51 protein-coding genes (2 of these 51 running past the window's edge) are annotated in these 57237 nt (G+C 71.5%); 20 read left to right on the top strand and 31 right to left on the bottom strand.

All coding sequences use genetic code 11. The features are described 5' to 3' along the window. Window positions 1-2896 carry the 5' portion of a ComEC/Rec2 family competence protein gene (locus tag AB0H56_RS07620; RefSeq protein ID WP_357158729.1) on the bottom strand. It extends 167 nt beyond the left edge of the window, so only the first 2896 of its 3063 coding nucleotides appear in the window; it begins with the start codon at window positions 2894-2896; its stop codon lies beyond the left edge, outside the window. Window positions 2897-3173: 277 nt separating this feature from the next. Continuing rightward, a complete protein-coding gene (locus AB0H56_RS07615) occupies window positions 3174-4142 on the bottom strand; it encodes a ComEA family DNA-binding protein (protein WP_357158726.1) in 969 nt (322 codons plus the stop codon). 151 nt (window positions 4143-4293) lie between these two features. Here AB0H56_RS07615 and AB0H56_RS07610 point away from each other — a divergent pair, with 151 nt between their 5' ends. Next, entirely contained in the window at window positions 4294-4605 is a 312-nt protein-coding gene (locus AB0H56_RS07610; RefSeq protein WP_357158723.1) for a hypothetical protein, read from the top strand. A 74-nt stretch (window positions 4606-4679) separates the two neighbouring features. After that, window positions 4680-5642 carry a DUF2332 domain-containing protein gene (locus AB0H56_RS07605; RefSeq protein ID WP_357158720.1) on the top strand — a complete coding sequence of 321 codons (963 nt, stop codon included), beginning with the start codon at window positions 4680-4682 and terminating at the stop codon, window positions 5640-5642. Window positions 5643-5653: 11 nt separating this feature from the next. Here the strand turns inward: AB0H56_RS07605 and lexA are convergent, their stop codons facing one another. The 11 genes from lexA to AB0H56_RS07550 all read right to left on the bottom strand — a co-directional run bounded on the left by lexA (window position 5654) and on the right by AB0H56_RS07550 (window position 15817). Then, window positions 5654-6304, bottom strand: a complete 651-nt coding sequence (gene lexA / locus AB0H56_RS07600) for a transcriptional repressor LexA (RefSeq protein WP_357158717.1) — start codon at window positions 6302-6304, stop codon at window positions 5654-5656. Between the two features lie 81 nt (window positions 6305-6385). Then, window positions 6386-7228 carry a DegV family protein gene (locus tag AB0H56_RS07595; RefSeq protein ID WP_357158715.1) on the bottom strand — a complete coding sequence of 281 codons (843 nt, stop codon included), beginning with the start codon at window positions 7226-7228 and terminating at the stop codon, window positions 6386-6388. Between the two features lie 3 nt (window positions 7229-7231). Then, window positions 7232-8911 (bottom strand): diglucosylglycerate octanoyltransferase, encoded by a 1680-nt coding sequence (octT, locus tag AB0H56_RS07590; protein WP_357158713.1) that lies wholly within the window; start codon window positions 8909-8911, stop codon window positions 7232-7234. After that, the gene (locus tag AB0H56_RS07585) at window positions 8901-9560 is read right to left on the bottom strand and encodes a histidine phosphatase family protein (RefSeq protein WP_357158711.1); all 660 of its coding nucleotides are present in this window, start codon (window positions 9558-9560) and stop codon (window positions 8901-8903) included. The genes octT and AB0H56_RS07585 overlap by 11 nt, the downstream gene beginning before the upstream one ends. Beyond that, window positions 9557-9970, bottom strand: a complete 414-nt coding sequence (gene rsfS / locus AB0H56_RS07580; protein WP_110039527.1) for a ribosome silencing factor — start codon at window positions 9968-9970, stop codon at window positions 9557-9559. The genes AB0H56_RS07585 and rsfS overlap by 4 nt, the downstream gene beginning before the upstream one ends. Continuing rightward, the gene (gene nadD / locus AB0H56_RS07575) at window positions 9967-10611 is read right to left on the bottom strand and encodes a nicotinate-nucleotide adenylyltransferase (RefSeq protein ID WP_110039526.1); all 645 of its coding nucleotides are present in this window, start codon (window positions 10609-10611) and stop codon (window positions 9967-9969) included. Before nadD ends, rsfS begins: the two co-directional genes overlap by 4 nt. An 11-nt stretch (window positions 10612-10622) precedes the next feature. Next, the gene (locus AB0H56_RS07570; protein ID WP_357158709.1) at window positions 10623-11777 is read right to left on the bottom strand and encodes a hypothetical protein; all 1155 of its coding nucleotides are present in this window, start codon (window positions 11775-11777) and stop codon (window positions 10623-10625) included. 158 nt (window positions 11778-11935) lie between these two features. Further along, the gene (locus tag AB0H56_RS07565) at window positions 11936-12271 is read right to left on the bottom strand and encodes an MmcQ/YjbR family DNA-binding protein (protein ID WP_357158707.1); all 336 of its coding nucleotides are present in this window, start codon (window positions 12269-12271) and stop codon (window positions 11936-11938) included. Window positions 12272-12283: 12 nt separating this feature from the next. After that, on the bottom strand, window positions 12284-13675 hold the full coding sequence (locus tag AB0H56_RS07560) for a VWA domain-containing protein (RefSeq protein ID WP_357158705.1): 1392 nt from the start codon (window positions 13673-13675) through the stop codon (window positions 12284-12286). 1 nt (window position 13676) lies between these two features. Continuing rightward, window positions 13677-14555, bottom strand: coding sequence for a MoxR family ATPase (locus AB0H56_RS07555; RefSeq protein ID WP_280221463.1), 879 nt, complete (start codon window positions 14553-14555; stop codon window positions 13677-13679). After that, window positions 14552-15817: a glutamate-5-semialdehyde dehydrogenase gene (locus AB0H56_RS07550; protein WP_280338679.1), complete on the bottom strand. Its 1266-nt coding sequence runs from the start codon at window positions 15815-15817 to the stop codon at window positions 14552-14554. Before AB0H56_RS07550 ends, AB0H56_RS07555 begins: the two co-directional genes overlap by 4 nt. A gap of 312 nt (window positions 15818-16129) precedes the next feature. Here AB0H56_RS07550 and AB0H56_RS07545 point away from each other — a divergent pair, with 312 nt between their 5' ends. Together AB0H56_RS07545 and AB0H56_RS07540 are read left to right on the top strand one after the other, a co-directional pair. After that, window positions 16130-17005 carry a ribokinase gene (locus AB0H56_RS07545; RefSeq protein WP_357158702.1) on the top strand — a complete coding sequence of 292 codons (876 nt, stop codon included), beginning with the start codon at window positions 16130-16132 and terminating at the stop codon, window positions 17003-17005. Window positions 17006-17211: 206 nt separating this feature from the next. Next, the gene (locus AB0H56_RS07540; RefSeq protein ID WP_357158699.1) at window positions 17212-18423 is read left to right on the top strand and encodes an RtcB family protein; all 1212 of its coding nucleotides are present in this window, start codon (window positions 17212-17214) and stop codon (window positions 18421-18423) included. Between the two features lies 1 nt (window position 18424). On the opposite strand, the gene AB0H56_RS07535 is transcribed toward AB0H56_RS07540, so the two are convergent. After that, window positions 18425-18907, bottom strand: a complete 483-nt coding sequence (locus AB0H56_RS07535) for a hypothetical protein (RefSeq protein WP_357158696.1) — start codon at window positions 18905-18907, stop codon at window positions 18425-18427. 138 nt (window positions 18908-19045) lie between these two features. Between AB0H56_RS07535 and AB0H56_RS07530 the strand changes: the two genes are divergently transcribed. The 6 genes from AB0H56_RS07530 (at window position 19046) to AB0H56_RS07505 (ending at window position 27276) form a co-directional block, all read left to right on the top strand. Next, window positions 19046-21169 (top strand): RecQ family ATP-dependent DNA helicase, encoded by a 2124-nt coding sequence (locus AB0H56_RS07530; protein ID WP_357158693.1) that lies wholly within the window; start codon window positions 19046-19048, stop codon window positions 21167-21169. Window positions 21170-21240: 71 nt separating this feature from the next. Continuing rightward, a complete protein-coding gene (locus AB0H56_RS07525) occupies window positions 21241-22341 on the top strand; it encodes a methyltransferase (protein WP_357158690.1) in 1101 nt (366 codons plus the stop codon). 62 nt (window positions 22342-22403) lie between these two features. Next, window positions 22404-22793: a hypothetical protein gene (locus AB0H56_RS07520; RefSeq protein ID WP_244198393.1), complete on the top strand. Its 390-nt coding sequence runs from the start codon at window positions 22404-22406 to the stop codon at window positions 22791-22793. Window positions 22794-23019: 226 nt separating this feature from the next. Beyond that, window positions 23020-25182, top strand: a complete 2163-nt coding sequence (locus tag AB0H56_RS07515; RefSeq protein ID WP_357158687.1) for an MMPL family transporter — start codon at window positions 23020-23022, stop codon at window positions 25180-25182. Window positions 25183-25255: 73 nt separating this feature from the next. Beyond that, a complete protein-coding gene (gene ligD / locus AB0H56_RS07510) occupies window positions 25256-26215 on the top strand; it encodes a non-homologous end-joining DNA ligase (RefSeq protein WP_357158684.1) in 960 nt (319 codons plus the stop codon). A 110-nt stretch (window positions 26216-26325) separates the two neighbouring features. Next, window positions 26326-27276 carry a D-isomer specific 2-hydroxyacid dehydrogenase family protein gene (locus tag AB0H56_RS07505; RefSeq protein WP_357158681.1) on the top strand — a complete coding sequence of 317 codons (951 nt, stop codon included), beginning with the start codon at window positions 26326-26328 and terminating at the stop codon, window positions 27274-27276. On the opposite strand, the gene AB0H56_RS07500 is transcribed toward AB0H56_RS07505, so the two are convergent. From AB0H56_RS07500 to AB0H56_RS07490, 3 genes are read right to left on the bottom strand one after another with little or no spacing between them, the layout of a single operon-like run. Next, complete coding sequence (locus tag AB0H56_RS07500) at window positions 27270-30011, bottom strand: AAA family ATPase (protein ID WP_357158678.1); 2742 nt, start codon at window positions 30009-30011, stop codon at window positions 27270-27272. The genes AB0H56_RS07505 and AB0H56_RS07500 overlap by 7 nt on opposite strands. A 53-nt stretch (window positions 30012-30064) precedes the next feature. Beyond that, window positions 30065-30865: a DUF5602 domain-containing protein gene (locus AB0H56_RS07495; protein ID WP_357158675.1), complete on the bottom strand. Its 801-nt coding sequence runs from the start codon at window positions 30863-30865 to the stop codon at window positions 30065-30067. Window positions 30866-30870: 5 nt separating this feature from the next. Next, window positions 30871-31155 (bottom strand): hypothetical protein, encoded by a 285-nt coding sequence (locus tag AB0H56_RS07490; RefSeq protein ID WP_357158672.1) that lies wholly within the window; start codon window positions 31153-31155, stop codon window positions 30871-30873. A gap of 178 nt (window positions 31156-31333) precedes the next feature. On the opposite strand from AB0H56_RS07490, the gene AB0H56_RS07485 reads away from it, so the two are divergent. From AB0H56_RS07485 to AB0H56_RS07465, 5 genes are all read left to right on the top strand, one after another. Beyond that, a complete protein-coding gene (locus AB0H56_RS07485; protein ID WP_357158669.1) occupies window positions 31334-32068 on the top strand; it encodes an ESX secretion-associated protein EspG in 735 nt (244 codons plus the stop codon). A gap of 36 nt (window positions 32069-32104) precedes the next feature. Beyond that, on the top strand, window positions 32105-32476 hold the full coding sequence (locus AB0H56_RS07480) for a hypothetical protein (protein WP_110039509.1): 372 nt from the start codon (window positions 32105-32107) through the stop codon (window positions 32474-32476). Continuing rightward, the gene (locus AB0H56_RS07475; protein WP_357158666.1) at window positions 32476-33906 is read left to right on the top strand and encodes a hypothetical protein; all 1431 of its coding nucleotides are present in this window, start codon (window positions 32476-32478) and stop codon (window positions 33904-33906) included. The genes AB0H56_RS07480 and AB0H56_RS07475 overlap by 1 nt, the downstream gene beginning before the upstream one ends. Window positions 33907-34135: 229 nt before the next feature. Further along, window positions 34136-34258: a hypothetical protein gene (locus tag AB0H56_RS07470; RefSeq protein ID WP_357158664.1), complete on the top strand. Its 123-nt coding sequence runs from the start codon at window positions 34136-34138 to the stop codon at window positions 34256-34258. Then, window positions 34255-34857, top strand: a complete 603-nt coding sequence (locus AB0H56_RS07465; protein ID WP_357158661.1) for a class I SAM-dependent methyltransferase — start codon at window positions 34255-34257, stop codon at window positions 34855-34857. Before AB0H56_RS07470 ends, AB0H56_RS07465 begins: the two co-directional genes overlap by 4 nt. Window positions 34858-34907: 50 nt before the next feature. Here the strand turns inward: AB0H56_RS07465 and proB are convergent, their stop codons facing one another. The 9 genes from proB to AB0H56_RS07420 form a co-directional block, all read right to left on the bottom strand. Beyond that, window positions 34908-36029 (bottom strand): glutamate 5-kinase, encoded by a 1122-nt coding sequence (proB, locus tag AB0H56_RS07460; RefSeq protein ID WP_357158658.1) that lies wholly within the window; start codon window positions 36027-36029, stop codon window positions 34908-34910. Between the two features lie 128 nt (window positions 36030-36157). Beyond that, a complete protein-coding gene (gene obgE / locus AB0H56_RS07455; RefSeq protein ID WP_357158655.1) occupies window positions 36158-37612 on the bottom strand; it encodes a GTPase ObgE in 1455 nt (484 codons plus the stop codon). Window positions 37613-37755: 143 nt separating this feature from the next. After that, window positions 37756-38022 carry a 50S ribosomal protein L27 gene (gene rpmA / locus AB0H56_RS07450; RefSeq protein ID WP_022567181.1) on the bottom strand — a complete coding sequence of 89 codons (267 nt, stop codon included), beginning with the start codon at window positions 38020-38022 and terminating at the stop codon, window positions 37756-37758. A 21-nt stretch (window positions 38023-38043) separates the two neighbouring features. Further along, complete coding sequence (gene rplU / locus AB0H56_RS07445; protein ID WP_110039506.1) at window positions 38044-38355, bottom strand: 50S ribosomal protein L21; 312 nt, start codon at window positions 38353-38355, stop codon at window positions 38044-38046. Window positions 38356-38624: 269 nt separating this feature from the next. Further along, on the bottom strand, window positions 38625-41795 hold the full coding sequence (locus tag AB0H56_RS07440) for a translation initiation factor IF-2 N-terminal domain-containing protein (protein WP_357158652.1): 3171 nt from the start codon (window positions 41793-41795) through the stop codon (window positions 38625-38627). Between the two features lie 491 nt (window positions 41796-42286). Further along, on the bottom strand, window positions 42287-42703 hold the full coding sequence (gene ndk, locus AB0H56_RS07435) for a nucleoside-diphosphate kinase (RefSeq protein WP_357158649.1): 417 nt from the start codon (window positions 42701-42703) through the stop codon (window positions 42287-42289). A gap of 43 nt (window positions 42704-42746) precedes the next feature. Next, window positions 42747-43142 carry a DUF4233 domain-containing protein gene (locus tag AB0H56_RS07430; protein WP_357158647.1) on the bottom strand — a complete coding sequence of 132 codons (396 nt, stop codon included), beginning with the start codon at window positions 43140-43142 and terminating at the stop codon, window positions 42747-42749. Beyond that, window positions 43139-44596 carry a folylpolyglutamate synthase/dihydrofolate synthase family protein gene (locus tag AB0H56_RS07425; RefSeq protein ID WP_357158644.1) on the bottom strand — a complete coding sequence of 486 codons (1458 nt, stop codon included), beginning with the start codon at window positions 44594-44596 and terminating at the stop codon, window positions 43139-43141. Before AB0H56_RS07425 ends, AB0H56_RS07430 begins: the two co-directional genes overlap by 4 nt. After that, entirely contained in the window at window positions 44593-47271 is a 2679-nt protein-coding gene (locus AB0H56_RS07420) for a valine--tRNA ligase (RefSeq protein ID WP_357158641.1), read from the bottom strand. Before AB0H56_RS07420 ends, AB0H56_RS07425 begins: the two co-directional genes overlap by 4 nt. A 380-nt stretch (window positions 47272-47651) precedes the next feature. Here AB0H56_RS07420 and AB0H56_RS07415 point away from each other — a divergent pair, with 380 nt between their 5' ends. Then, window positions 47652-48269, top strand: a complete 618-nt coding sequence (locus AB0H56_RS07415) for an AAA family ATPase (protein ID WP_357158639.1) — start codon at window positions 47652-47654, stop codon at window positions 48267-48269. Window positions 48270-48384: 115 nt separating this feature from the next. On the opposite strand, the gene AB0H56_RS07410 is transcribed toward AB0H56_RS07415, so the two are convergent. Together AB0H56_RS07410 and AB0H56_RS07405 are read right to left on the bottom strand one after the other, a co-directional pair. Then, window positions 48385-49335 carry a YegS/Rv2252/BmrU family lipid kinase gene (locus AB0H56_RS07410; protein WP_357158636.1) on the bottom strand — a complete coding sequence of 317 codons (951 nt, stop codon included), beginning with the start codon at window positions 49333-49335 and terminating at the stop codon, window positions 48385-48387. Beyond that, window positions 49332-50960 carry an FAD-binding oxidoreductase gene (locus AB0H56_RS07405; RefSeq protein WP_357158633.1) on the bottom strand — a complete coding sequence of 543 codons (1629 nt, stop codon included), beginning with the start codon at window positions 50958-50960 and terminating at the stop codon, window positions 49332-49334. The genes AB0H56_RS07410 and AB0H56_RS07405 overlap by 4 nt, the downstream gene beginning before the upstream one ends. A 136-nt stretch (window positions 50961-51096) precedes the next feature. Here AB0H56_RS07405 and AB0H56_RS07400 point away from each other — a divergent pair, with 136 nt between their 5' ends. Further along, the gene (locus tag AB0H56_RS07400) at window positions 51097-51717 is read left to right on the top strand and encodes a helix-turn-helix domain-containing protein (RefSeq protein ID WP_357158630.1); all 621 of its coding nucleotides are present in this window, start codon (window positions 51097-51099) and stop codon (window positions 51715-51717) included. Further along, entirely contained in the window at window positions 51707-53254 is a 1548-nt protein-coding gene (locus tag AB0H56_RS07395) for a glycerol-3-phosphate dehydrogenase/oxidase (protein WP_357158627.1), read from the top strand. Before AB0H56_RS07400 ends, AB0H56_RS07395 begins: the two co-directional genes overlap by 11 nt. 149 nt (window positions 53255-53403) lie before the next feature. Here the strand turns inward: AB0H56_RS07395 and AB0H56_RS07390 are convergent, their stop codons facing one another. Both AB0H56_RS07390 and AB0H56_RS07385 read right to left on the bottom strand, forming a co-directional pair. Continuing rightward, complete coding sequence (locus tag AB0H56_RS07390) at window positions 53404-53964, bottom strand: GNAT family N-acetyltransferase (RefSeq protein ID WP_357158625.1); 561 nt, start codon at window positions 53962-53964, stop codon at window positions 53404-53406. Continuing rightward, on the bottom strand, window positions 53961-54635 hold the full coding sequence (locus AB0H56_RS07385; protein ID WP_357158622.1) for a TetR/AcrR family transcriptional regulator C-terminal domain-containing protein: 675 nt from the start codon (window positions 54633-54635) through the stop codon (window positions 53961-53963). Before AB0H56_RS07385 ends, AB0H56_RS07390 begins: the two co-directional genes overlap by 4 nt. A gap of 121 nt (window positions 54636-54756) precedes the next feature. Between AB0H56_RS07385 and AB0H56_RS07380 the strand changes: the two genes are divergently transcribed. Next, entirely contained in the window at window positions 54757-55938 is a 1182-nt protein-coding gene (locus AB0H56_RS07380; protein WP_357158620.1) for an FHA domain-containing protein, read from the top strand. Window positions 55939-56016: 78 nt separating this feature from the next. Here AB0H56_RS07380 and mihF read toward each other — a convergent pair whose 3' ends face one another. Then, window positions 56017-56331 carry an integration host factor, actinobacterial type gene (mihF, locus tag AB0H56_RS07375; RefSeq protein ID WP_019045768.1) on the bottom strand — a complete coding sequence of 105 codons (315 nt, stop codon included), beginning with the start codon at window positions 56329-56331 and terminating at the stop codon, window positions 56017-56019. Between the two features lie 450 nt (window positions 56332-56781). Between mihF and AB0H56_RS07370 the strand changes: the two genes are divergently transcribed. Then, window positions 56782-57237, top strand: the 5' portion of a protein-coding gene (locus tag AB0H56_RS07370) for a hypothetical protein (RefSeq protein WP_357158617.1). The gene runs 354 nt beyond the window's last position; the window shows 456 of its 810 coding nt (coding positions 1-456); it begins with the start codon at window positions 56782-56784; its stop codon lies off the right edge, out of view.

Below are 57237 nucleotides of genomic sequence, written 5' to 3'. Positions count from 1 at the left end.
CGTGGCCGCACCGGGGATGCCGCCGTCGGGACGTGACGGTTCGCAGGTCGGCGGCGGTGCCGAACACGATCACGTCGCCGTGCCGGTCGGTGCGCGCGACGGTGGCGCCCAGCGCGTCCAGTGCGGTCGTGATGGCGGGGTGGGGGTGACCGAAGGTATTGTCCGCTCCCGCGCTGATCAGGGCGAGCCGCGGATGGACCGCGCGGAGGAATGCCGGAGTGGTGGTCCGGGATCCGTGGTGCGGAATCTTGAGGATGTCGGCGCGGAGGTCCTGGTCGAGGAGCCGCGTCTGGGCCGCTTCCTCGATGTCACCGGTGAACAGGATCGTGCCGACGCCCGTCCGCGCTCGCAGTACCAGTGACCGGTCGTTGGCTCCGTCCAAGGCGAACGAGGACGGAGCGTCACCGCTGGGCCCCAACACCGCCAATTCCACCGCACCGAAGTGCAATTCGAGTCCTGCGTGAAGCTCGATCAGCGGAATCCGCTCGGACTCCGCGAGATCGACCACTCGCTCTACCCCACCGGAATCCTCTCGGTGCCCGTGCCGGTGCAGCGCGGTCTCCGATTCGAAGCCCGACTCCGTTCCAGTCTCTGCGCCGCCATGGCACGCATCGCGCCGCACCTCGGTCCGTGTTCCGGCGGCGTACACCACGGCGTCGTACGGGCTGGTGAAACCGACCCGCGACGCCGCGTCGTCGGCCGGTGCCAACGGTCTCGCGGTTCGGGTTGGGACAACGCCCGGCTGAGTCTGCGCAGGGTCCTCAGCCGGCGTGCTGTCGTTCGTTATCGGTGAGGCCGCCGCGGCCGGGCGTGGCACCGGCGCGGTGATTCCGGCGGCCCTCGGCGCGATGCGCGCGGCGACGTCGGCGGCCGGGCGTGGCACCGGGGCGGTGCTTCCAGCGGCCGTCGGCGCGATGCGCGCGGCGACGTCGGCGGCCGGGAGTGGGCGCACGGTGTCCGACACGGGCGGGGGCGGTGGGGCGGGATGGTTCGGGGAAGGTGCTGTCGGTGTTGCGGGGCAGGTCGGGGTGCCGCCGCTGGTCCTGAGTTCGCCTGGGGCGGTGGCGATGGCGTCGGCGGTGCGGCCGCGGACGGCGCCCGCGAGTCCGTCGATGTGGTCGGCGTGGGGGTGGGTGAGGACGAGCAGGGGGATGGTGTCGATGCGCAGGCGGTCCAGGCAGCGGCGCATGGCGCGCGGGTCGGGGCCGGTGTCGATGACGACCGCGGCGCCGGGACCGACGGACAGAGCCAGTCCGTCGCCTTGACCGACATCGCACATGGCGAGGATCCAGCCGTCGGGTGGCCACCCCGGATGCCACAGCCGAACCGGCACAAGGACTATCGCGACGCCGAGCACGCCGACGGCCAGCAGCCGCCGCGTCTTCGCCCAGCGCAACGCCGCCACCACGACGATCACGACGGCGGTGGCGACGAGTCCCGCACCGACACCGGACGGCACCGTCAGCGAGGCACCGGGGATCGCCGCCATCCGATCGGCCACCGAGAGCAACCACCACAGGGGCGGCCGCGCGCACCACAGCACCGGGACCGCCGCGGCACTCCACAGGCAGGCGACGACCGCACCCACCGCACCGAGCACCGTGATCACGCCGACCACCGGCGCGACGAGGCCGTTCGCGACGATCGCCACCAGACTCACCCGCCCGGACAGCCCGACCATGAGCGGCAGGGTGACGACGAACGCGCCCGCCGAGACCGCCACGATCTCCGCCGGTGCCCGCCACCACCCGCGAGCGCGCAGCCAGTCGGCCCAGCTCGGCGCCAGCAGGATCAGCCCGGCCGTCGCCAGCACCGAGAGCGCGAACCCGGCGCTCACCGCCAATCGCGGTGCCACAGCGAGCAATCCGATCACCGCAGCACCCAAAGCGGGGAGGGCCTGTTTGCGGCGACCGGTGAGCAGCGCCAACACGGTGACCGAACCCATCGCGGCGGCGCGCAGAACACTCGGGTCGGGCCGTGCGAGAACGATGAACACCACGACCACACCGGCGGCGGCCGCCGCGCTGGCCCGGGGACCAGCCGTGAGCAGGCGGGTCAAGGCCAGCAGCGCCGTCAGCAGGATGGTGAAGTTCGCACCGCTCACCACGCACAGATGCTGCAACCCCGCTGTTTCGAACGAGTCACGTACCTCGTCGGAGAGGGCGGACGTGTCCCCGACCACGAGAGCGGGCAGCAGGCCCGCCGCATCGGGTGGCAGTGCGCGCGCCGCGGCGGCGGCGAGATCGGCACGTATCCCCGCGGCCACCCGCTGCCACCACGGGGGTTCGCCGTGGCGGGCCGGGTCGGCCAGGGCGTTCAGGGTGGCCACGGTGAGATCCGCGCGGTGCGGCTCGCTCACCCGCGCGCGGAACCGGATGACCTGTCCCGGAGTCAGCTCCGCCCACGCATCACCGCTCGCGAGGACGACGATCGCGCCGCCCGCACTGGTCGTCGCGGTCCCGCTCCCGAACTCGCGCAGCCCCGCGTGCACGATCCATCGGCGCTGGCCACCGAATCCGCCCGCACGCATCGGTTTCGGGTCGTCGGTGACAGCCGCCAGCACGGTCACCGACTGCCCGAACGACTCCCGCAAGGGATGCGCCCCCACATGATGCTCCCGCCAGGCGCCCGCGGCCGCGAACCCGGCCGACAACACCATCGTCGCCAGCCCCGCGACCGCGACCACCCGCCACCGCTCCCGCTCGTGCGCGACCGCCCACAACACCACCGCCCACAGACCGAGCGCGAGCACCACCGCGCCGGCCGCGAGCACCACGCCGGCGACCCATCCCATCGACACCGCGACGATCGTCGCCATCCAACAGCCCACCGCCGCGGGCACCAGCCGCATGTCGAGAACCTGCCGCTGCCCCTCCACGCGCTCGTCTTCGCGCACCGCCCTCATCCGTCGACCGGCCCGGCATCCGCGGCGACCCCGCCCGCTCCGTGACGCCCGAGAACCGACATCAGGCCGAAGCACCCGAATTCCACACTGCTGTACGAGTGTTCGACGCAGTCCGGATAGCAAGGGAGGAACTTCCTCGCGGCCGCGCCGGGTCCGCTGTCAGCCGCGCCACCAGTCACGACGCCGATGTGGTCGGCATCGTCCGCGAAATCGGCTGTCCTGTCGATACCGCGCTCCCGCTCGGCGGGTCGTCCCCGCGGTGCCGCGGTCACGTCGTGACCAGGTCGCGAAGCCGGGCGAGGCGTGCTGGACCGATGCCGTCGACTTCGCCGAGCTGGGTGACATCGGTGAACTTGCCGTTGGTCGATCGCCAGGTGAGGATCGCCTTCGCGGTCACGGGGCCGACGCCGGGGAGTGCGTCGAGTTCGGCCTCTGTCGCCGTATTCAGATTGACGCGCTTAGCATCCTGCGCCGCACCGGTTTTCGAAGGCGTGGCGCTGGTGTCGCCCGCCGCGCCGCCGACGTTCGCCGGGCGGGGTGTGCTGCCGCCCGCGCTGATCATGCTGCTGCCGAGGCGCGGGACGGGCGACCCGGGGTCGGTCGCACCGATGACGACCTGATCGCCGTCGGCCAGGCGCTGGGCCAGGTTGAGACCGGCCAGGTCGGCGCCGTCGCGGGCGCCGCCGGCGAGGTCGATCGCGTCGGCGATCCGGGCGCCGGCGGGGAGCCGGTGCAGGCCGGGACGTTCGACCAGACCCATCACGCTGACAACGACTTCCGAGCTCGTGGCCGGTGCCGAACCACCGGCCGCCGCGACGGTGGTGGCCGGCTCACCGCGGGCGGCGATGGGTTCCGCGCGGACCACCGGCACCGGCGGCACGGACTGCTGGGTCGGCTGGTCGCGCAGCACCAGCACGCCCGTGAACACCACCGCGACCACCCCTACGAGCGCCAGGACTAAAGCACCCGGTCGCCCCGGGTCGACGCGTGCCGCCCGGAACCGCTCGGGTACCAAGCGTTGCAGCCCGCGCGGCCCGCCTCCGGTATCGAGCCAGCCGGGCGATTGCACCTCCCCCGGCGGGAGTTCCTCGTCGTCCCAACGTCCTTCGGTATCGCGGCCGCCGCGCGCCCCGGCGCGATCCGGCCCACTACGCATCGACCCCGACCCGGCTTGGTCGCGTACCGCGAGACCACCCAGCCGCTGCCGTACCCGCTCGTGCTCTTCGTGTCGTGACATGCCACCGAAGCTACGACCCGCACCCACCGCGAAACCGCAGGCGACCTGCGGTTCGATCGAACCTGTGGACAACACCTAGCCTGTGGACAACTGCCGGTCAGGCACACCAACGAATCCCGAGTGTGTTCGCTCGCTCGCTTACGGTGCGCCCATGCCCAATGCCATCGACACCCGGAGTTCCACTGTCACCACGAACCGCCCCCGCGGAATCCTCGCCGCGTGCATCGCCCGACGACACTCCGCCGCACCGCTTCGTGGACGCTCACCGCGCCCCGACGAGCCCGACATCCGCGTGCTCGTGCAATTCACTTCCGTCCGCATGGAATTCGTGGCGTGCCGGACCGCGGCCCTCGCCTTCGTCCAGGACATCGCGGCCAAGAGACCGTGCTCGGTCGCCGTCGATTCCCGACCGTGCCACGGGCTGCCCCGCCTGCCCAACGAGCGCCTGTACCTCCTGCCGTGAACGACGACAACAGATCGACCACAGCTGATCGAATACCGTGCGCCCCTGGCCCGCGACCGCCTACGAATGGCCGCATGGACCTGCGCCGTCGCTTCCTCGACTTCGCCCACCGCGAGGCACGCGGCAATTCGCCGTGCTACGAACAGCGGGCCGCCGACATCGCCGACGACGACACCGTGCTCGCCTTGATCGGCCAGCTCCCCACCGGCAAACAGCAGCCGAATCTGATCCTGGCCGCCGCGCGGGTGCACGGCGCGACCGCGGAGACCTATGGCGAATTCCGGGAACAGCTGCTCGCCCGCTGGCCCGCGATCGCCGCGACGGCGGCGAGCAGACGCACCCAGACGAACGAAGCCGGGCGCTCGGCGACGTTGTTGCCCGTGTTCGCCCGGTTCCCCGGACCCCTGTCACTGATCGAAGCCGGTGCGTCGGCGGGGCTGTGCCTGTTTCCTGACCGGCTGAGCTATCGCTACGGGGACGTCCTCGTGGATCCCGTCGACGGCCCGGCACCGGTGCGATTGTCGTGCGAGGTCTCCGGGCCGGCGCCGATCCCCACACGACCGCCGGAGGTGGTCCACCGGGCGGGCGTAGACCTGAACCCGCTGGACATGGCCGATGCCCGGGATCGCGAGTGGCTGGAAGCGCTCGTCTGGCCCGGACAGCACGACCGGATCGCCAGACTGCGCGCGGTCGCCGCGATCGCGGCCGCGGACCCGCCGCACCTGGTGACGGGGGACCTGACCGACCGGATCGGCGAACTGGTCGCGGCCGCGCCCAGCGACAGCACGGTCGTCGTGTTCCACAGCGCGGTACTCACCTACCTGCCGCTGCCGGCGCGGCAGAAGTTCGTCACGACCGTACGGGAGCTGCCGTGTCATTGGGTCTCGCAGGAAGGTGTGGGCATTCTCCCCGAGTTCGCCGATCGGCTACCGCGCGACGAGACGACCGCCGCGCGGATGGTGGTCGCGGTGGACGGGGAGCCGGTGGCGTACGCCGGGCCACACGGTCAGTTCCTGGACTGGTTCGGCCCGGCGTGACGCCACGGGGTTCAGAGGCGGCGCATGACCGAGACGACTCTGCCGAGGATGGTGGCCTCGTCACCGTCGATGACGGAGTACGCGGGGTTGCGTGGCTCCAGCAGAACATGGCCGTTGCGGCGGCGGAAGACCTTCACGGTGGCTTCCTCGCCGATCATGGCGGCCACGATGTCACCGGTGTTCGCCTCGCGCTGACTGCGGACGATCACGAGGTCGCCGTCGCAGATGGCGGCGTCGATCATCGAGTCACCGCGCACGCGCAGGCCGAAAACCTCACCGCGGCCGACGAGTTCGCGGGGCAGGGTGAGCAGGTCGTCGGGGTTCTGCTCGGCCAGGATCGGGGTGCCCGCCGCGATGTCGCCGACCACCGGCACGGTGACCGAGGCCTCGGACTGCACGCCCGGGGTGTCTCGGAGGAACAGCCGCACATCGATCGGGCGGGTCATCGCGGCGCCGCGGCGCAGGAATCCGTCCTCCTCCAACGCTTTCAGATGCTTGGAGACCGTCGACGTGGACCGCAGGCCGACAGCGTCGGCGATCTCCCTGGCGCTGGGCGGATAGCCGTGCGCGAGCACCGAATCCCGGATCACCGCGAGAATGTGTTGCCTGCGCGGCGGCAGGTGCGAGGTGTCGGGAAAGTCGAAGTCGTCGTAACCGGTCACCGGGGCATCGTAGAGCCAGCGGGCGTCAGGGTGTCGGCGCAGGTTCCCGGCGCGTCAGCGACGTCCACGCGGCGCGCCTGCTCACGCGCATCCGCCGGGGACGACGAGGACACCGAGCGCGCCGACACCGAGATGCACGCCCAGCGTGGGACCGAACTCGGTGACGTGCAGTTCCTCGACATCCGGAACCTGTTCGCGCAGTTGGGCGGCGATGTTCTCCGCCGCCTCGGCGGCGCCCAGGTGCTGCACACCCAGCGCCGCGCCCTCGCCCCCGGCGGCGTCCACGGCCGCGGCGACCAGCTTCGCGTAAGCCCGCGACCTGGTGCGCACCTTCTCGCGCAATTCCAGCTTGCCCTCGACCAGGTGCAGCAGTGGTTTCGTCACCAGTTCACTGCCGAAGAAGGCCGCGGCGCTGCTCAACCGGCCGCCCTTGCGCAACTGTTCGGTGCGGTTCACCAGGATGAAGGTGCGCGCGCGAGCCGCCGCGGCCACCGCGCGCTCGTAGACCGCGTCCAGCGCCTCGCCCGCCCTGGCCCGGCGCGCCGCGGCGAGCACCGGCAGGCCGGTGGCCAAGCCGGCGCCCAGCGAATCCACCAGGCGCACACGGTCTTCCGCGCCCATGTCGCGCACCGCCTGGCGACCGGACTCCCAGGTCGCCGACAGCGTGCGCGAGAGGTGGATGGCGACGACGCCGTCACCGTCGCTGTGCCTCAGCGCCCGCTCGTAGGCCTCGCGAAGTTCACCGGGCGAGGCCGCCGAGGTGCTGACGGAGTCGGTCGAGTAGTCGATCTCGATGGGATCGACGCCTTCCCGGATCTGCCGATCACCGACGAGCACGTGCAACGGCACCACTTCGATACCGAGCTCGGCGACGACATCGGCCGACAGCCCGGACGCCGAATCGGTGACCACCACAACGGCCACGGACTACCTGACCTCCTGCAGCGCCTTGGTCATCGCCGTCGCCACCGCCGCGTGCCCGGCCCAGCCCCAATGGATACCGTCCGGATTCGCCGCACCCGACTCGATGTCGTCGCGCACCGCTTCACCCAGATCGACCAGCGGCACCGCGGTCCGGCCCGACCACGCCCGCAGCGCCTTGACCGCACGCGCGCGGCCACGGTGCACCCGCCCGTAGGCATCGCACTTGTGCACCGACGGCAGCACCGCGACCACGGGCAGCTCCGGACGCAGATGATTGAGCGCCTCGCGCGACTGCTCCAGGTAGTCGACACTCACGCGCGGCGGAAGTGCCACGGGGCGACCCAGTTTCGACAGCTTCGGCTGCAGCCAGTTGTAGGAGGCGCGCACGCCGCGCCGCAGCTTCGGCGGGCGGATGTAGCGGATCAGTTCCCGCAGCGCGGTGGGCAGCGGCGACGGCAGGGTGTCCATGCCGCCGACGGCGAACACGACCGCCCCGGCGCGGGGCACCGCGGCCCAGACCCGGGGGTCACCGATGAGCGCCCAGTAGGCGTCGCGGCAGGTCCACCCGATCCGGGCGATCAGCTCGACATCCCAATCCAGTTCCGCGGCCACCATATTCGGCCAGATCCGCGGATCGTCGGCGGGCAGACCGCCCTTGGGGCCGTAGTACGCCAGCGAATCGGCGATCACGAGCAGAACCGGCCGGGGGGACGCGGACGACACCGGGCTCGGCGCCTCGGCTACGAGTGCGACCTCCGCCGTGGTGCCCGCGGGCGAGTCCTGAGTGGGCGCAGCGGTCTGCGCAGGCGGCGCACCCGCTTCGGCGCCGCCGCCCGCCGTCGACAAGGCCTCGGCTTCCGGCGCGGGCGCGTCGACGGCCGCTGGGTCCGTAGGCTCGGCGGCATTGCGGATATCCGCTTCGGCCACACCGGATTCGGCAGTAGCGGAGGCGGCGGCCGTTCCCACCGCGGAGGTTTCCGGCGCGGTGCCGATCGACTCGGCGACCTCGGTGGACGCAGCGGCACGACCGGCCGCAGTGGCGAGGTCGTTGCCGGAGGTGGCCGCGGGCTCGTCCCGATCGACTCCTCCGGTCACGTCGTTCGCCACGGTGTGCCCAGTTTCCGCACCGCCGGGCGGGACTTCCTGCGGCGCAGGCGAATCCGCGTCGAACGTGGGTACCGGGGCGCCCGTGCCCGACGAGACGGCCGACTCGGGGTCAGCGGCCGGCGCCGCACCCGCCGCCTCGCCTACCTCGTCGGTATCCGGCTGCGCGACAGCCGAACCCGCCACGTCGGCAGGGTCGGAATCCTGCTCGGTGACCTCGGCCGAGGTCTGCGCGCTCGCCGCTTGGTCCTCGTCGCCGTCGGCATCGCCGTCGTCGGAGGACCCGCTCGCCTCGCCGGAAGCCGTGTCCGCGGCCGTCGGCTCGGCGGTGTCGGACTCGGCCGCGACCGGCGCGGGGGTCGGGCCGAACAGGGCATCGGGCAGCGAACGTTCGCTGCGCGCGGTGACCTGCTTGAAGAGTTCGTCCGGTACCGAACGGATGGGCTCCTCACGCTCGGCGCGTGCGGGGCGAGCGGGCGGCGGACCGAACAGCGCGTCCGGCAATTGCCGTCCGGCCTTGGCCGTCACCTGCTGGAACAGTTCGTCCGGTACCGATCGGACGGGCTCTTCAGAGGACATCGGGAGCTACCTTCGCCGCTGCGTTCCAAACATCGAGGCGCCAGCCGGGTGTATCGATGTCCGGGCCGTGGCTGGACAGCTGCACCCAGCTCGTGTTGGCCAGCCCACCGAGGGCAGGCCAGTTCGCCGGGGGCAGATCCAGCAACGCGGCCGTCAGGGCCGCGATCAGCCCGCCGTGCGCCACCAGGATGATAGTCCGGCCGGGCCAATCCTGCCGGTCGTTGTACAGTTCGCGCACCACGGGCAGGGCCCGCGCCCCGACCTCGAGTTTGCTCTCGCCGCCGGGCGGGCGATAGGTGGCGTCGAGCCGCCACTGCACCCGGGCGCCGGGGTAGTCGGCGTCGACCTCGAGGTGGGTCAGCCCCTCCCAGTCGCCCAGGTGGGTCTCACGCAGCCGGGTGTCGGTGATCACCGGCAGGTCGCTGAGGTCGCCGAGCGCCTGCGCGGTCTCCTTGGCGCGACGCAGATCGGAGGCGTGGATGGCGATCGCGTTGCGCGAGATCAGCTCGCGCGCGGCCTCTTTGGCCTGCTGCCTGCCCAGCTCGGTGAGATCGGTGTCGATCTGCCCCTGCATCCGGTCGGCCGCGTTCCATTCGGTCTGCCCGTGCCGCAACAGGATCAGCGTGCGCACATGGGCGTACTTGCTCACTCGGTGTCGCCCTCTACCTGTGCGTCGGCGGCGGCCGGAGCCGCCGGTGCGGCGATACCGTCGACGGGGACGGTCGGGCAGTCACGCCACAGCCGCTCCAGCGCATAGAAATTGCGCTCGTCGTTGTGTTGGATGTGCACGACGATGTCGACGTAATCGAGCAGCGCCCAGCGGCCCTCGCGGGTCCCCTCGCGACGGACCGGCTTGTGCCCGGCCGCGCGCAGCTTCTCCTCGACATTGTCGACGATCGCGTTGACCTGGCGCTCGTTGGGCGCCGAGGCGATCACGAAGCAATCGGTGATCACCAGCTGCTCGGACACGTCGAGGACGACGACATCGGTGGCCAGCTTGTCGTCGGCCGCGAGTGCGGCGACCTTGGCCATCTCGACCGCTTCCGCGGTGGCACTCATGCCTTACCTTCCGTTTCTGCGGGCCCATACAGGTGCCGCTTCGATATGTACTGCACCACGCCGTCGGGGACGAGGTACCAGACCGGCCGACCCTCCGCGGCGCGGCGGCGGCATTCGCTCGACGAGATGGCCAGCGCGGGGATCTCGATCATCGTCACGGCGTCGGCGGGATAGTCCCGCAGATGCTCCTCGAGATGGTCGGTGTTCAGCTCGTACCCCGGACGGCTCACCCCGACGAACTTCGCCAGTTCGAACAGTTCGGTCCAATCCTGCCATGTCAGGATGTTGGCCAGCGCGTCCGCACCGGTGATGAAGTACAGCTCGGCGTCGGGATGGGCGCTCTGCATCTCGCGCAGGGTGTCGACCGTGTAGGTGACCTTGTTGCGCTCGATATCGGCCCGGCTGACCGAGAACCTGGGATTGGACGCGGTGGCGATGACGGTCATGAGGTAGCGGTCCTCGGCGGGACTCACCTGCTTGTTCGCCTTCTGCCACGGCTGTCCGGTCGGCACGAAGATGACTTCGTCGAGCTCGAACCGGTTCGCGACCTCGCTCGCCGCGACCAGGTGGCCGTGGTGAACGGGGTCGAAGGTGCCGCCCATGACGCCGAGCTTGCGGCGCGGCCGAGCTGTGTCGTGCATGAGGTCCGAGCTTAACGGGGATCGCGCCCCTCGCTCGGACCGGACCATGTCTGACCGGCGCGACGTCCGGCGGCCTGGGCGCACATCTGCGCGAACTGGCCGCGCGTGCGGTCGAGCTCGGTGGCGATGTGGACGGCCGGGTCGGCGAGGTGCAGCTGGTTGAGTTCGGTCAGCAGCGCGTTCATGGTGACCCACCACGGCCCGCGAATCCGGCCGTGCGGGCCGCGTAGCTGCAGCCACGCCGCCGCCCGCAGGCACCGGGCGCGCGGCACGATCTTGCCCAGCTCTCCCCACAGCCCGGCCGCCCGCAGGTAGCCGCCGAGCGCGGCGGACTCCTGACCACAGCATTCGCGCGCCACCGCCGCCGACCACACCAGATCGGCGTGCCTGCGCCGGTCGGCGGGCGAGCGGGCGAGCAGCCGGGCCGCCTCGGTGTACTGCCACGCCGCCTGCCGGTACCGGCGCGAGCGGATCAGCGCCTCGGCGAACTCGGCCCGCACCTGCGCGAGTTCACCCGGCGGGTAGGCCACCTGCCCGCCGAGCAGGACTCGTTCGAAGGCGGTGACGGCTTCGGCGTCCTCGCCTGCCCGATGCCAGGCCCGGCCCGCCACGAGCCACAGATGCGCGGCGTCGGCCGCCGAGATCGGGTGCCAGCACGCGGCGGCCGCGGCGGCCGCGCGCGCGAGGTCGCGATCGCGGTCGGGCTGGGCGGCGATCGCGGTGACCAGCCGGCTGCGCAGCTGCGCCTGCTCCCGCGGTGCCAGTTCGCCGTACCCGACGACGAGTGCCCGCCGCAGCTGCTCCTCCGCCGCGCCCGGCGCCTCCGCGAGCCGAACCGCCGCGAGCTCGGCCAGCCGCCGTGCCACGCGCGCGCCGGACCCGTCCGGCACCGCGGGCGGTCCGGCCTCCGGCGGCGCTGCCACGGCGTGTGCGGCGATCGGGCCCGGCGGCACGGACTGCCAGGTGTTCCACCACTGGTGCACATCGAACGCACCACCCTCGACGGGTGATCCACCGGCTCCGTCGGGCACGCCCGATCCGTCGTTCCCCTCGGCCGCCGCGACACTCGCGGGCACCTGACGAGGCTCCGGCCAGGTCGCCGGGCGGCTCTCGGCACCGGAGGCAGGAGTGTCGGGGAAGCTCTCGTCGCTGAGCGGGTCGTTCACCGAGCGGACCGGGACCCGCTCGCGCCGGCTCGTCGCGAGCGGGCCTCCCCCACCACCGAGGTCCGATCGGACCGCTCGTCGCCGCGCGACGCCCCTGCCAGCATGGCGGTGATCTTGGTGGGCGCTGCCTTCGAGCGGCTTAACGTTCGCTGAAGCCGTCAGGGCCGCTTGGATTTCGGGAGCTTGGCGACGACCGCGTCGTAGGAGGCGTCGATCAGTTCGCGCAGCTCGTCGGGTGGGACGGCACCATCCACGGTGATGCTGTTCCAGCCGTAGCGGCCGATGTAGGCGGACGCGCTCACGTCGTCCGGGTAGATCAGCACCAGTTCGTCGGCCTCGGCACGGTCGCGACCGCATTTGAGACCGATGGAGGCGCCGGTGCCGAGGAAGGCGAAGATCTTGTCGCCCACCTTGGCCACGACATCACCCTCCCAGGGTTCGTCCTGCCAGGCACCGGGTTTGGCCAGGCAGTAGGCCAGCAGATCGTCGCTCATTCCCCTGCTCCTTCAGACGGGCAACAGCCGCGAGACCACTTCGGTGAGCTGTCGGGCGGACCGGCATTCGTGCATCTCGATCACCTCGCCGTACTCGCGGGCCGCCGAATCGCCACTGCCCCACAGGTTGCGCGGTTCGGGGTTGAGCCAGTGCGCGTGCCGGGCGGTGTCGACCAGCTGCCGCAGGATGTCCAGTTGCGGATTGCGGTAGTTGGTGCGGCCGTCGCCGAGGACCAGCAGCGAACTGCGGCTGGTGACGGCGTCGGCGAAATTGTCGGCGAAGGTGGTCAGCGCCTGACCGTAGTCGGAGTGCCCGTCGGCGTCGATGATCCGGGATTCGGTGAAGATCCTGGTCAAGACGTCGTCGAGGCCGGCGTGCGGGTCGAAGAAACCGGTGACCTCGTCGGTGCGGTCGACGAAGGCGAAGATCCGCACGCGGGAGAACTGCTCACGCAACGCGCTCACGAGCAGCAGGGTGAAGTTGCTGAACCCGGCGACCGAGCCCGAGATGTCGCACAGCAGCACCAGTTCCGGGCGGCCGGGGCGTGGCTTGCGGTTCACCAGGTCGATCGGCACGCCGCCGGTCGACATCGACGCGCGCAGCGTCTTGCGCAGGTCGATCTCCCCCCGGCGAGCACGCTTGCGCCGCACCGCGAGTCGCGAGGCGAGGATCCGGGCCAGGCGCTGGGTGCCGCGCCGCAGCTCGGCCAGTTCGCGCTCGGAGGCGCGCAGGAAGTCGGCGTCCTCGGCCTGGCGGGCGACGCCGTAGGTGGCGACCCGCTCACGCCCGATCTGCTCGGCGACGCGGCGGTTGGTCTCGGCTTCCACGCTCCGGCGGAAGCCCGCGATCCGCTCCCGGACCAGGCGCTGGGCGACCTCGGTATCGCGATCGCTCGCATCGGGCGGCAGCCCGAGACCGGCCAGCACCCGCGACAGCAGCGTCTGTGGCGCGAGGTCCTTGAGCGCCTGATACGCCGAGAACGAGGGGCCGCGTGCCGACTGGTACTGCCCCAGCTGCTCGACGATCTGCCCGGCCAGCAGTTGCAGCTGGGGGCCGCTGTCCTCGGCGGTCAGCAGTTCGGCCAGCTGTTCACGCAGCGCGGGCAGGTCGACCTTCCCGTCCGGGGTGCGCGGCACCTCGGGGGACGACGCGCTGCGCTCGCCCACCGCGACCGGGAACCACAGATCGAACAGCCCGTCGAAGGTGGCGCGATGGGTCGGGCGGCGCAGCAGCGCGCATGCCAGCCCCTCCCGCACCGACTCGCGATCGAGCAGGTCGAGCACCGTGATCACGCGGCCCGCGTCGACCGTCTCCGACGGCCCCACCGGGACGCCACGGGCACGCAGCGCCGCCACGAACCCGGCGACGTGCCCACCGAGTCCGTGCGGGGCGGGCGCGCTCATCTCACGCCAGCTTCAGCTCGGCCAGCGCGCGCTGGTGGTCGCTGCGGTGCTTGAGCACGACGCCGAGGGTGGCGCGCACGGTCGCGTCGTCCAGATCCTCGGCGCCGAGGGCCAGCAGGGTGTGGCCCCAGTCGATCGACTCCGCCACCGACGGCAGCTTCTTGAGCTGCATGCCGCGCAGGACGTGCACGATCCGCACCAGCTGCTCACCCACCGCGGCCGACAGCTCGGGGACGCGGCTGGCCAGGATGCGCCGCTCGAGGTCTTCGTCCGGGAAGTCCAGGTGTAGGTACAGGCAGCGGCGTTTGAGCGCCTCGGAGAGTTCACGGGTGGCGTTCGAGGTGAGCACCACGAACGGCTTCCTGGTGGCGGTGATGGTGCCCAGTTCCGGCACGGTCACCGCGAAATCGCTGAGCACCTCGAGCAGCAGGCCCTCGATCTCGACATCGGCCTTGTCGGTCTCGTCGATCAGCAGGACCGTCGGCTCACTGCGCCGGATGGCGGTGAGCAGTGGACGCGCGAGCAGGAACTCCTCGGTGAAGACGTCGGCTTTGGTTTCGGCCCAGTCGTTCTCACTCGACGCCTGGATCCGCAGGATCTGCTTGGCGTGGTTCCACTCGTAGAGCGCGCGTGCCTCGTCGACGCCCTCGTAGCACTGCAAGCGGACCAGCTCGGCCCCCGCGACCTGCGCGACCGCCCGCGAAAGCTCGGTCTTGCCGACACCGGCAGGCCCCTCGATGAGCAGCGGCTTGCCGAGGCGGTCGGCCAGGAAGACCGAGGTGGCCGTGGCCTTGTCGGCGAGGTAGCCGGTGGTGGCCAGGCGGGTGATGACGTCGTCGACCGAGGTGAAGATCGGTTCCTCTACCAGTGTCACGGTCACACCGGCCGAGTCTGGCCGTCGCCCCACACGATCCACTTGGTGGAGGTGAGTTCGGGCAGTGCCATCGGGCCGCGCGCATGCAGCTTCTGGGTGGAGATACCGATCTCGGCGCCGAAGCCGAACTGCTCGCCGTCGGTGAACGCCGTGGACGCGTTGACCATCACCGCGGCCGCGTCGACGCGAGTGGTGAACTCCCTGGCGGCGGCCAGGTCGGCGGTGACGATGGCCTCGGTGTGGCCGGTGCCCCAGGTGTTGATGTGCTCGACGGCCGCGTCGAGACCGTCGACGACCTCGAGGGCGATGTCCATCGTGAGGTATTCCTCGCCCCAGTCGGCATCGGTGGCGGGCACCTGGCCGGGCAGGTTGCCGTGGATGGTGACGCCGGCGTCGGTGAGCGCCTTGCTCAGCCTCGGCAGCGCGGTGTCGGCGACGGCCGCGTCGATCAGCAGGGTCTCGGCGGCGTTGCACACGCTGGGGCGGCGGGTCTTGGCGTTGAGGACGATGGCCTCGGCCATGTCGAGGTCGGCGGCGGAGTGCACGTAGACGTGGCAGTTGCCGGTGCCGGTTTCGATGGTGGGCACCTGGGCGTCGCGCACCACCGCGTTGATCAGGCCGGCGCCACCGCGCGGGATGACCACGTCGACCAGGCCGCGGGCCTGGATGAGGTGGGTGACGCTGGAACGGTCGTGGCTGGGCAGCAGCTGCACCGCGTCGGCCGGGATGTCCTGGGCCACAAGGGCTTCGCGCAGCACCTCGACCAGGGTGGCATTGGAGTTCGCCGCCGAGGAGGAGCCGCGCAGCAGGGCGGCGTTGCCCGACTTGAGGGCGAGACCGAACGCGTCGACGGTGACATTGGGCCGGGCCTCGTACACCATGCCGACGACGCCGAGCGGCACCCTGGTCTGGCGGATCTCGAGGCCGTTGGGCAGCGTGGAGCCGCGCACGACCACGCCGACCGGATCCGGCAGCCCGGCCACCTGGCGCAGGCCGGAGGCGATGCCGTCGACGCGGGCCTTGGTCAGCCGCAGCCGGTCGAGCAGGTTCTCCTCGGTGCCCGCGGCCCGCGCGGCCTCGATATCGGCCTCGTTGGCCGCGAGCACGCGGTCGGCGGCGGCGAGCAGGGCGTCGGCCGCCGCGTGCAGTGCGTCGTTCTTCTGCGCCGTGGTGAGCTGAGCCAGCACGCGGGACGCGACGCGAGCCCTGCGGGCGGCGTCGTGCACCGCTGCGCGGATGTCGAGCTCGGGGGTCACTTCTACCGTCATGGGCACCAGCCTACGCAGTCCGGCTCGGCCGCTCGACGCCACCCGCATCCCCGAATACGGCTCCGACCGGCGGCGGGACCGGGTTGTCCACAGGTTTCGCGCCACCGGAACATCGTCCACGGAGCGCCTGTGGACGGGCGATCGAAACGGCAGGCGGCGGCCGACGGACCGTACCGGCAGGCACCGACGAAACGGGTGGACACGACGCAGCGACAATCGCCGTCCCGGCCTCGGGGCGACGGCGACACCGAACCGGAGACCCGGGCGCAACGGGACTCGCCAGCGGTGCCTCGCGATCGCTACGTTTCGAGCATGGATTCCCGCGCCGAGCAGACCGTCGTCGTACTGGGCAGCGTCAACATGGACCTGGTCACCACGACCGACCGCAGGCCGGAACCCGGCGAAACAGTGCTCGGGTCCGGGTTCACGACCGTGCCCGGCGGCAAGGGCGCCAATCAGGCGATCGCGGCGGCACGGTCAGGTGCGACGGTGCGCTTCCTCGGCGCGGTCGGTGCGGACGCGTTCGGCGCCACCTTGCGCTCGACGTTGAACGACGCAGGCGTGGACACCGGGCTGACGCGCACCGTCGGCGGCCCGAGCGGAGTGGCGACCATCGTGGTCGACGAGACCGGCGAGAACACCATCATCGTCGTGGCCGGCGCCAACGGCCGGGTGACCGACCTGACCGGCGACGAGCTCGCCGCCATCGCCGCGGCCGACATCCTGCTGTGCCAGCTGGAGATTCCGCTCGCCACGGTCGCCGCGGCCGCCCGGCACGCGCGCTCGTCGGGCACCGTCGTCGCTCTGAATCCCTCGCCCGTCCAGCCACTTCCGGCCGAACTGTGGGCCGACGTGGACCTGGCCGTCGTGAATTCGCTGGAGGCCGAACGCTATTCCGCCGAACTGCGCGACGTCCCACATGTGGTGAGGACCCTCGGCGGCGCGGGGGCGGTGTATCGCGCCCCCGGCGGAGGCGAGTCGACTGTCCCCGGCCGCCGGGTCGATGTCGTCGACACCACCGGCGCGGGTGACGCCTTCACCGGCGCACTCGTCGCCACCTGGGCGGCCGGGCCGCACACGGCGGTGCGCTGGGCGAATGCCGCCGGTGCCGTGGCCACGACCCGCCTCGGCGCGAGTTCGTCGATCCCGGACCGGGCGACGATCGAACGCGCGCTCGCGCGGGGGTGACCGCACCGGCCGCGCCCTGCGCCACCACCCGGAACCCACGTCGCGCCGACGACGACCGGCCGCGACGAGGCGACGTCGTCCGAGCTCCCGGCAACCGTCGAGCCGCGCCGCCGGCCCGGGCCGTGGGCCGGAACAGGCCGAAATTCAGGTGCGCTGCGAGGGTCGAGGTCCCTACCGTTGGTGGTACATCAAGGAAAGGACCGACCATGTTTCCCGTCGAGCTGCGCGGTACGAGGGCGCAGACGCTCATGTGGGCAGAAGAGCACGAGATCGAGCAGTCCGCGCTGCGCCAGCTCCGCAACATCGCCGAGCTGGAATGGGTGTACGGACTGCGCGTGATGCCCGATGTGCACCTCGGCAAAGGCGCGACGGTGGGGTCGGTCATCGCCATGCGGGACGCGGTCGCGCCCGCCGCGGTCGGCGTCGACATCGGCTGCGGCATGGAGAGCGTGAAGACCGGGCTGACGGCGGCGGATCTGCCCGACGACCTGCGCTCGCTGCGGTCGCGGATCGAGCGGGCCGTGCCGGTCGGGTTCAACGCGCACAAGGAGGCCGTGAACGTCACGGCACTGCACGCCGGTTCCCACGGGCAGTCGGCGCGCACGAAGGGCTGGGAGCGGTTCTGGCGCGAGTTCGGTGAGCTGCACCCGGGCGTGTCGTCGCTGGAGTCCAAGGCGCACAAGCAGATCGGCTCGCTCGGCGGCGGCAATCACTTCATCGAGATCTGCCTGGACCAGGACGACGCGGTGTGGATTCTGCTGCACTCCGGGTCGCGCAACATCGGCAAGGAGCTGGCGGAGCGGCACATGGCGATCGCGCGCGGGCTGGCGCACAACCAGTCGCTGCCCGACCGCGACCTGGCGGTGTTCCTCGCCGGGACGCCCGAGATGGCGGCCTACCGGCGCGACCTCACCTGGGCGCAGGAGTACGCCGCGCGCAATCGCGCGGTGATGCTGTCGCTGGTCTGCCGGGCCGTGCGCGACGAATTCGCCGACCGCGAGGTGCGTTTCGACGCGCCGATCTCGTGCCACCACAACTACGTGGCGGAGGAGGTCATCGACGGGGTGCCGATGCTGGTGACCCGCAAGGGCGCGGTCCGCGCAGGCGCCGGTGATCTGGCGCTGATTCCCGGATCGATGGGGACGCGGTCGTATGTGGTGCGCGGCAAGGGAAATCCGGCCTCGTTCCAGTCGGCCTCGCACGGCGCGGGCCGCCGGCTGAGCCGGACGGCGGCCAAGAAGCAGTACACGGTCGCCGACCTCGTCGCGCAGACCGAGGGCGTGGAGTCGCGCAAGGACGCGGGCGTGGTCGACGAGATCCCGGCCGCCTACAAGGACATCGACGAGGTGATCGCCGCGCAGGCCGACCTGGTCGATGTGGTGGCGACGCTGCGTCAGGTGCTGTGTGTGAAGGGCTGACTCACCGCCGGCGCAGGGTGCCCGCCACACCGGCGCCGACGAGCAGCAGGCCGAGCACGAAGGTGAAGCCGCTGGTGATCCACGAGTTGAGCGCGATGTGCAGCTCGTCGGTCATCAGCGGCAGATCCCCCACCAGCCGCCACGTGCTCTCCGGCGACACGAAGTAGATCAGCCCGGGCAGCACGCCCCACACCAGCCCGGCCAGGATCGTCGCCGCCGGGGTGAACCCGGCCAGCGCGCTCACCAGCAGGAGCAGCAGGCCGCCGCCGATGATCTGGGCGGCCGAGCCGAATCGGTCGGCGGCGTCACCGAGGATCACCCAGCGGCTGGTGTCGAGGGCGCCGTGCGCGGCGAGGGCGATCCCGATCGGTGTGACGATCACCGCGAGGAACGCGCCGACCACCGTGCGCGAGACCGTGGAACTGGTCTGGAACTGCGAGCCCGGTGGGGTCCAGCCCGCAGGCGGATCGAATCTGTTGGCCATGGCGGTCCCCCTCCGATCGGTACCCGGCCCCTATTGTCCTCGCCCACCGTGGTTTTCGCCGACCGAATGCGCGACGCGCGTGACCAGGGGTTTCGGCGGGGCGCCTGCTTGTCGGTGGCATCGGGCACGATGGTTCCCATGACCTCAGCGACCGGGAACGACGTGCTCGACCTGACGGCTCCTGACCTGCGCGAACGCGCCGAGGAGCTGTTGCGTGAACTCGCCGGGCCCGCCGCGCGGCTGCGCGAGGACCAGTGGACCGCGATCGAGGCGCTGGTGGTGCGGCGGCAACGGGCGCTGGTGGTGCAGCGCACCGGCTGGGGCAAATCGGCGGTGTACTTCATCGCGGCGAAACTGCTGCGGCGCGCGGGGCGGGGGCCGACGGTGATCGTGTCGCCGCTGCTGGCGCTGATGCGCAACCAGGTGTCGGCGGCCGAGCGGGCCGGGGTCGTGGCCGACACGATCAATTCGGGCAATGTCACCGAGTGGGACGAGATCCATCAGCGGGTGGCCGACGGCGTTGTCGACGTGTTGCTGGTGAGCCCGGAACGGCTCAACAACCCGGACTTCCGTGATCAGGTGCTGCCGCGGCTGGCCGCCGACGCGGGCCTGGTGGTGATCGACGAGGCCCACTGCGTGTCGGACTGGGGGCACGATTTCCGGCCCGATTACCGGCGCATCCGCACCCTGATCGCCGATCTCGGCTCCGATGTCCCGGTGCTGGCCACCACCGCGACCGCCAACGATCGCGTTGTCACCGATGTGGCCGGGCAGATCGGCACCGACACGCTGGTGCTGCGCGGCACGCTCGACCGCGAGTCGCTGCACCTGTCGGTGGTGCGCTTCGACGACGCGGTACGGCGCACGGCCTGGCTGGCCGGGCACCTGGACCGGATGCCCGGGTCGGGCATCATCTACTGCCTCACCGTGGCCGCCGCGCACGACCTGGCCGACGTGCTGAACACCCATGGCCACACCGTCGCCGCCTACACCGGCCAGACCGATCCCGCCGAACGCGAGGTGCTCGAAGCGGCACTGCTGAACAACGAGGTCAAGGCGCTCATCGCGACCTCGGCGCTCGGCATGGGCTTCGACAAGCCCGACCTGGGTTTCGTGGCGCACGTGGGCGCGCCCTCCTCCCCCATCGCCTACTACCAGCAGGTGGGCCGCGCCGGCCGTGGCACCGAGCGCGCCGAGGTGGTGCTGCTGCCCGGCGCCGAGGACGCGCGGATCTGGAGCTACTTCGCCTCCGTGGCGTTCCCGCGCGAGCACATCGTGCGCGCGGTGCTGGCCGCGCTCGACACCGAGCGGCCGATGTCGACGATCGCGCTCGAGCCCCTCGTCGAGCTGAACCGCTCGCGGCTGGAGATGGTGCTCAAGGTGCTCGACGTGGACGGCGCGGTGCGCCGGGTCCGTGGCGGCTGGCTGTCCACCGGCGAGCCGTGGACCTACGACACCGAACGCTACGAACGCCTCGCCGCAGCCCGTGACGCCGAGCAGCAGGCGATGATCGACTACCAGGCGACCACCGCCTGCCGGATGACCTTCCTGCGCCGCCAGCTCGACGATCCGGGCCTCGGCGCCCTCGACGCCGCGACGCCCGACTGCGGACGCTGCGACAACTGCACCGGCACCACACCCGACACCACCGTCGACACGGCCACCGTCGACGCCACCAGGGCCAGGCTCGATCGCCCCGGCCTGGATCTGGCGCCGCGCAAGCAGTGGCCGACGGGCATGGCGAAACTCGGCGTCCCGCTGTCCGGCAAGATCACCGACGGCGCCGAGACCGGCCGTGTGCTGGGCAGGCTCACCGATCTCGGCTGGGGACAGCGTCTGCGCGCGCTGCTCGACGGACCCGACGCCCCGGTGCCCGACGCGGTGTTCGACGCCTGTATCGCGGTGCTGCGCGACTGGAACTGGTCCGCCCGCCCGACCTCCGTGCTCGCACTGGAATCGCCACGCTATCCCCAGCTCACCGCCAGTCTGGCCGCGCGGCTGGCCCAGGTGGGGCGCTTGGACAACCTCGGCATCCTGCACAACCGCCCCGACCGGCCGCCGGTCTCGGCGGCCAATTCGGCGCACCGGGTGGCCGGGCTGTTCGACTCGTGGGAGGTTCCCGACCTCACCCACGTCACCGGGCCGATCCTGCTCGTCGACACCCTCACCGACACCGGCTGGACGATGACGGTCGCCGCGCACGCCCTGCGCACCAGCGGGGCGGACGCGGTGCTGCCGTTCGCCCTGGCGACCCCGACCTGACCCGGCCGCCGCGCGATTCCCGTAAACTTCGCTGCGTCCGTGCAGGTAGACCGGCCGACGATGGAGTCGTCATGACGTCCGCAGCACCGAAGAAGGCACCGCCCACCCTGGTCCTGCGAGCGGTCGAACGGGTGCGCGACGCACTCGCGGTCCTGCACCGCCGGCTGGTCCCCGGTCACATCGCGCTGCTCGAGCTACAGATCGCCGGATTCCTCTCCCAGGCGATCAGCGCGGCGGCCGAACTCGGTATCGCCGACCAGCTGGCCCGCGGCAGGCGCGACGCGGCCGCGCTGGCCGCGGCGGTGGGCGCCGACGAGGACGGCGTGCGCAGGCTGATGCGCCTGCTGGTCAGTTTCGGGGTGTTCGCCCAGCACCGCGACGGTTCCTACGGGCTCACCCGGATGGGCGAGGCACTGCGCTCCGACGGCCCGGTGACGCTGCGCGACACGTCGCTGTTCTTCGGTTCGCCGTACCACCGCAACCACTGGACCCATCTGACCGACGCGGTGCGCAGTGGCGAAGCCGTCGGTCCCGCGCTCGACGGCGCGAGCTTCTTCGAATACGCCGCGACGCACCGCGAGATCGGTGACCTGTTCGACCGCGCGATGACCAGCGTGAGCACGCTGTCCATCGAACCGCTGCTGGCCGCCTACGATTTCGGTCGCTTCGACACGCTGGTGGACGTGGGCGGTGGACGCGGCAGCCTGCTGGTGGAGATCCTCGGCCGCGCCCCGGACGCCGAGGGCATCGTGTTCGACCTGCCCGACGTGGTCGCCGGCCTGGACGCCGATCTCGCGGCACACGGACTGACGGGGCGCTGCGCGGCGCGGGCCGGCTCGTTCTTCGAGGAGGTGCCGCCCGGCGGGGACGCCTACCTGCTCAAACACATCCTGCACGACTGGTCCGACGCCAAGGCCGAGCAGATTCTGCGCACGATCCACGCGGCGATGGACCCGGCCGCGCGGCTGCTGGTGATCGAGCTGGTGCTGCCCGATCATCAGCGTCCGCACCCCGGCAAGTTCATCGACCTGGAGATGCTGGTCAACACCGACGGTGGCCACGAACGCACCGAGGCGCAGTTCCGCGAGTTGCTCGCGCGCGGCGGTTTCACGCTGCTGCGGACGGTGCCGACGGCGGCGCCGGACTGTGTGCTGGAGGCCCGCCCGCGCTGATCGCGCCCGACACGCCGATTGCGATTGTGTGTCCGACCGGCGACCAGTGCTTCAATGCGGCTATGACCAGGACCTCATTTGCTCGATCCCTGATGGCCGTCGCCGCGGGCTGTGCGGCCGGATTCACCCTTCTCATCGCCCCCGCGCAGGCCTCGAACGAGAACCCGCTCGACTGCAACGGCGTGCCGGGCGCCCAGGCCGCCGCCGACCGGGAGAGCGCGCGTCGCGGCATCGCGATCACGCCACTGTGCTTCAGCGGCGGCCTCTACAGCAACATCCACGCCGGGATCCCGCTGGCCGTGCTGAACCCGCTGACCATGCCGGGCACCGCCAGCGTGTGCGTCGACGAGCGCGGAACCGTCGAGGCGGCGGCCAAGTTCGAGTGGACCGAGCAGGTCCATGTGATGCCGATGTGCATCCAGAACCGGGCGTTCGGGGTGTACGAACTGTAGGTTCGCGCCGCAGGCCCGCGGTCCGCACGGAGTCGAGTCCGTGCGGACTTTTTGCCTCTTGCTCTATACGTATACATCTACTTATAGTGAGTTACGGCGGCACGCAGCCGCCGCACCATCGCAGACAGACCCGTGACGACGAGCAGCTACTGGGGCTCGCCGGTCGAATACCCATGCCCATATGCGCATGGAGATATCGGAAATAGGCCCGGAAAGGACCTCCACCATGTTCGCCAGACTGGGGCGCGTCGTCGTCCACCACCCATGGAAAGTGATCGGGCTGTGGGTGATCGCGATCGTCGCCGTGCTGTCCACGGCGCCCGCGCTCACCGCGACCACCGACCAATCCGCCTTCCTGCCTTCGCATTACGAGTCCATCCAGGCGATGAAGTTGCAGGAGCAGGCCTTTCCGCAGAGTGCCGCGCCCGCCGCGCTGATCGTGGCGGTCCGCGCCGACGGCGGCCCGCTGAGCGACACCGACTCGGCGACTGTGAGCGCCGCCGCTGCCGCGCTGACCGAACGGAACATCAAGGGTGTCACCGGCATCCAGGTGACTCCGCCCTCGGAGAACCGCCTGGTCCAGGTCATCGCGGTACAGATGGCCAAGCCCACCGACGCCTCGGACAAGACCCAGGGCGAGGCTGTGCGGAGCCTGCGCGAGCACCTGAAGGAGCAGATCGGTGACACCGGCCTGAAGGCGGGCGTCACCGGAACGGCGGCGCAGACCCTGGATCAGACCGAGCAGGGCGAGAAGGGCATGGCGATCATCGGCATCGCCACGATCGTGCTGATCCTGGTGTTGCTGCTGGTGATCTTCCGCAGCCCGGTCATCGCGCTGCTGCCGGTGCTCACCATCGGCGCCATCTCGAGCACCGTCGGCGGCCTGATCGCCATGGCGGCCAAGGCTTTCGACCTCGAGATCGACACCTCGGTGAACTCGATTCTGCTGGTGGTGCTCTTCGGTGTCGGCACCGACTACATCCTGTTCCTGATGTTCCGGTACCGGGAGCGCCTGCGCGCCGGTGACGATCCGAAGGCCGCGATGGTCAACGCCGTCGCGCGGGTCGGCGAGGCCGTGACCTCGGCGGCGGCCGCGGTGATCATCGCGTTCATGGCGCTGACCCTGTCGAGCCTCGGGATGTTCCGGGCGCTGGGCCCGGCGCTGGCCATCGCGGTCGCGGTGGCGCTGCTGGCCGGTCTGACGCTGGTGCCCGCGATCGTCTCCCTGCTCGGCACCAAGGTGTTCTGGCCGTCCAAGGCCTGGCAGATCGAGCCGAGGGGCGCCCGGTTCGGCGCGATCGGCGCGGCGATGGGCAGGCGGCCCGGGGTGTTCGCCGTCGCCTCCGGCGGCGTGCTGGTGGCGCTCGGGGTGTTCGCCTTCGGGTTCAATCCCACCTTCGACATGACGTCGGGGTCGAGCACCGACACCTCGGAGTCGGTGGCCTTCACCACCGAACTGCTCAAGGGCATGCCCGCGGGTGCCACACAGCCCTCCGATGTGCTGGTGCGGGCGGAGTCGCCGCTCACCGATGACCAACTCGCGACCTACCGCACGGCGCTGACCGGCGTCGACGGCGTCGGTCAGGTCGGGCAGCCGCAGTTGTCGGCCGACCGCATGATCGCGCATCTGCCGGTGACGCTGGCGCACGCGCCGGAATCCGACGCGGCGCTCGACACGGTCGCCGGTCCGCTGCGCGAGCGGGCCCACCAGGCGGCGCCCGCGGGAGCCACGGCGGCGGTCGGCGGGCTGACGGCGGTGTTCGTCGACTTCGAGGACGCGATGAACCACGACTACCGGATCGTGTTCCCGGTGGCGGCGGTGCTGATCATGCTGGTGCTGGCCCTGCTGCTGCGCAGCCTCGTCGCGCCCTGGTACCTGATGGCCTCGGTGTTCCTCGGCTTCGCGGCGACCCTCGGCGCGACGGTGCTGGTGTTCCAGCAGCTCCAGGGTGAGCACGGGCTGATCTTCACGCTGCCGGTGATCATGTACCTGTTCGTGGTGGCGCTGGGCACCGACTACAACATCCTGATGGTCGCGCGACTGCGCGAGGAATCGCGGGCGGGCCACACGCCGCGCGAGGCGGCGGCGCTGGCGGTGCGCCACACCGGGCCCACGATCGCCGCGGCCGGGCTCATCCTGGCGGGCACCTTCGCCTCGATGATGCTGGCAGGCAACAGCAGCCTGTCGCAGATGGGGTTCGCGATCTCGGTCGGCATCGCGATCGCCGCCTTCGTGATGGCGCTGTTCTTCACCCCGGCGGTCACGGCGCTGCTCGGGCGCCGGGCGTGGTGGCCGGGGCACGGTGGCGACGACGCCGAGGGCCGCTGGGCGGAGTACTCCTACGCCGAGAGTCACTACACGCCGCCCACGGCGCGCAGCCGCAGGTAGTACCCGGCTGACACACCGGCACCGCGGGCTCGCTCCCCACCGGGAGCGGGCCCGCTCGGCTATCGTTGCGCGGGTGGCCAAGTCTGCGACTCCGGCGGTCGAACTGGCGGTGGGTGAGCGCACGGTGCGGGTCAGCAATCCGGACCGGGTGTACTTCCCCGAGCTCGGCGCGACCAAGCTCGACCTGGTGCGGTACTACCTGAGCGTGGGCGACGGGATCGTCAACGCGCTGCGGGACCGGCCGTGCATGCTGCACCGGTTCCCCAAGGGCCTGCCGGGCGGGAAGGTCCATCAGAAGCGGCTGCCCGGCGGCGCGCCGGACTGGATATCGACGGTGCGCGTGTACTTTCCGCGCTACGGCAGGCACGCCGACGAGCTGTGCGTGCGCGAACTGGCCGACGTGATCTGGGCCGTGCAGATGTCGACGGTCGAGTTCCATCCGTGGAATTCGCGCGCCGCCGACACCGAGTCGCCCGACGAGTGGCGGATCGACCTCGATCCGATGCCGGACTGTCCGTGGACCCGGGTGCGGCGGGTCGCCGGGGTGGTGCACGAGGTCCTCGACGAGCTGGGCGCCGTCGGCTGGCCCAAGACCTCGGGCGGGTCCGGGCTGCACGTGTACGTGCGGATCGCGCCGGAGTTCGGTTTCAAGGACGTGCGCAGGGCCGCGCTGGCGTTCGCGCGCGAGGTCGAGCGCCGCGCGCCCGAGGACGTGACGACGGCCTGGTGGCGCCGCGACCGCGACCCCGCCCAGCTGTTCGTCGACTACAACCAGAACGCCCGCGACCACACCATCGCCGCCGCGTACTCGGTGCGCGGCAACCCGGCCGCCACGGTGTCCACGCCGGTGCGCTGGGACGAGATCGACGACATCCATCCCCGAGATTTCACGATCGAGACCGTGCCCGCCCGCTACGCCGAGCTCGGCGACATCCAGGCGGACATGGACGACGCGGTCTTCGACCTCGCGCCACTGCTCGAGCTGGCCGAGCGGCACGGCATCGACGAGCCGGTCGACCTCGACGACGAGTGAGGCGGAGCGAGAGGAAGAATCGATGTCGCCGCCCGCGTGACCCGCGGCGACGACACCCGGCCGGGTCGCACCGTACGACCCGGGCAGCAGCTGACCCCCAGGAGGTCCTCGTGCAGGAATCCGCGACGACGATCGCGATCGGCCCCGAGCAGCCGTCCCCGCGCTTGCTCGAGAAAGCGATCGTCGGAGCAGGCGCGAAAGTCGGCGAGCTCGCCGACGCCGACGCGCTGATCTGGACCGGAACGCCGGCGGCCTTCCCCGCCACCCTGCCCGCCGCGCTGCGCTGGGTCCAGCTGCCCGCGGCCGGGATCGAGGACTTCTTCGACGCGGGTGTGTTCGCCGCCCATCCCGACGTGTCGTTCACCTCGGCAGCGGGCGCCTTCGCGCACAGCGTCGCCGAACACGCGCTGATGCTGCTGCTGGCCGGCGTGCGGTACCTGCCCGAGCACCTGCGGGCGACCTCCTGGCAGCAGCGCGAGTTCTTCCCGCACGTCGGGTCGCTGCGCGGGAAGACGGTGACCATCCTCGGCGCGGGCGGCATCGGGCGCGCGCTGATCCCGATGCTGGCGCCGCTGGGCGCGCACGTGATCGCGGTGAACCGCTCGGGCAGGCCGGTGACCGGCGCCGGGATCCCCGCCGAGGTCGAGACCGTGCCCGCCGAGCAGGTGAGCCGGGTGTGGTCGCACACCGATCATGTCGTGGTGGCGGCGCCCGCCACCGCGGCGACCCGGCACCTCATCGGGGCCGACGAGCTGGCCCGGCTGCGGCCGTCGTCGTGGGTGATCAATGTGGCGCGCGGCAGTCTGATCGACACCGACGCGCTCGTCGACGCGTTGTCGCGGGGCGTCATCGGTGGCGCCGGCCTGGACGTGACCGACCCGGAGCCGCTGCCCGACGGGCATCGGCTGTGGACGTTGCCGAACGCGATCATCACACCGCACGATTCGAACCCGCCACAGTTGCGGCTGGCGGCCTTCGCCGATCACGTCGGCGCGAATGTCGCGCGGTTCGTCGCCGGGGAGCCGCTGCTCGCGATCATCGAACCGGAACGCGGCTACTGAGCGATCCGGCCCCGGCTGACCCAGGACGCGATCTGGCTGCGGGTGGCGAAGCCCAGCTTGGTGAGAATGTGCTGGACGTGGTTCTGCGCGGTGCGTTCCGACAGCACCAGCGCGGCCGCGATCTCGCGATTGGTGAGTCCCCGCGCCACCAGCTCGGCGACCTCGCGTTCCCTGGGTGTCAGTGCGGCACAGCCCTTCTCGTGCGCGACGACCGCGCGCAGGCGATCCGACCACGGTGTCATGCCGAGCGTGTCGGCGGCCGGGAGCGCGTCGGCGGCGAGCGGGACCGCTTCGGCGACGGCGCCGTGGTCGACGAGCAGTTCGGCCAGCGCGCAATCGGCCTCGACCGCGAAGCCGGGCGCGCCGATCGCCCGGGCCGTGCCCGCGGCGGCGTGTAGCTCGGTCCGCGCGGTGTCCGGATCATCCAGCGCGGCAGCGAATCTCCCCGTCCACAGGGTGACCGGACCCAGGTAGTGGGCGTTGCCGCCACCGCCGGTGATGTGGCCGTCGCGGTAGCGGCTCAGCCGTGCGCGGAAGTAGGCGACGTCGTCGAGGATGCCGAGCGCGGCGGCCACCGCACCGCCCACCGCCAGCACGTTGAGCAGGAAATACGGGGGGATCGGCCATCTCTCCGGCCGTCCGAGGCCGCGGTAGAGCGGTTCGGCTTCGACCGTCATCCCGCTGTCGATCATCGGGAAGGCCGTGCCGAGTGCGGCGAACAGCAGGTTGCGGACCTCACCGCGCAGCGGTGCGCGCGGCGGTGTCAACGCTTCGCGGCGGTGGCCGCGATGATGACCGACGACGGCGTGCAGTGCCCGATGGGCGCCCGCGCCCGCGGGATGACCGAGGGTGGCCGCGAGTGCGTACGCCCGGTCGGCCCGGTCGACGGCGTGCTCGAATTCGCCTCGCGCCTGAGCCAGCGCCGCTTCGGCGGTGAGCAGATGCCAGCGGGCCATCGGGCCGCCGGTGCGTTCGGCGCACCAGGCCAGACAGGACAGCTCGCCGGTGATCGCCCCGAGATCGCCCTGCTCCCAGAGCGCGTCGATACGCCACAGCCTGCCCCACATCTCCACGGCGGGATCGTGCGCGAGTTCGCCCGCGGCGATCATCCTGGCGGCCAGATCGTGGTGTTCGGCGCGATGATCGGGCCCGGCGCACGCCAGCTGCCTGGCCCGCAGCGCGGCGGCCAGGACGGCGGGATCAGCGCTGCGATCGGCGGAATCCAGTGCCGCGCGACTGGATTCGTCGACACCGTCCAGATTGCCGAGGTAGATCGCGGCCTCGGTCGCCCTCGCCAGCAATCTGGCCCGCAGCGGTTCGGGGAGGGTCTCGGCGGTGAGCGCCTCGGCGCACGCGTCGGCAATGTCGCGGTCCCAGCCGCGGTCGCCGATCGGCTCGAGGACCAGCGCGGCCTCGGCCTGCAGTTCCGGCTCGTCCGCCTTGCGCGCCAACGCCTCCGCCGCCGAGCAGTCGGCGCGGGCGGTGGCGAGGTCGCCGGCGCGGGCGGCGGCCGCGGCGCGCTGGAGCAGCAGCCTGCCCCGATCGAGCGGTTCGAGGGCGGCGGCGTGGGTCAGGGCCAGTCCGTAGAGGCGCACCGCCTCCTCGAACGCCAGCTCCCGCAGCGCCGCGTCGGCCGCGCGGCGCGCCCAGCGGACCGCGGGCTCGTGCGCGCCCGTCACCGCCGCGTTCGCCCAGTGCCAGGCCAGGGCAGCCGAATTCGCTTCCACCGCATCGGGATACAACGCCTCGATGGCCAGCGCGGCCCGCTGGTGCAGGACCACCCGCTGCTGCAGCGACAACCCGTCGAGCAGGGCGGCGCGGACCAGGGCGTGCGCGAACCGCACCGTGCCCGGCTCCTCGGCGCACACCAGCAGGCCCGCCTCGATCGCCTCGTCGACCGCGCCGAGGCACTCCGCCGCCGAGCGGGCGACCAGCCGGGCGGCGACGGCGATGGCGAACCGCTCCCCCAGGATCGACGACGCCCGCAGCAGTTCTTGCATGCGGGCCGAGCGCGGCGACATCCGGCCGCGCACCACCTCGCGCAGACTGGTCGGCAGGCGCAGCGCGTCGTCGGTGGAGCCGCGCAGGGATCGGCCGAGTTCACGCAGGTAGAAGGGGTTGCCGCCGGTCATGTCGAAGGCCTCGCCCGCCAGCTTGTCCGGCAGGGCGCGCCCGGCCTCCAGCCGCAGGCACCGCGCCGACTCCGCGGGCGAGAGACCGCGCAGGATCAGCGAGGTGGCCACCGGTTCGCGGACAAGTTCCGGTTTGATCGTCGACCAGCCGACGCCCGCCGTGTCGGCGCGTTCGGTGACGCACACCATCACCCGGCGCTCGCGCAGCGCGCGCACCACGTAGAGCAGGGCCTGCAGCGACGGCTCGTCGGCCCAGTGGATGTCGTCGATCACCAGCAGCACGCCCGCGTCGGCGCCGTCGAGGCCCGCCGCGAAGCCGTCGAACAGGGCGACACGGTCGGCGCCGGGGGCAGGGGCGGTGGAGCCGAGCGCCTGGCGCCACAGCCAGAACGGCGGCGTATCGGGCAGTTCCAGCGCACGCGCCCACAGGGTGCGCACCCCTCGCTCGCGTGCGCGCCCGGCCAGTTCGGCCACGAGCCTGGTCTTGCCGACGCCCGCCTCGCCCGTGCAGATCACCAGTTGCGGCGCGCCGTGCGCCGCGTCGTCGAGCCGGGCCAGCAGATCGGCCAGTTCCCACTCGCGTCCGATCAGCTCGGTGATCACGCCTCACCTCCGAGTATCCGAGCATACTCGCAGGTGAGGGGCCTACAGAAGGGTCAGGAAGCGGTGCGTTCGGTGAGTCCGCCGACCGCGACGACGTACTCCTTCGCCTCGTCGTCGAAGCTGATCGAGTAGGTGGTGGGGTACCTGGTCGAGTGCTGGTAGGCCTGCGGTTGCGGGATGTCACCGGTGAACGAGGGCTTGGTCAGCAGCCACTCCCTGGTGAACATCGGCTCGGTGAAGATGTACTGCCCGTCCCACGCGCCGTTGATCAGGGTCTGGGTGAACTGCCCCGGCGCCACCGGAGCGGACATGTCGACCCAGTGCACACCCATCCACGGCACCGCCTGCACCTCGATCGGTTCGGGCAGCGTCGAGTTGTTCGCCGGCATGTACTTCGCGTCCGGTGAGTGCGCGGCCTTGGTCAGGAACTCCGGGTCCTTCGGGTCGATGGCGGCCACAGTCGCGGCGTCGACGAAGTAGAAGTGCGCGTCGAAGTGCGGCTTGTCGAACATGCCGACCGGCGGATGGCCGTGCGGCACCCAGTCGAAGGTCAGGTGGTTGATCACCGTGCCCGACGCTTCCTTCGGCAGTGCCAGCGGCGGGCTCGCAGGCGGCGGACCCTCCGGCATGGTGGCCGGCATCGGCAGGCCCTCGAGCGCCGACTCCTGGATACGCAGGCCGACCTCGGTGGGCGTGCCCGCGTCGTCGGTGGCGACGAAGGTGCGGATCTGGCCGTTGCCGAGGGCCCGTTCGTCGCCGAAATAGGTCTTCGCCTCGGAGTCGTCGCCGCAGGCCGCGGCGGTGGCGAGGACGAGGACGGCGGCCAGTGCGGTGGTGAGACTGCGTGCGCGCATGGTGCTCACCCCTGTGCCGCGGTCTGGACGGCGGCCTCGAAGGCGCGCACGCGGGCATCGGGTCCCGGCCGGATGCCGACCCGGTCGAAGGCAGGGAAGAGCCGCTCGGCGGCGAAGCGGTCGGCGGCGTCGGGCGATTCCCACACGTCGACGATGGTCAGGGCGCCGTCACACTCACCCACGACATGCGACAGGCAGCCCTCCACGGGCTCGGGGCCCAGCGCGTCGTGCACCGCCCGGTACTGGTCGAGCCCCACACCGGGGTGCTCGGTGATCTGGACGTAGCTCATGACTCCTCCATTCGACGGATCTGTCCCGAACGTAGGAGCCCCGGCGCGGTGGGTCGTCCGCCGAAATACTCATCTCGCTACTCATCGCGGTTCCATCCGGAAGGGGTGATCGATGCGCCGGAATCCGACCAGCCGGTTAGGCTGTGCTCGTCCTGGCTCGGTAAGGATGGGATCGGCAATGCGATGGACCTTCAGCGCTGACGAGTTCGCGCATGTGTGGCGGGAATCCGGCCAGGACCGCATGCCCTTCCCGATCCGGGTGCTGGAATCACCGCGCACCGAGCACGACGCCACCCGCCTGCGCGCTCAGCTGCGCGAGCGACTACCCGGCGGCGGCGACCCCGATCTCGCCGCCTGCCTGCGGATCATGGCCGCGCCGCACGCCAGGATCGTGCTTGTCGGCGGTGGGCACACGCCCGGCAGCGAGATCCGGCTGCTCGCCTGTGCGGTGTTCGACCACGCGGTGCTCGTCGTCCAGGAACCCGGCACGCGCCCCGATTACGGTGGCAGCGTCCGGGTTTCGATCGGCCACACCGCCGGGATCGGTGCCAGGATCGCGGCCTGCCTGCCCGACACCCCGCCCGGCCGCGAGCCGGCGCGCGAGGCCGACGCCGACGCCGTCCGCGACGAGGAGACGGTGATCGCGGCCCATCCCGCCGTCCCCCGGATCCAGCGGTTGCTGCGCCGCCCGCACACCGCCGAGGGACACATCCGCGTGGAGACGGGCCTGGACCGGCCCGCTCCCGCGCCGCCGGTGCACTACAGCTGGATCGATGTGGCCGGGGACGGCCGCTATCTGTTGCGGGCGGGTGCGACGGTGCACGTGGTGCCCGCCGCGCCCGGCCAGCTCGCGGCGCAGCTGCAACGCAAGCTCGCGCCCGCGCACAGTTCGCATACGAGACGCTCCGGCTAGCCTGGAGACCGACGCACGATCTGGAGGGGAGACGCGATGACGATCGAGAGCAGCAGAGCCGAGATCTCCCGGTTCCGCAGCGCCGCGGCGGCGGGGACGGTGAAGTTCGAACCCGAGGCCGCGCGTCGATGCGCCGACCTCTACGAACAGCAGGCCGACCAGCTCGCCCAATTGCGTCAGCGTCTCGAAACAGCGTCCGAGGCAGGCGGTTTCGGCGGATTCGTCTCCGCTCAGCAGCTGCAGGCCGGATTCGCGCACAAGGCGCGCGATGCCGCCGAACTCCTCGATCACTACATCGCGGCCGCGCTCCGGATGAAGGAGGCGTTCCTGCTCAGCGGTGGACTCTTCGACGAGGCCGATGCCGCCGCGGCCGCCGCGCTGCGCGCCGTCGAGACGAGGATGCGCTGATGAGTGGCACCGACCCCACCTACATCAGCGCGATGGAACACTTCGAATCCGTTCCGCACGAACAGATCTACGCGCGCACCCAGCAGATCGACGCCGCCGAGATCCTCGGCGCCTCGATGGCCTGGCTGGAGTCGGCCGCCGCGCTCACCACGTCGATGCCGCTGGCGCGGTCGAACGTGGATCGGGTGATCGAGGAGGCCGGCTGGGCGGGCGACGCCGCCGACGCCGTGTTCGCGAGCACCCGCGGTTTCGCCGACTCCATGGACGAGCTGGCCATGGTGTTCGGCGAGGTCGGCGCCCGGCTCGGCGCCGTCGCCGCGGCCGCGGAGGCGGTGAAGTTCGCGGTGGCCGCGCCCGGTGGGGCCGGGCCGATCGGCACCATCGCGCGGCTGCTCGAGGCGGCGCACGTGATCAACGCCCAGATGGCGGCCGAGGCGCTGCGCCAGGAGGCGGTGCTGGCGATGAACATGATCTACAAGCCGGCCTACACCCTGGCGGGGACCGCCGTGCCCGCACTGCCGGCCGGCCCCGGGGGCGAAACGCCTACCGCAGAGGGTTCGCGCAATGGTTCCACTCCGGAACTCGGTGCACCACAGAGTGACTCGCCCGCACCGCCGAGTTCTCCCACCGACCAGTCCGATACGCCGACCCCGGCGCCTCCTGGCGAGAACCCGGCCCCGTCGAACCAGCCACCGTCGACCATCCCCTCGCCGTCCAGCCAGGCCCCTGGCGAGAACCCTGCGCCGACGGATCAACCGCCATCGACCACCCCCGCGCCGCCGATCCAGTCTCCCGAGCCCACTCCGTCGGCCACGGAACAGCCACCAGTGCAACAGGACTCGACCACACCGACGCCCCCGCACACCGAGCACCAGGCACCGGCACCCGCTCCGACCTCAGAGGCGCCCGCCCCGCGAACAGAACAACCAGCGCCATCAGAACCGCCTGCGCCACAGCCTGTGCCGTCGGAACAACCCGCACCGCCGCAACAAGCGCCATCGGACCAGACCGCACCGGCGCCGCCATCGGAACAGCCTGCACCGCAACCCGCGCCGCCGGAACAACCCGCGCCGCCGCAGTCAGCGCCGTCGGATCAGCCTGCACCGCCGTCGGCACAGCCCGCGCCACCGTCAGGCCAGGAGCCGGCGCCCGAGCAAGCGCCCCGGACCACGGAGCCGCCCGCACCCGAACACCAGGCCCCGACCTCGGAACAACCCGCGCCCCAACCGGAACCGCCCGTGGCACCTCCGCGCGTCCCCGACGCCCCGGCTCCACAGGCACCCCTCCCGGGATCCCCGGACATGTCCGACCCCGGCGGCCAGCCGGGCGTCACCGGCCCGATCCCCGGCGCGGAGCCCCCCTCCGCCCCCGCACCTCCCCCGCCTGGCGTCGACCAGGATCAGCCAGGCGTGATTCCCCCGCGGCGGTGACCCTCCCACGCGGCGGCGGTCCAACCGACGGACCGAGAGCCATCCCTCGGGCACACGCGACCCGCACCTCCTGCGCGGCGACGGTCCAGCGGGTTGGGGTCCCGGGGTCTCGGCACAGACCTGAACGACATTGTTCGTCGCCGAACCCGTTGCTACGCAGCCTATTCGCCGAGAAGCTGGGCTTCTCACCGGAACGGCGCAGCGGAATCGCACGTGTAAGGATTGCTGTGTGACTTCGGAGCGAGCGAGCGCCTACGACAGTTTGGCGGAAGGCTATACCGCCGAGAACGAGAAGAGCCTGCTGAACGCGCATTATGAGCGGCCCGCGATGCTCGAGCTCGCCGGGACGTGAGCGGACGGCGGATTCTCGACGCCGGGTGCGGCTCCGGTGCGCTGTTCGCCGCGCTGCGTGCGCGCGGAGCCGTAGTGACCGGTGTAGACGCGAGTGCGGGGATGCTCGAGCAGGCACGACTGCGACTCGGCGCCGACGCCGACCTGCGCATCGGCGATCTGGCCGATCCGCTGCCGTTTCCCGATGACGCGTTCGACGACATCGTCGCGTCCCTGGTGCTGCACTACCTGCGGGACTGGGGACCCACGCTGGGCGAGCTGCGGCGTGTGCTGTGCCCCGGCGGCCGGCTGCTCGTCTCGGTCGAGCACCCGTTCGCGATCGTCCTGGGACAGCGGATGGCCGGGGACGAGACCAACTACTTCCGAACTCGCGCGCGGACCGAGGAATGGACCATGGGCGGGCAGACCGCCCAGCTGACCTTCTGGGACCGACCGCTGCACGCGATGACCGAGGCGTTCACGGCGGCGGGCTTCCGCATCGACGCCGTCGGAGAACCGTCGGCGCTGCCGAGCGCCAGGGAGCTCTTCCCCGACGGATACGACGAACACACCGGCATGCGGTTCCTCGGATTCCTGTTCTTCGCCCTGCACGCCGACTGACAGACGCTCTCCCGCAACCGGAACCACGCCATCGGCGAGCTTCGGCTCGATCAGACCTTGACCAGGTCGTCGGCGTGGATGACCGGGCGCTGCATGGTGTCCGGGAGTTCGGTGGTGGAGCGGCCGAGCATGGTGGACAGTTCGGTGCTGTCGTATTCGATGACGCCGCGGGCGATCACGCGGTTGTCGGGGCTGACCAGATCGACCACGTCGCCGCCGAAGAAGCGGCCGCGGACGCCGGTGATGCCCGCGGCGAGCAGGGAGCGGCGGGCGGCGACGGCGGCGACGGCGCCCGCGTCGAGCAGGACCGAACCGCGGGTGTCGGCCGCGTGGCGGACCCAGAACTTGCGGCCGGACAGGCGAACCGGGCGGGCGGCGAAGGCCGTGCCGACGGTGCCGTCGGCCAGGGCGGTCGCGGCGTCGGCGGCCGAGGCCAGCAGGACCGGAATGCCCGCGTCGGCGGCCAGGCGCGCGGCCGAGAGCTTCGAGGCCATGCCGCCGGTGCCGAGCGCGCCACCGCTGCCGGCGATGACACCGTCGAGGTCGGCGCTGCTGCGCACCTCGGGGATGAAAGTGGCGGCACCCTTGCGCGGGTCACCGTCGTAGAGGCCGGCGACATCGGAGAGCAGGATCAGCGCGTCGGCGCCGACCAGGTGCGCGACGAGGGCGGCGAGCCGGTCGTTGTCGCCGAACCGGATCTCCTCGGTGGCGACCGTGTCGTTCTCGTTGACCACGGCGATCGCGCCGAGCGAACGCAGCCGGTCGAGGGTGCGCTGGGCGTTGCGGTGGTGCTCGCGGCGCGCGAAATCGTCGGCGGAGAGCAGGACCTGGCCGACGGTGCGGTCGTAGCGGGCGAACGAGGTGCCCCAGGCGTGCGCGAGCGCGAGCTGTCCGACGCTGGCGGCGGCCTGCTTGGTGGCGAGATCCTTGGGCCTGCGGGAGAGGCCGAGCGGGGCGATGCCGGCGCCGATCGCGCCCGAGGACACGACCACCACATCCGATCCGGCGCGCATGCGCGCCTCGACGGCGTCGGCCAGCCGGTCGAGCCGGTCGGTGTCGAGACCGCCCTCGAGGCTGGTCAGCGCCGAGGAGCCGATCTTGACCACCACGGCCCGCGCCGACACGATGGCCTGCCGCGCCGCACTGCGCTCCGAACCCGCACTCACCTGCATCTGCCCTACTCCCTGCACCGCGATCGCCGTCGATTCCGTCCGGCGAACGCCGGAGACCCACCGCAGTATGCCGATCGAACGGCCGTCGCCGACACCGGTTTTCGACCGGCGCCGGGACGGCCGGACCCCTACTTCCCGTTCTCGTCGAGCAGCCCGCGCCGCGCCCGCGAGGCGTGCTTGCGCTCGGCCGCGCCGACCCGCTCGTTGCTCTCCAGCCGCACGTCGGTACCGCGGCCGGTCGGCACGATGTCGACGCCTGCCGCGACCTGCGGCTCCCATTCGAACGACACGTCACCGATGGTGACCGAGCAGCCCGGCTCGGCCCCCTGCTTGACCAGCTCGGCCTCGACACCGAGGCGGGCCAGCCGGTCGGCCAGGTAGCCGACGGCTTCGTCGTTGTCGAACTGCGTCTGGCGCACCCAGCGCTCCGGCCGCGTGCCGCGCACGATGAAGCCGCCGGGCTCCTGCGGATCGGCGATCACGCTGAAGCCGGACTCGTCGGTCGCGATCGGCCGGATGACCGGACGCTTCGGGGCGGCTTTCGGGTGATCTTCGCGATACTGGCGGACCATGTCGGCCAGCGCGAAGGTCAGCGGGCGCAGCCCGGCGCGGCTGACGGCGGAGATCTCGAAGACCGGCCAGCCGCGTTCGGTGAACTCGGGCGTCACCATCTCGGCGAGTTCGGCGGCGTCGGGGACGTCGGTCTTGTTGAGGATGACCACGCGCGGGCGGTCGGCCAGGTCGCCGAGGCTCGCGTCACCGGCCAGGGCCGGCTTGTAGGCGGCCAGTTCGGCTTCGAGCGCGTCGACATCGGAGACCGGATCGCGGCCGGGTTCCAGGGTGGCGCAGTCCACCACGTGGGCGAGCACGGCGCAGCGCTCGAGGTGGCGCAGGAAGTCCAGGCCGAGTCCGCGGCCGTCGCTGGCGCCGGGGATCAGGCCGGGCACGTCGGCGACGGTGAAGGTGGTGTCGCCGCTGGCCACCACGCCGAGGTTCGGGACCAGGGTGGTGAACGGGTAGTCGGCGATCTTCGGCTTGGCGGCGGAGAGCACCGAGACCAGCGAGGACTTGCCCGCCGAGGGGAACCCGACCAGGCCGACGTCGGCGACCGACTTCAGCTCCAGGACCAGGTCGAGCTCTTCGCCCTCTTCACCGAGCAGCGCGAAGCCGGGCGCCTTGCGCGCCTTGGACGCCAGCGAGGCGTTGCCGAGGCCGCCGCGGCCGCCCTTGGCGACGACGAACTTGTTGCCGGTACCGACCAGGTCGACGACGATCTCGCCGTCCTTGTCGACCACCACGGTGCCGTCGGGCACCTTGAGCACCAGGTCAGCGCCCATTTTGCCGTCGCGATTGCCACCCTCGCCCGGCTTGCCGTTGCCTGCCTTGGCGTGCGGATGGAAATGGAAGTCGAGCAGGGTGTGGACGTTGGCGTCGACCTCGAGGATCACGTCCCCGCCGTTGCCACCGTTGCCACCGTCGGGGCCGCCGAGCGGCTTGAACTTCTCACGATGCACCGAGGCGCAACCGTGTCCACCTCTACCGGCACGAACATGCAGCACGACGCGGTCGATGAATTTGGACATGGGTTGATCCTCCTCCTTCTGACTGGTCGATTTCGGTAGGGTGTCCGGTCTTCTGGGGTAAGAGTCCACGAACACGACGGAGCGGGTCAGGGATTGCACCCTGACCCGCTCCGGTGTCCGTGTAGAGCTGACGCTCCAGGCGGTCAGGCCTGGGCCGGCTCCGGGACGACGATGTTGACGGTCTTGCGGCCACGCTTGGTGCCGAACTCGACCGCACCCGCCGCGAGGGCGAACAGGGTGTCGTCGCCGCCACGACCGACGTTCACGCCGGGGTGGAAGTGGGTTCCGCGCTGACGGACCAGGATCTCGCCCGCGCTGACCTTCTGGCCACCGAAGCGCTTCACGCCGAGGCGCTGGGCGTTCGAATCACGACCGTTCCGGGAGCTGGATGCACCCTTCTTATGTGCCATTGCTTCGTCTCCTCGGGATGCTTACTTGATGCCGGTGACCTTGATGACCGTCAGCGGCTGACGGTGACCCTGGCGCTTGTGGTAGCCGGTCTTGTTCTTGAACTTGTGGATCCGAATCTTCGGGCCCTTGGTCTGGTCGACGACCTCGGCGGCCACGGAGATCTTGGCCAGCTTGTCGGCGTCGGTGGTCAGATCGGCGCCGTCGACGACGAGAACCGGGGTCAGGGCCACGGCGGTGCCGGGCTCACCCTCGATCTTCTCGACCTTCACCAGGTCACCGACCGCGACCTTGTACTGCTTTCCGCCGGTCTTGACGATTGCGTACGCTGCCATCGGTCGGCTTCCTCCACTCACGTTGGTCGTGCTCGTTTCACGTCGCAGCCGCGACGCGGTTCTTGGCTGGGGCTCATCCTCGCCTACAAGGCGGGAAGGGCAACGGTCACTTGCCTGCGGTATCACCCGACTGGTCAGCCAGGTGCCCAATCGCTGGGCAGCGACCGACCTAGGTTACCAGAACGGTACCCCGTCCCCCAATTCGGCCGGTCAGACCGGAATCGGTGCTCGCGGGCGCGACGATCGCCGCGTCCGCGAGCACCAGGGGATCAGTTGCCGTCGGCGGCAGGCGCGCCCGCGGGGCGGCCCACCGCGCGGCGACGCGGCTTGCGCTCGGGGACGACGACCGGCTCCGCGGCGATGTCGACGACGGCCGCCGCGGGCGGCTGCTCGCTCGCCGAGAGCACGAACACCGCGCCCGCGCTGTCGGCGTTGGGTGCCGCCGTCGAGCGCGCCACCCGGCGCCGCCGCGGCGCCCGTGCGGGCTCCTCGGCGACCGGGGCGGGCTCGGGGGCCTGCTCCGGTTCCACGCTCGGCTCCGGTTCGACAGCCTGCTCGGACTCGACCGTCTGCTCCGGCTCGACAGCCTGCTCCGGCTCGGCGACCTGCTCCGGCTCGGCCGCGGCCTCGACCGCCACCTCGGCTTCCGGTGCCGCCTCGACGGACTCGTCCGCGGCGGTGATCACCCCGGTCAGCGCGGGGCTCTCGACCGGCGCCTCGGCCTGCGCGGCCGCCCGGCTCGCGCGACGCGACCGCGAGCGTGACCGCGACCTCGTCGGCTCGGCGGGCGCCTCCTCGACGACCTCGGGCTCGACGGTTTCGACCGCCTGCTCCGCGCCTTCCTCGCCGTGGTGGGCGGCCATCGCGAGCGCGACCGGGTGGGCCCGCTTGACCGCGATGTCCTCCTCACCGTGCTCGGCGGGGGCAGTGCCGTTGGTCGCCGGGGCGGCCGCGGCGGGCTTGTCCTGACCGCTCTTGTCCTTGCCACGGCGACGGCGCGAACCGCCCTCCTTGGCCCGGCCCGCCTGCTCGTCGGCGCCCGACCCGGCGTCGACCGGGTAGGAGTGCACGAGGATGCCACGGCCGTGGCAGTGCTCACAGGTGGTGGAGAACGCCTCGACCAGACCGGTGCCCAGCTTCTTGCGGGTCATCTGGACCAGGCCGAGCGAGGTCACCTCCGACACCTGGTGCCGGGTGCGGTCGCGGCCGAGCGCCTCGGTGAGGCGGCGCAGCACCAGGTCGCGGTTGGACTCGAGCACCATGTCGATGAAGTCGACGACGATCATGCCGCCGATGTCGCGCAGCCGCATCTGGCGCACGATCTCCTCGGCCGCCTCCAGGTTGTTCCTGGTGACGGTCTCCTCCAGGTTGCTCGACCCCGAACCGGTGAACTTGCCGGTGTTGACGTCGACGACGGTCATCGCCTCGGTGCGGTCGATCACCAGGGTGCCGCCCGAGGGCAGCCACACCTTGCGGTCGAGCGCCTTGGCCAGCTGCTCGTCGATGCGGAAGGCCGTGAACACGTCGACACCGTTGTTCTCGTGCCGGTCGACCCGCGGCAGCAGGTCGGGCGCGACGGTGCGGACGTAGGTCTCCACGGTGCTCCAGGCGCGGTCGCCTTCGATGACCAACCGGGAGAAATCCTCGTTGAACAGGTCGCGGATCACCTTGACCAGCAGATCCGGCTCCTCGTAGAGGGCCTTGGGCGCGTCCTTGGCCGAGCCCTTGGCAGCCTCCTCGATGGTGCGCCAGGTGGCCTGCAGCCGCTCGACGTCGCGCGCCAGCTCGGGTTCGCTGACACCCTCGGACGCGGTGCGGATGATCACACCGGCGTCGGCGGGCACGATCTCGCGCAGGATCTCCTTGAGCCGCTTGCGCTCGGTGTCGGGCAGCTTGCGGCTGATCCCGGTGGAGGTGCCACCCGGCACGTACACCAGGAAGCGGCCCGCGAGCGAGATCTGGGTGGTCAGACGGGCGCCCTTGTGCCCGACCGGGTCCTTGGAGACCTGGACCAGCACCTGATCGCCCGGCTTGAGCGCCTGCTCGATCTTGCGTTCCTTGCCGCCGAGACCGGCGGCCTCCCAGTTCACCTCACCGGCGTAGAGCACGCCGTTGCGGCCGCGGCCGATGTCGATGAACGCCGCCTCCATGCTGGGCAGCACGTTCTGCACCTTGCCGAGGTAGACGTTGCCCACCATCGACGCCTGGCCGGAACTGGTGACGAAATGCTCGACCAGGATGTTGTCCTCGAGCACCGCCACCTGCGTGGTGGTCTGGTGACCCGCGTGCTCGGCGGCGTCGAAGGCCTTCTCCCGCACGACCATCACCCGGTCGACCGCCTCGCGGCGGGCCAGGAACTCCGACTCGGTCAGGATCGGCGGACGACGGCGACCGGCCTCGCGACCGTCGCGGCGGCGCTGGCGCTTGGCCTCGAGCCGGGTGGAACCGGAGATGCCCTGCACCTCGTCGGAGCCGGCGCGGCCACGGCTCTTGTTGCGCGGCTCGCGCTCGTGCACGACGGTGTTCGGCGGATCGTCCTCGGACGTGGCGTCCTCGCCCGAGTCCCCGCCGACCTTGCGGCGGCGACGACGGCGACGGCGACGGCTCGCGCCCTCGGGCTGCGTGTCGTCCTCGTCGTCGGAGTCGGTGTCCTCGGCCTGCTCGGCCTCGTCGGTAGCCGACTCGGCCGACGCGGCGGTCTCCTCGTCGGCGTCGGACTCGGCGCCCTCGGTGTCGGTGTCCTCGCCGTCGGCGGACTGCTCGCCCCGGCCGCGACCGCGACCGCGACGGCCACGACGGCGGCGACGCGGCTGACCGTCGGCGTCGTTGTCACCGGTGCTGTCGGAGTCGTCCTCGGCGGACTCGGGCTCGGTCTCGGGTTCGACGTCCTCGACCGGCTCCTCGGTCCGCTTGCTGGTCCGCTCGGCACGACGGCGCTTGCGGGCCTCCTCGGCGGCGGTGGCGTCCGGCGGCAGGAACAGCGGCGCCACGACGGCGGGCGCCTCGAAGGTCACCGGCTCGGCGGGGGCCGGAGTCTCCGCGGGCCGGTGGGTGAACAGGTCGGTGTGCGGCGCCGTGGCGAAGACACCTTCGGTGCTCGCCACCTCGGGCGCCGAGAACATCGGCGCGGGCGCGGTGGTCGGGTCGGCCGGCTGCTCGGCGACGGGGGCGGACGACGGCGGCGCGGCCGTCACGGGGGTGGATGCCGGGGATTCGCCGGTCTCGGCGTCGGCGGCGGCGATGGCGTCGCGCACCGTCTCGGCGACCGCGCGATCCACGTTGGATTGCACGCTGCGCGCTTCGGCTCCCAGTTCGGCCAGTTTGGCCAGGATGCGTTTGCTGGTCACTCCCAACCGCTTGGCCAGTGCATGAACTCGAATTCGCTCCGGCAATTGATCGGCATCCTGTTGTGTTGTGTCCAGCGGCTCTGTATCGGCCACGAAGTCTCCTCGGGCCCCCGGGCGCGTCCATCCCCGGTACGGGAGTGACGCGGCCGACGCGGGGGCATCGTCCGTGCACCTCGTACCGATGGTACGAGGGTCATCTGGTCTCGCCCCGCGTGTCCGGTCGCACCTCGATCGATCTTCTGGCGGGCCAACCGGTCACGCGGCGCCTGGCTGTACGGCGTGACGCCGCGCTCCGAGCGCTCATCCAGCGTGCCGGTGTGGGCGGCCCCAGCAACAGGGTCGTCCGTGGCAGCGATGATCGGCATCCAACCGCGGTGTCATCCGGTCATGTCCGTCACCGCTGTCGCGTACCTGCGCGACAGGCTGTCACCAACCGCCCTGTTTGAGCATCGGCGTCGAACACGTCCGTAGTCAGTATCCCATACGGTTCGCGCGGCGATCGCCATCGGCGCATCGCGGGCGAACTCCGCACCGCTCGAGCTCGTCGCGTCCGCACCGGACGCGACGAGCGAGTACAGCGCGAATCAGGCAGGAAATTCCGGGAACCAGAGCGCGATCTCGCGCTTGGCGGACTCGGGCGAGTCGGAACCGTGGACGAGGTTGAACTGGGTCTCCAGACCGAAGTCACCGCGGATGGTGCCCGGGGTGGCCTTCTCTACCGGGTCGGTGCCACCGGCGAGCTGACGGAACGCCGCGATCGCGCGCGGACCCTCCAGCACGGCCGCGACGACCGGGCCCGAGGTGATGAATTCGATGAGCGAACCGAAGAACGGGCGCTCGGCGTGCTCGGCGTAGTGCTCCTTCGCGAGCTCGACGGACACGGCCTTCAGCTCCAGGGCCGCCAGGGTCAGGCCCTTGCGCTCGATGCGGGCGAGCACCTCGCCGACGAGGCCACGGGAGACGCCGTCCGGCTTGATGAGTACCAAAGTCTGCTCAGTCACGGCGACACTCTATCCGGCGGCGCCGCCGCGGGCCGAACTCGTGTCAGTTCTCCCGGCGCATCCGCTGGCTCGGCAGCAGCCCCGCGTCCATCCGGCGCTGCACATCCGCGCGCAACATGAGGATGAACGCCCACACCGCGGCGAAGACCAGACCGATGACGCCGATGGACAGGTGGATGAACGTGCCCGCCAGCAACAGCAGCTGCATCCCGAGGTTGAACGGGATCGCCCACGGCTTCCGCTGCAGGCCCGCGCCCAGGATCATCAGGATCGACAGCGCCACGAGATAGGTGCCGGAGAACCAGGTGATCCCGCCGCCCACGTCGGCCACGACCGGCAGCGCGAGCAGCACCACGATCGCCTCGAGGACCAGGGTGCCCGCCATGACCCCGCGCAGACCCTTCCACGGGTCGGTGGCGGGCGGTGGAACATCAGTCATGCCGGAGCCTTTCCGAAGAGAGCGCGGGCCGCGCCCGCGGTGACGACCGAACCCGTCACCACCACACCGGCGCCCGAGATCACGTCGCCGTCGTCACCGGCCTGCTCGGCCAGCGCGATCGCCGATTCCAGGGCGTCGGGCAGGGTCTCGGCGGTGATCACCCGCTCGTCGCCGAAGCGCTGCACGGCCAGGTCGGCCAGCCGGTCGACCTCCATGGCGCGCGGCGAGCCGTTGCTGGTGACCACGATCTCGTCGAAGACGGGCTCCAGCGCGTCCAGGATGCCGCCCGCGTCCTTGTCGGCGAGCACCGCGACGACCGCGACCAGCTTGCGGAAGTCGAACTCGGAGGTGAGGGTGTTCGCCAGCGCCTGCGCGCCCGCGGGATTGTGCGCCGCGTCGACGAAGATGGTCGGCGCGTTGCGCATCCGTTCCATCCGCCCCGGGCTGGCCGCGCCCGCGAAGCCCGCGCGGATGGCATCGACATCGAGCTGACGATCCGCGCCCGCGCCGAAGAACGCCTCGACGGCGGCCAGCGCGAGCGAGGCGTTGCGCGCCTGGTGCTCCCCGTGCAGCGGCAGGAAGATCTCGTCGTACACGCCGCCGAGTCCCTGCAGCGTCAGCAACTGGCCACCGACGGCGACGGCCCGTTCCAGCACCCGGAACTCCGCACCCTCGCGGGCCACCGCCGCGTCGGCCTCCACGGCCCGGCGCAGCAGCACGTCCATGACCTCGGGCTCCTGCTCGGCGATCACCGCGACGGTGTCGACGGGCACCAGCGCCTCGGGCGCGCGCTTGATGATCCCGGCCTTCTCCGCGGCGATCGAGGGCAGGTCGGGACCGAGGTATTCGACGTGGTCGAGGCCGATCGGGGTGATCACCGCGACCTGTCCGTCGATCACATTGGTGGCGTCCCAGGTGCCGCCCATGCCGGTCTCGACGACGGCCACGTCCACCGGCGCCTCGGCGAAGGCGGCGTAGGCCATGCCGGTGAGCACCTCGAACTTGCTCATCGCCGGGCCGCCCGCGGCGGCGGACTGCTGGTCGATCATGCCTATGTAGGGCTCGAGCTCGCGGTAGGTCTCCACGTAGCGGGCCGGGGTGATCGGGGCGTTGTCGATGCTGATCCGCTCGGTCGCCAGCTGCAGATGCGGGCTGGTGATCCGGCCGGTGCGCCGGTGCAGGGCGGTGAGCAGGGCGTCGATCATCCGGGTGACCGAGGTCTTGCCGTTGGTCCCGGCGACGTGGATCGCGGGGTAGTTGCGCTGCGGATTGCCGAGCAGATCCATCAGCGTGGCGATCCTGGTCAGCGACGGCTCGATCTTGGTCTCGGGCCAGCGCTTGTCGAGTTCGGCCTCGACCAGCGCCAGCTCGGCCAGATCCACCGGTGACGGCCCGGCACCGAGCGGAGCCGGGCGGTCGTCGGCTTCGTACTGCGGCTCCGGCTCGTCGTTCACTTGCCGCTCAGCTCCGCCAGCCGGGCGCCGATCCGCGCGACTTCGGCCGTGGCCACATCGCGCCGGGCGGTGATCTTGTCGACGACGTGCTGCGGCGCCTTGGCCAGGAACGCCTCGTTGCCGAGCTTGGCCGTGGTGGTGTCGAGGTCCTTCTGCGCGACCGCGAGATCCTTTTCCAGCCTGCGGCGTTCGGCGTCGAGGTCGATGGCACCGGAGGTGTCGAGCTGCACGGTGACCGTCGCGCCGGACAGGCGGACCTGCACCTCGGCGGTGGTGGCGAAGTCCGCACCCGGTTCGGTCAGGCGGGCCAGGTTGGCCACCGAGCCGGCGAACGCGCCGAGCCCGGCCTCGTTTAGGCCGACCAGGGTGGCCTTCACCTTCTGCTTGTCGGCCAGGCCCTGGTCGCTGCGGAAGCGGCGGATCTCGGTGATCAGGCGCTGGGTGTCGGCGACGCGCTGCGCGGCGACCGTGTCGGTGGACACCCCGCTCGCGGCGGGCCACGGGGCGACCACCACGGACTCGCCGCCGGTGAGCGCCTTCCACAGGGTCTCGGTGACGAACGGGATCACCGGGTGCAGCAGCCGCAGCACCGCGTCGAGCACGGTGCCGAGCACCACCGCGGTGCTCTCCGCGCGGGCGTCGGACTCGGCGAACTGGACCTTGGACAGCTCCAGGTACCAGTCACACAGTTCGTCCCAGGCGAAGTGGTACAGCGCCTCGCAGGCCTTGCCGAATTCGTAGGCGTCGAAGGCGGCGTCGACCTCGGCGCGCACCTCGTCGAGCCGGTCGACGATCCAGCGGTCGGTGTCTGTGAGGGTCTCGCGCGGGGGCAGCTCGCCCGAGCGCGCGCCGTTCATCAGCGCGAACTTGGTGGCGTTGAACAGCTTGGTGACGAAGCTGCGCGAGGCCAGCGCGTGCGGCTCGCCGACCGAGAGGTCACCACCGGGCTGGGCGCCGCGGGCCAGGGTGAAGCGCAGCGCGTCGGCGCCGTAGGAGTTGATCCAGTCCAGCGGGTCGATGCCGTTGCCGCGCGACTTCGACATCTTCTTGCCGTGCTGGTCGCGGATGAGGCCGTGCAGGAAGACGTCCTCGAACGGCACCTGCTTCTGTCCACCCTTACCGGTGGTGAGCGCGGGGTCGTCGCTGACGAACATGCCGAACATCATCATCCGGGCAACCCAGAAGAACAGGATGTCGTAGCCGGTGACGAGCACGCTGGTCGGATAGAACTTCGCCAGCTCCGGGGTGGCCTCGGGCCAGCCCATCGTGGAGAACGGCCACAGGCCAGAGGAGAACCAGGTGTCGAGCACGTCCGGGTCCTGCACCCAGCCCTCGGGCGCTTCCTCGTCCGGGCCGAGGCACACGATCTCGCCCTCGGGGCCGTACCAGATCGGGATGCGGTGACCCCACCACAGCTGACGCGAGATGCACCAGTCGTGCATGTTGTCGACCCAGTCGAACCAGCGCGGTTCCTGGCTTGCCGGGTGGATCTTCACGTCACCGTCGCGCACGGCGTCACCGGCGGCCTTGGCCAGCGACTCGACCTTGACCCACCACTGCATCGACAGGCGCGGCTCGATCGGCTCGCCGGAGCGCTCGGAGTGACCGACGCTGTGCGTGTACGGCCGCTTCTCGGCGACCACGCGGCCCTCGGCGGCCAGGCGCTCGCGCACCTTCACCCGAGCCTCGAAGCGGTCCATGCCGTCGAATTCGGTTCCGGTGCCGGTGATCCGGCCACCCTCGTCCATGATCGTCGGCATCGGCAGGTTGTGCCGCAGGCCCATCTCGAAGTCGTTGGGGTCGTGCGCGGGGGTGATCTTCACCGCGCCGGTGCCGAACTCGGGATCGACGTAGTCGTCGGCGATGATCGGGATCTGGTGGCCGGTGATCGGGTGGTAGACGGTGGTGCCGATCATCGCGGCGTAGCGCGGATCGTCGGGGTGCACGGCCACCGCGGTGTCACCGAGCATCGTCTCCACGCGAGTGGTCGCGACGACGACGTGCGGCTCGTTGTCGTCGAGCGAGCCGTAGCGCAGCGAGACCAGCTCGCCCTCGACGTCCTTGTAGTCCACCTCGAGGTCGGAGATACCGGTCTTGAGCACCGGCGACCAGTTCACCAGGCGCTCGGCCCGGTAGATCAGGCCCGCGTCGTACATGCGCTTGAAGATGGTGCGGACCGCGCGCGAGAGGCCCTCGTCCATGGTGAAGCGGTCGCGGCTCCAGTCGACGCCGTCGCCGAGCGCGCGCATCTGCCACTGGATGGCGCCGCCGGACTCACGCTTCCAGTCCCACACCTTGTCGATGAACAGCTCGCGGCCGAAATCCTCTTTGGTCTTGCCGTCGGCGGCGAGCTGCTTCTCCACCACGGTCTGGGTCGCGATGCCCGCGTGATCCATGCCGGGCAGCCACAGCACCTCGTAGCCCTGCATCCGCTTGCGGCGGGTGAGGGTGTCCATGAGGGTGTGGTCGAGGGCGTGGCCCATGTGCAGGGTGCCGGTGACGTTCGGCGGCGGCAGCACGATCGAGTAGGCGGGCTTGCCGCTGGTCGCGTCGGCGCCGAAATATCCGGCGGCTACCCAGCCCTCGTACAGGTCGGCCTCTACCTCGCCGGGATTCCAGCTCTTGGGCAGGGCGTCGGCACGATTTCGCGAGTTGTCTGGGGCTGCGCTGGTCACGCCCCAATCCTAAGGGGCGCGCGCGTCGCGACTTACCACCGCCTCCGGTGGCTCGCGCCGGAGAAAAACAGAGACGGAATCTTCGGTGGATGAGGGACACCGAAGACTCCGTCTACCCCTGCGATACTACCGGCGATCGGCACGCGACCGGGGAATCCATAGGCAATTCTCAGTTTCTCACCACCGGCGGGCGAATGTTTGTCAGCCATGCACAAACGACACGCGGAAGTTGTTGTGAGACTTGCGACTCCGGCGAAGATCAGGGATATCCCGGATTGCCGAATTGTCCGTTTTCCCGGAGTCTGGAGAGGGTGACGCCCCCGCTCGATTCCGCAGCCACTCCCGCACCACATGCCACGCCGTCCCGCAGCGTGGCCCCGGTGGCACTGGTCGACCTCCGCCCCCGCGAGGTCGAGGAACTCCGCTACCCCGCCACCAGCGTCCTCGTGTTCGCCGGCGTGCCGGGTGCGGGCAAGTCGACCGCGTTACACCGCTTCTTCGCCGTCGGCCCCGACGCCGAGCGGCCGGTACGCACCGCCTCGGGCGCGCTGGTGCTCGACTCGAATCACACCCGCAACCGGCTTCGGCATCGACTCGGCGCCGTGCCGTATCCGCTGTGGCGACCGCTGGTCCACTTCGCGCACTACCGCGCGATCCGCGCGGCCCTGCGCACCGCCGACGGTCCGGTGGCGATCCACGACTGCGCGACCTTCGGCTGGAGCCGCAGGCTGATCGTCCGGTGGGCCGGGCAGGGTCGCCGCGAAGTGCACATGGTGCTGATCGATGTCCCGGCCACACAGGCCAGGCACGGCCAGATCACCCGGGGCAGGCGCGTGAACAGCATGGCGTTCACCGCGCACTGCCGCCGGTGGGACCGGATGATGCGCTCGCTCGACGCGGGCGAGGCCGGCTCGGCGCCGCTGGCGGCGGCTTCGGTGGCGATCGTCGACCGGCGGACGCTCAGCGCCGTCCACCGCATCGCCTTCGACCCGGCCTGAGCCGACGCTCCCGGGCACCGGCACTCGGATACGCCACGAACGGTGCCTCACAGTCGGGGCTCGGCGCACGAGACGACGGGCACCGAGCCGGAGGCCGGCCGAACGGCACCGTCCCCTACGGCACCAGCACGGTCAACGCGCCGGGCATCGCCTGCACCGTGACCGGCAGCATGCCCGCGGGTTCGCCGTCGGCCGTGGCGTAGCCGCCGTCGGCGGTGACGGTGATCCGGCGGGCGCGGTAGCGCCTGGTCGACGGATGATCGATGCGCTTGCCCGCCGAGAGCGCTGGCAGCAGCCGCGCCATCTCGAGCCGGGAGACCGCGCCGACCACCGTGACGTCGAGGTAGCCGTCGTCGGCGAGGGCGTCGGGGCACACCAGCATGCCGCCGCCGTAGGTGCGGGTGTTGCCGATCGGGGCCATCACGGCGTCGGTGTGGATCACCGTGTGCTCGCCCTCGGGGTTGTCCAACGCGCCCGGCGCCAGGCCGGACAGCTCGATGGTGAACGGCAGGGTGTAGCCGCGCATCAGCTCGGCCACGGCCGCCACGGTATAGCGCAGCGGACCGCGCGGATAGCGCATCTTGTTGGCGCGCAGGGTGACTCGCGCGTCGAAACCGGTGCCGACGACGGTGGCGAACCAGGTGGGTGTGGCGTAGGTGGATTCGATCCGGCCCAGGTCGATGTGGCGGACCCGGCCGCGCAGCACGATGTCGGTGGCCGCCTTCGGGTCGCCGGTCGGGATGCCGAGCTCCCTGGCCAGGTCGTTGCCGGTCCCGGCGGGCACGAGGCCCAGCGGCACCGTACTGTGCGCGACCGCGTTGAGCAGCACATTCATCAGCCCGTCGCCGCCGACGCAGAGCACCGCGTCGGGCCTGCGCAGTTCGCTGCTCACCGCCGCCCTGACCTGCTCGACCGATTCGGCCGCGCTCGGCGCCCGCACCTCGGCCACCTCGACGCCCTGGGCCAGCAGCCGGTCCAGGACGGCGTCGGCGACGCCGTCGCCACGACCGGCACCCGAGTACGGGTTCGTGACGACGAGCACCCGCCGCACCGAAAGTTCACTCATGGCACCAGCTTTCCAGGATTCAGGATGCCCGCGGGGTCGAGTTCACGCTTCACCGCGCGCAGCACCCGCACCCCCAGGTCGCCGATCTCGGCCGACATCCACGGCCGGTGGTCGGCGCCGACGGCGTGGTGATGGGTGATGGTCCCGCCCGCCGCGACGATCGCGTCGCCCGCCGCGGACTTGGCGATCCGCCACTGCGCGATCGGATCGTCGAGTTGCTTGGCCACGACGGTGAAGTAGAGCGACGCACCGGTGGGATAGGTGTGCGAGATGTGGCACATCACCAGGGCGGGTGTGCCCTGGGTACCGAGCGCGTCGGTGAGCGCGCCGGTGACCTTCACCTTCAGGTTGCCCAGATTCGCCCAGGTGGTGGCGGTCTCCAGGGTCTCGCAGAGCACGCCGACGTCGAGCAGGGCGTCGCGCAGGTAGGGCGCGGCGAAGCGGCCGTGTTCCCACTGCCGGGCGGGCGCCTCGCCGAGCGCGGTGCCGCCTGCCGCGGCGAGCAGCCCGCTCGCCTCCAGCGCGCGGGCGGCGACGTGCGCCTCGGTGCCCTCGTAGGTGGTGATGGCCAGGCAGCCCGAGACGGGCTCGCCGCCGACATCGGCGGAGCGGGCCAGGTTCAGGCCGGTCTCGGCCTCGTCGGACAGGCGCAGCACGGTGGGCGCCGCGCCGGTCTGCACGAGCGCGCGCAGCGCGGCCGCGCCGGTGGCGAAGTCGGGGAATGACCAGGCCTGGTACGCAACGGTTTCCGGCACCGGATGCACCCGCACCGTCACCGCCGTGATGATGCCGAGCGTGCCTTCGGAGCCGACGAACAGCTCGCGCAGGTCGGGACCGGCCGCCGAGGCCGGGGCGCGTCCGAGCTCGACGGCGCCCTGCGGCGTCGCGACGCGCAGCCGCTCGACCATGTCGTCGAACCGGCCGTAGCCCGCCGAGGCCTGCCCCGAGGACCTGGTCGCCGCGAAGCCGCCGATGGTGGCGAATTCGAAGCTCTGCGGGAAGTGCCCGAGCGAGAGCCCGTGCGCGCCGAGCAGTTCCTCGGCCTGCGGCCCGGTGAGACCGGCGCCGAGGGTGGCGGTGCCGCTGACGGGGTCGACGTCGGTGAGCGTGTCGAGCCTGCGCAGATCGAGCGCGATGACGGTGGCGAACCGCCCGCGCACCGGGTCGAGCCCGCCGACCACGCTCGTGCCGCCGCCGAACGGGACCACGGCGACGCCGTGCTCGGTGCAGTAGGCCAGCAGGGCGAGGACCTGCGCGTGATCGGCGGGGAAGACGATGGCGTCGGGCGCGTCCTGCGGACCGTCGGCGCGGCGGCGCAGCAGATCGGGCGTGCTCTTGCCGCCCGCGTGTCGCAGCCGGTCGACATCGGCGGTGGTGAGATGTTCGTCACCCACGATGGCGGCCAGACCAGCGCGAGTGGCCGGAGTGAGAGTGGTGGGGCGCAGCGGCACGTCGCCCTCGTCGCGACGCGCCACCGGCTCGCCCGAGATCCCGAACACCTGCGTGAGCAGGCCGCGGATCTGCGCCGACAGCGGCTGGTGTCCGGCGGGGACACCCCAGGCGTCCCACACCATACTCGGCCGCGCCGTGGCGGTGCCGGACTTTTCGGGTTGCATCTCGACCATGCGTTACATTCTGACATATAGTGTCAAGCAGTAACCAACAGATAGGCCCCCGCTGGCCCGCTCGATACCCTTGGGCGTCCCAGCTCGACCACGACGCCGGATCGGGGCGTCGCCGACACCCCGGGGTGAAGCCACGATGACCGAACTCGCGACCCAGACCGCCGAGCAGCTCTCGCCCACCGATGTGGCGATCCTGGATGCCACGCGGGCCTGCGTCGTCGATTTCGGCGTCCGGCGCACCACGCTCACCGAGGTCGCCCGCCGCGCCGGCGTCAGCAGGCCGACGGTCTACCGCCGCTGGCCCGACACCGGCTCGCTCATCGCCGAACTGCTCGTGCGCGAACTACGCACGATCGTCGGCGAGACGATGCCCGATGTCGGCCTCGGCCGGGACCGGCTGGTGCGCGGCATCGTGGCGGGCGCGGCGGCGATCAGGGCGAACGCGGTGTTCGCCAAGATCTTCCGCACCGACACCGACCTGATGCTCACCTACGTGTTCGGCCGGTTGGGACGCAACCAGCGCACACTCATCGAGCTGTTCACCGCCGCGATCCGCCTCGGCCACGAGGACGGGTCCATCCGCGCCGGTGACGCCGAGCAGATGGCGACCATGTTGCTGCTCATCACCCAGTCCGCGGTGCAGTCCGCGGGCACGGTGGAGCCGCTGCTGGCCGGTGCGCGGTTCGACGCGGAGTTGTCGAGGGCGATCGAGGGTTACCTGCTCCCGCTACGCGAGAAGGACTGTGATGACTCCTGATTCGAATTCCGCCCTCGACGCCACCCGCCGCGCCGCCGAACTGCGCGCCCTCGGCGAACGGCCCGAGGTCGACGTGCTGGTGATCGGCGGCGGCGTCACCGGCGCGGGCGCCGCGCTCGACGCGGCCGCGCGCGGGCTGCGCGTCGCGCTGGTCGAACGGGCCGATTTCGCGTTCGGCACCAGCCGCTGGAGTTCGAAACTGGTGCACGGCGGCCTGCGGTACCTCGCGAGCGGCCGGGTCGGCATCGCGCACGAGAGCGCCGTCGAGCGCGGCGTCCTGCTGCGCACCACCGCACCGCATCTGGTGCGCCCGCTCCCCCAGCTCGTGCCGCTGCTGCCGGGGATCAAACCCACCCAGAGTTCGCTCATCCGCGCGGGATTCGCCGCCGGTGACGCCCTGCGGGTGGCGGCCCGCACCTCCGCCGACACCCTGCCGCGCTCACGCCGGGTCACCGCCGCGGAGGCGCTGCGCCTGGCGCCGACGGTGCGCCGGGCCGGGCTGCGCGGCGGCCTGCAGGCCTGGGACGGTCAGCTCGTCGACGACGCGCGCCTGGTGGTCGCGCTGGCGCGCACGGCCGCCGCCGCGGGCGCCACGGTGCTGACCCGCGTCGAAGCCGTTGCCGCGACCGGCGATTCGGTCGAGCTGCGCGACATCACGACCGGCGAGACCCTGACCGTGCGTGCCCGCGCCGTGCTCAACGCGACCGGCGTCTGGGCTGGCGAGCTCGACCGCAGTATCGAGCTGCGCCCCAGCCGCGGCACCCACCTGGTGTTCGACGCCGCCGCGTTCGGCGGCCTGAGCGCCGCGCTGACGGTCCCGGTACCCGGCAGCATCAGCCGGTTCGTCTTCGCGCTCCCGGCGGCGCACGGCCGGGTCTACCTCGGCCTCACCGACGAGGACGCCCCCGGCCCGATCCCCGACGAGCCGCAGCCGACCGAGGACGAGATCGACTTCCTGCTCGACACGATCAACACCGCTCTGCGGGAACCGCTGACCCGCGCCGACATCCGCGGCCGCTTCGCCGGCCTGCGCCCCCTGCTGAAGACCGCCGAGGACAGCACCGCCGACATCTCCCGCGAGCACGCGGTGCTCACCTCCCCCGACGGCGTGATCACCGTCGTCGGCGGGAAGCTGACCACGTATCGGCAGATGGCCCAGGACGCCGTCGACGCGGCCGTCGCGCACGCCGGGCTGGCCGCGGGCCCGTGCCGGACCACCACGTTGCCGCTGGTCGGCGCCGTCGCCGGGGCCGCCCGCGACCGCATCGACGCGCCGCCGGTGCTCATCGAGCGCTACGGCAGCGAGGCGGGCCACATCGTGTCGGCGTGGCTGGCCGATCCCACCCTGCGCGAACCCGTCGCCCCCGGCATCGACGTCACCGCCGCCGAGTTCGACTTCGCCATCACCCACGAGGGCGCGCTCACCGTCGACGATCTGCTCGACCGCCGCACCCGTATCGGCCTGGTCCCCGCCGACCGCGCCGCCGCCCTCCCGGCCGCGGAGGCGGCCTTCGCGCGGTCCGCTGTCAGCAGCTGACCCACCGAGTCGCCGGGCCGTTTTCGGTGGCGCCCGTACACCGTCCGGCCCACGGGCCCGCGCGAAACCGCGAGTCAGCGTGGACCCGCACAGCCCTCGCGCGCGCCGGGCGACTGTGCCGAGCCGCCCCGACTACGCCGCGACGTGCTTCAGCCGTCGATCCACGTGGCCAGCTCGGCGCGCATGCAGGCGCGTGGCCATTCGTCGAGGCCGTGGGCGATCTCGGCGGCGCGGATCGCGCGCAGCTCGGGCGTCTCCTCGCCGACGGGAATGTAGGTGAAGCCGAGGCGCGCGTAGTACGGGCCGTTCCACGGGACCTCGGTGAAGGTGGTGAGGGTGATCTCGTGCAGCCCACGGTCTTTCGCCCAGCGCACGGCGTGGTCGATCAGGCGTTTGCCGACGCGCAGGCCGCTGTGGGCCGGGTCGACGGAGACCTGGTCGATGTGCGGCTGCCCGTCGACGAGTCCGAGCACCAGGTAGCCGATCGGGTGATCGGTCTCGTCCGGCCACACCCAGGCGCGCTCGGCGACGAGGTACTCCCGCAGGGTCTCGACGGCCGGTGGTTCGTCCTCGGCCACCGCGACCATCCCGATCTCGGCGAACGGCGCGCCGGCACGGCACTCGATTTCGCGCAGCCGCTCGATGTCGTCCTCGCGGGCGGGCCGGATCGGGCCGCCGAGCAGCCGCGGCCGCGTGGTCTCCGGCTTCATCGCGCGCCCACCGGGGTGGCGACCACGCCGTTGAGCAGCGCCCGCAGCGCCCACCGGGCCCTGGCGTCGCCGTCCCCGCCGAGCAGCTGCGCGCGCAGCGCGACCAGGGTCGGGTAGCGCTCGGCGGGCAACGCGTCGAACCGGCGGCCGATCTCGGCGATGTAGCGCGCCTCGCCTGCCCCCGTGTGGTGGGCGGACTGTTCGGCGGCCGCGGCGGTGAGATGCAGGTAGATCAGGTCGACGGCCCAGGCCGCGGTCGCCGGGTCGAGCCCGCCCGCGCGCAGCAGCGCGAGCAACTGCTCGACGAGGACGAGCGCGTGCTCGGTGGCCGGGATCCTGCCGAACCCGACGAGGGCGAGGCCCTCGTGCCTGGCCAGCGCGTCGACGGTGTCCTCGACGAGGAGGGTCAGGCGCTCCCGCCAGTCGCCCTCGGTGGGCGTCGGCACGGTGGACAGGACGTGGTCGAACATGCCGGTCATCAGGTCGTCGCGGTTGGCGACGTAGACGTAGAGGGAGGCGGCGCCGGTGTCGAGCTCCTTGGCGACCCGGCGCATGGTGAGCCCGGCCATGCCTTCGGCGTCGAGGACGCGCAGACCGGTCTCGAGCACGACCTCGCGGCTCAGCGGTGCCTTCGCCGGTCTGGCCCGGCGACTGACGGGTGCGGCGTTCATGCGCCGATCATACGCAGCCCACGAACGACGTTTGGCACGAACATTGTTCGCGGGCACAACCCTCATCCCCGGCCCGGCGGGGATCTATGCTGGCAAAGGCCAGCCCGACAAGGAGGCAGTGATGCGCGCGCATTCGTCTACCGTGGCCATCGTGCCCGGTACCGGGATCGTCGCCCGATTCGGCGACGTCGTCATCTATCTCGCCGGGGAGACCCCGTCCACCGATCGACTACTCGGCGCCGTCGAGACCGTCGCACTCAGCACCGCGGCGTCCGCGCCCGGCGCGGCCCTGGCCCAGCGCCTGGCCGGTGTCGTCTTCGGCGGCGCGTCGGCGCCGCCGCCGTTCGGCGTCCTCGCGCCCACCGCCGACGGGATGCTGATCCTGTTGCGCGGCGCGGTGATCGCCGAGGTGTCCGGCGCCGAGGGCAACCGCAGGGTGGCGGGCGACCGCGCCTTCACCTGGGTCGACGAGATCATCCGCGAACCGGTCCGCCGGATCGCGATCGGCGCCGAGATGGCCGATCCCACCAGCGCCAACCCCCGTACCGATCTGCGCGCCGGCATCGTCACCGGCAACGGGTTCGTGCTCACCATGGGCCGCAAGCGCAATCCGGCGCCGCGCCGCGTGGAGACCATCGACGAACCGGCGCCGACCGAGGCCACCGGGTTCCGCGCGCTGCGCGCGCCCGCGGGGCGTGCCGAGGACGGCGGGTCCCGCCCGCCCACGGCCGGCCTGCAGGTGAGCACCGAGTCGCCGGGCCCCGCCACCGGATTCGTGCCGTCCGCCGACGCGGGCAGCCCCGACGGGGAAACGGTGAGCACCGGTGCGCGACCCACCACGATCGAGGGCGAGACCGTCAGCACCGGCCCGCGCAACTCCCCCGCCACCAGCGCTCCCCTGGCCTGGTCACAGGCGCTGGACGCCGCGAAACTGGCCGAGCCGGTCGCGCTGGGAAAGTCCGGGCAGACCAGCCCGCGCGGCGCCCTGGTCACCGAGGACGGGCTCAGCTATCCGCTGGACCGCTCCTATGTGCTCGGCCGCAACCCCTCCGGTGACGAGTCGGTGCGGGCCGCCGCCGCCACACCGATCCTGATCGAACGGGATCGGCTCGTCTCCCGGGTCCATGCCTTCGTCGCCCCCGAGCGAGGCAAGGTGTTCGTCCGGGAGGCCCCCGCCACCTCCGGCACGTTCTTCGCCGCCCCCGATTCCGAGCGCTGGTCGCGCGTCGGCACGCTGCCCATCGAGCTCCAGCCGGGCTGGCGCCTGCGGATCAACGATTTCCTGCTCACCTACTGCGTCTGAACCCCTGCCGGGGCCGAACTGTCCCGACGCCCGTGGCGTGCACGCTGTGCGTCCACGGGCGTCGGATCGCTGGTCGGCTCAGGCCTCGAGGGCGTCGAGCAGCGCCGCGCGCTGGCGGGCACCGAGCCCGCCGATACGACGATCCTCGGGGATCTCGGCCTGATCCATCAACTTGGCCGCCTTCACCGGACCGACGCCCGGCAACGCCTTGATCACCGCGGCCACCTTGGTCTTCTTGACCAGGTCGTCGCTGTCGGCCTTCTTGAGCAGATCGGCGACGGTGACCTTGCCCTCCTTCACCTTGCCGATCAGTTCCGAGCGCGCCTTGCGCACGGCAGCCGCTTTGGCCAACGCCTCGGTGCGCTGTTCGGCGGTCATCGTAGGCAGTGCCATGTCTCCTCCGCTTCCACTCGTCACTCGAACATCTGATTGACGGACCGAGTAAACAGCACCCGAACGGCGGCACCAGTCCGACACACCGCGAGGATACGCCGATGAGTTTTGCGCGCCGGGCCCGTCGTTACGGGTGAACGCCCTGCAAGACGGACCAAACGGACGTAACACCTGGCCCGCCGGGCGCGACACATCAGCAGAAGCACCACTCGGGATCAAGGTTCAACGGCGAACCACGGAGGATCAACGACGCTCCTCGAACCCGGGCGCGACCGTCACCGACGATCGTCACCGTGTCCCCGGTGCTCCGCGAAAACAGCTACACAGTTGTGCGCCAGAGGTTTCCGCCTCGCCATGGCGACGGGGAAATTCGGCCCGCGGTTGTGCTCGCGACGGTGCGATGCGCAAGAATGACGCGACCCGGCGAACCCTGAGCTGTCTGGAGTTGCGATGCGCGAGGAACACCCGCTCGATAACGAGGTCGTCGCACTGCCCGTGCGGGTGGAGCGCGCCCGTCGGCGCATCGAGTACCAGTCCGACCCGGCGCTGACCGACGCGCTGTCCGAGGACGAGTTGCGCGCCGAGCGGGAGCTGGCCGAGAAGATCCGCACCTACGAGCGCGATCAGCGCTGGAAGCAGATCAAGGCCGCCTCCACCCATGCCGACCGCCTGCGCGAGACCACGGCGGCCATGGAGCGGGCCGAGATGGCCGACCTGATGCTGGCCCGCAAGGCCATGGCCGCACAGCGCCGCGAATCGAACCCGCGCGCCCGGCTGGCCTCGCTCTACCAGCACCGCACCTGGTCGCTGCGCGCGCTGGCGGGCGTGGTGATCGCGGGCATGCTCTGGTCGGCGGTGAACGTGCAGCACAACATCGCCCCCGGCGGCCCCGGCGACCCGCTCTAC

It is taken from the genome of Nocardia sp. NPDC050717, from assembly GCF_040654275.1.
Lineage (GTDB): Bacteria > Actinomycetota > Actinomycetes > Mycobacteriales > Mycobacteriaceae > Nocardia.
This window is presented reverse-complemented; position numbering and strand designations above follow the sequence as displayed.

What these genes read in the sequence shown, in the direction of transcription:
- AB0H56_RS07535 (WP_357158696.1), bottom strand. Translation starts at nt 18,907, where the DNA reads ATGGCCAACAGATTCGATCCGCCTGCGGGCTGGACCCCACCGGGCTCG.
- AB0H56_RS07605 (WP_357158720.1), top strand. Translation starts at nt 4,680, where the DNA reads ATGGACCTGCGCCGTCGCTTCCTCGACTTCGCCCACCGCGAGGCACGC.
- AB0H56_RS07430 (WP_357158647.1), bottom strand. Translation starts at nt 43,142, where the DNA reads ATGACTGATGTTCCACCGCCCGCCACCGACCCGTGGAAGGGTCTGCGC.
- obgE (WP_357158655.1), bottom strand. Translation starts at nt 37,612, where the DNA reads ATGTCCAAATTCATCGACCGCGTCGTGCTGCATGTTCGTGCCGGTAGA.
- AB0H56_RS07525 (WP_357158690.1), top strand. Translation starts at nt 21,241, where the DNA reads ATGACGTCCGCAGCACCGAAGAAGGCACCGCCCACCCTGGTCCTGCGA.
- rplU (WP_110039506.1), bottom strand. Translation starts at nt 38,355, where the DNA reads ATGGCAGCGTACGCAATCGTCAAGACCGGCGGAAAGCAGTACAAGGTC.
- AB0H56_RS07385 (WP_357158622.1), bottom strand. Translation starts at nt 54,635, where the DNA reads ATGAACGCCGCACCCGTCAGTCGCCGGGCCAGACCGGCGAAGGCACCG.
- AB0H56_RS07560 (WP_357158705.1), bottom strand. Translation starts at nt 13,675, where the DNA reads ATGAGCGCGCCCGCCCCGCACGGACTCGGTGGGCACGTCGCCGGGTTC.
- mihF (WP_019045768.1), bottom strand. Translation starts at nt 56,331, where the DNA reads ATGGCACTGCCTACGATGACCGCCGAACAGCGCACCGAGGCGTTGGCC.
- AB0H56_RS07380 (WP_357158620.1), top strand. Translation starts at nt 54,757, where the DNA reads ATGCGCGCGCATTCGTCTACCGTGGCCATCGTGCCCGGTACCGGGATC.
- AB0H56_RS07485 (WP_357158669.1), top strand. Translation starts at nt 31,334, where the DNA reads ATGCGATGGACCTTCAGCGCTGACGAGTTCGCGCATGTGTGGCGGGAA.
- AB0H56_RS07550 (WP_280338679.1), bottom strand. Translation starts at nt 15,817, where the DNA reads ATGACGGTAGAAGTGACCCCCGAGCTCGACATCCGCGCAGCGGTGCAC.
- AB0H56_RS07400 (WP_357158630.1), top strand. Translation starts at nt 51,097, where the DNA reads ATGACCGAACTCGCGACCCAGACCGCCGAGCAGCTCTCGCCCACCGAT.
- AB0H56_RS07540 (WP_357158699.1), top strand. Translation starts at nt 17,212, where the DNA reads ATGTTTCCCGTCGAGCTGCGCGGTACGAGGGCGCAGACGCTCATGTGG.
- rpmA (WP_022567181.1), bottom strand. Translation starts at nt 38,022, where the DNA reads ATGGCACATAAGAAGGGTGCATCCAGCTCCCGGAACGGTCGTGATTCG.
- AB0H56_RS07530 (WP_357158693.1), top strand. Translation starts at nt 19,046, where the DNA reads ATGACCTCAGCGACCGGGAACGACGTGCTCGACCTGACGGCTCCTGAC.
- AB0H56_RS07490 (WP_357158672.1), bottom strand. Translation starts at nt 31,155, where the DNA reads ATGAGCTACGTCCAGATCACCGAGCACCCCGGTGTGGGGCTCGACCAG.
- AB0H56_RS07405 (WP_357158633.1), bottom strand. Translation starts at nt 50,960, where the DNA reads ATGGTCGAGATGCAACCCGAAAAGTCCGGCACCGCCACGGCGCGGCCG.
- nadD (WP_110039526.1), bottom strand. Translation starts at nt 10,611, where the DNA reads ATGCACGACACAGCTCGGCCGCGCCGCAAGCTCGGCGTCATGGGCGGC.
- AB0H56_RS07515 (WP_357158687.1), top strand. Translation starts at nt 23,020, where the DNA reads ATGTTCGCCAGACTGGGGCGCGTCGTCGTCCACCACCCATGGAAAGTG.
- AB0H56_RS07545 (WP_357158702.1), top strand. Translation starts at nt 16,130, where the DNA reads ATGGATTCCCGCGCCGAGCAGACCGTCGTCGTACTGGGCAGCGTCAAC.
- octT (WP_357158713.1), bottom strand. Translation starts at nt 8,911, where the DNA reads ATGTCCTCTGAAGAGCCCGTCCGATCGGTACCGGACGAACTGTTCCAG.
- AB0H56_RS07410 (WP_357158636.1), bottom strand. Translation starts at nt 49,335, where the DNA reads ATGAGTGAACTTTCGGTGCGGCGGGTGCTCGTCGTCACGAACCCGTAC.
- AB0H56_RS07475 (WP_357158666.1), top strand. Translation starts at nt 32,476, where the DNA reads ATGAGTGGCACCGACCCCACCTACATCAGCGCGATGGAACACTTCGAA.
- AB0H56_RS07480 (WP_110039509.1), top strand. Translation starts at nt 32,105, where the DNA reads ATGACGATCGAGAGCAGCAGAGCCGAGATCTCCCGGTTCCGCAGCGCC.
- AB0H56_RS07615 (WP_357158726.1), bottom strand. Translation starts at nt 4,142, where the DNA reads ATGTCACGACACGAAGAGCACGAGCGGGTACGGCAGCGGCTGGGTGGT.
- AB0H56_RS07390 (WP_357158625.1), bottom strand. Translation starts at nt 53,964, where the DNA reads ATGAAGCCGGAGACCACGCGGCCGCGGCTGCTCGGCGGCCCGATCCGG.
- rsfS (WP_110039527.1), bottom strand. Translation starts at nt 9,970, where the DNA reads ATGAGTGCCACCGCGGAAGCGGTCGAGATGGCCAAGGTCGCCGCACTC.
- proB (WP_357158658.1), bottom strand. Translation starts at nt 36,029, where the DNA reads ATGCAGGTGAGTGCGGGTTCGGAGCGCAGTGCGGCGCGGCAGGCCATC.
- AB0H56_RS07495 (WP_357158675.1), bottom strand. Translation starts at nt 30,865, where the DNA reads ATGCGCGCACGCAGTCTCACCACCGCACTGGCCGCCGTCCTCGTCCTC.
- AB0H56_RS07520 (WP_244198393.1), top strand. Translation starts at nt 22,404, where the DNA reads ATGACCAGGACCTCATTTGCTCGATCCCTGATGGCCGTCGCCGCGGGC.
- AB0H56_RS07395 (WP_357158627.1), top strand. Translation starts at nt 51,707, where the DNA reads ATGACTCCTGATTCGAATTCCGCCCTCGACGCCACCCGCCGCGCCGCC.
- AB0H56_RS07565 (WP_357158707.1), bottom strand. Translation starts at nt 12,271, where the DNA reads ATGAGCGACGATCTGCTGGCCTACTGCCTGGCCAAACCCGGTGCCTGG.
- AB0H56_RS07610 (WP_357158723.1), top strand. Translation starts at nt 4,294, where the DNA reads ATGCCCAATGCCATCGACACCCGGAGTTCCACTGTCACCACGAACCGC.